This is a genomic window from Desulfogranum japonicum DSM 18378 (genome assembly GCF_000429945.1).
GTDB lineage: Bacteria > Desulfobacterota > Desulfobulbia > Desulfobulbales > Desulfobulbaceae > Desulfogranum > Desulfogranum japonicum.
Map to the genome: position 1 here is coordinate 1 of NZ_AUCV01000027.1, position 57,671 is coordinate 57,671.

A 57,671-nucleotide genomic window follows, 5' to 3' on the forward strand; every position below is an offset into this window, starting at 1 on the left:
CAAGAGTGTCGCTATTATATTTCCAGCCTTGCAGAGGTGAATGCCTGCAACTTTATGAATGTCGTTCGCCAACATTGGGGCATTGAAAACAAACTGCATTGGGTACTTGATGTTGCTTTTCGTGAGGATGAATCCAGGGTCCGAAATGGCCATAGTGCTGAAAACCTAGCGCTACTAAGACATATAGCACTGAATTTACTCAAGCAGGAAAAAACTGCCAAAGTCGGCACTCAAATCAAACGTCAGAAAGCTGGGTGGGACAATAATTATCTTGCTAAGGTATTGTTTGGCTGACATTACCCATGCGATTGCCCTGGAATAAGAGCGGAACTGTACACGCTTATCCAAAGGAGTAATGAAGATGTATTTTAGTATTCAAATTAGTAATCCATCGTCATGTAAAAATGTGCTTGACTTTGCTGACAATTTAGAAGATGCAATTGAGAGTTTATTCTACATTGACACTGAAGATGCAGTTATGAACTGGAATGGCGTTCGGCTACCGCTTAGTTACAAGTACGATATTTCTGTTATTTGTGAAGATATTATAGGTATGCTTGAATCCATAGTTGACAATGAAAAGGGTGAGCTTTTTATCGAATGGCCTTCGAATACATTTAGAACCGATTGGTCTTTAAAATGGGAAGGAGATTCTCTTGATTGTAAATCTAGTTGGTTTGATGTTTCAGGAAATATTGAAAATATTTTAAATTGTTCAGGTGTAATTACTTTGGATAAAACTGATTTTGTTTCAGAATGGGCTGGTTTGTTAAAAAAAATCATGGAGTGTTTATTTAAAGCTGGATATACAGCCGATCTAATCAATTCTTTAGAAAGAATGTCAAAAATATTAAAAAAAATACCGAAAAATGGAAGACTATATCGCAATGGTTAAATCTCAGGGCCAGCGCATAAAAACAGTAAGCTACATTCCATTGGGGTGCAGCCGGTCTTCCTAGAAAAATAGGGAAAAAAGAAAGTGTATAAAATTAGCACGATACACGACATTGGTTTCCCTGGATTTATCAACAAATGTGTTTTGAGGCCAAAAATCGCCATTTTTAACAAATTGCTGAAAATGATTTTTTGCAAAATTTCGTAATTATAGCCAGATAGAAAAGTGGTTTTTTAATATAGACCGGCTGCACCCCATTCATTGTGGTGAACATGACCAAAACCTGATTTCCAACGCGACGTTATAGAGGACAGGTGCCCTTTTTTTCTTTGGTGCCTGATGCAATCTTCAAAATACAATCATTGCTTAGAAAGCCTCTGCCCATTCGCGGCAAATCCAAGGTTTTACCATACTAGACAATAAAGCTTGCCATCCTCGATAGAGACGTTGAAAAGGGCCATTCATATAGCGTACTACTGCATGAAGCCTCATGTACCGACGCTTAAAATAAAGAATTACAAGCTGTGTATTCTAGTGATGTCGGACAAGCTATTCAAGAGCGTCATCACTGAAAAGCGGATTAATGACTAACGTCGAACAGGTGAAGCGTTGCTAGATGCACATGCTATTCTACTCGGTGGAGGAATCCACCAATGGTGGAATTGTTTTAATGAATGCAATTAGACGGGTCCAATTTTGGACCCGTCCACCAGCGGTGGAAGACTAAATAAGGATTAAGCCCTCCGTGTCACACTCCAGGGCATACCTGTTCATGATGTATTATATTATGCCCTCGTTCGTCCATCCTCAGTCTGAGGATGGACAGGGTACATAAATGAGCGCAAATTTGTGCTCAACTCCTACACAGAGCAAAATTTTATAGAGGTTATCCTTGCCCCAATGTTGGCCGTACCAAAACTACGCCTCAATTCCCTCAGTCTGAGTAAAAAAAACTTGTCCACCGTTGGTGTAAGAGGCAACACCCCCAATTTTGGGGTGGTGTGTAACATTTTATCCGGCATCATGTTTTTGATGACGAGGTGAGTAAAACTCAAATCATCGTTGTGTGAATTGCACGTCCTGCGTGGCTACACATGTGCCGGAAGGCTGTTACAGTGTAACGAAACAAAAAAAATTTGCTCAGGTAAAAAGTTGTACAGGAGTTGCACAAATAGCCCTAAACGAAAAAAGCGCTTACCAGTTAAAACTGATAAGCGCTTGATATCTCTAAAAAACGTTTGGTGCCGGGACCAGGATTTGAACCAGGGACACACGGATTTTCAGTCCGTTGCTCTACCGACTGAGCTATCCCGGCGCCATTCGTTGAGGCCATGTATATACAGAAATCAGCTGATCATGTCAATAACTTTTTTCTATTTTGTTTCTTTTTCTTCAAATAACTCTCCTAAGTCGATATCGAAGTTATCTAAAGCTGTACCTGTCTTGACACTGGGGGCATTTCGCCTGCCAATGAGAGGTTTAATGGATTTGGTGAGTTCGATTTCATCAAGTACCAGATCTTCAAGATTGCCAAGGTCATCCAATTGGGCCTCGCTTGGCTCAGCCTTTGGTGGTGCAGAGACAGCAGCGACCTCCGGTTCCGGCTCAAGCTTAAAGGCGACCTCTTTTTTCTCTTCAAAGGACTCATCCATGGGCGGGGAGAGATCAGAGATGTCGATATCTCCAAAATCTATGGTTCCGGATATTTCTTCCTCTTCGGCAGACTCATCCTCTCCTAGATCAATGGTAATCTCCTCTTCCTCTCCTGTTGCTTCAAGATCGTCGAGGCTCAGAGCTATTTCTTCATCCTCATCTTCAAGGGAAATGACCTCTTCATCCTCGCCCATGTCAATACTGATCTCGTCCAGATCTTCCACGGTGTCTTCGGCGTAGACTTCATGGAGTTCCTCTGGCACTTCTTCAACAAGAGAGACACCGGTCACATCACCTTCATCCTCACCTAATTGAACACGCAAAAAAACAGGTGATGACACACTGTAGGTAGTCCCCTGAATTTCTTCCAGGATTTCTCCTATTGGCTTTTTACATTTCTTACATCTTTCCTGATTATCAAACGATATATACCCACATTTCGGACAGCGCATATTGTTGCCTTTGGTGTTTCAAGTTACATGTGTCCTGTTGTTTGCAGAACAGTTTTACCTATTTGGAGCATTATCGCATAGATAATCAAATAAAATCAAGCCGAGTTACTACTTTCTCAAATTTTTTCTGTTTTTTCCATCCAGGTTAGAAAGTTAACACCTTGCAACAGGAATCTGGTGTTCTATAATGACGGTATTCTCAATACAGTCATATTCAGGCTGAGACTGGCCAATGCAGCCAATACAGCGGACATATTTGCCATACCCGTGAGAAATCCGGGGTAACCTTTGCTTTTTACAAAAACAAACCGGTTCACATGAAAAAAAAACAGGTGATTATGAACGGTTCTGCCCTCCATTGCAGACAAAGGGCGGTTACCATCCTCGCTGTCGATGATAGCGCCCCAACTCTGCAAATGCTCTCCAGCCAACTGGAGGAAGAGGGTTATTCTGTAATTCCTGCCACCAATGGCATGGAGGCCATGGAAATCATCACATCCAGCCCTGAATCCATTGATACCATTCTTCTTGATAGAATGATGCCTGGCATGGATGGCATGGAAGTTACCAGACGCATATTGCAGGATCAGCGGTTGAAATATATCCCCATTATCATGCAGACTGCTGCAGATAAGCCCGAAGAAATAAGTGAAGGCATAAAAGCCGGAGTCTTTTATTACCTGACGAAACCGGTTGAACGTAGGATGCTTCTTTCCGTTGTGTCGTCGGCAATCAAGGAAATTGAACAACGCCGGGCGCTTGAAGCAGAGATGAAACGGCACCACATGAGTTTTGGCCTGATCAGTGAACTCAAGAGCCGGTATAAAAGCCTGGAAGAAGCTGAAAGTCTGGCTTCTTTCCTGGCTAATTGTTTTCCAGATGCTCAAAGGGCGTTAACCGGCATATCCGAACTGCTCATCAATGCAGTGGAACATGGGAACCTGGGAATCAGTTACGATACAAAGACAACATTACTTGAAAGCAACCAATGGCAGGGGGAGATAACAAAACGGTTACAGGAACCTATCTATGCAGATAAACAAGTAGAGGTGATTTTTGAAAAACAATATGACACCTACTTTTTGCAGATTACAGATCAGGGAAATGGCTTTGACTGGAAAAAATACCTGCAACTGGACCCGTCAAGAGCCTCGCACAATCATGGCCGGGGAATCGCAATGGCCAACATGTTAGCCTTTGACAGTCTGATTTATAATCAAAAAGGCAACCAGGTAACTGCCATCATGGAAGCCAAAAAGACCGTGGCCGAACCCTGAGCGGCTACATTACTTCCAGAGTCACGGAAAATAATAAATACCCAATCTTGTTGACCTTTCAACGCATTTTCCAGCCGCTTTCAATGGAGCAAGCCTGTATGGAATCACTGAAACAGTCTGGAGAATGAACCGATAGCCTGCTCAAATTTTGGGGAGTTATTATTTTTCGCGCCCTTAAAATTATTAGCTTTCTACAGAAAACCGCTCGTATTTCACTTGGTAAGTTACTTTATCTTCGCCAACAGCAGGAAATTGTAGTATTTTCCGGGACCATAATCAAACCTGAAAATACATATTACTTCCTGGATGAGTACCCATCCTGAATTAAGCTTTTTCTTTAGGATTACACCATGTGATACACACTAGCCTGCATTTCTCATGACTTTTTTGAACAGATATTAACTATTTGACCTGATAAAGTTTGCCAGAAACGCCTGAAAAACAGCATATTTCTCAGAGGAATTCAAAAAAGTCCCCTCACAGGGCGAGCAGATTTTACAGTACCTGCTTTATTACCGAGCATTTGCAGGTAAGCGTGACTCCGGGTTAGCGCAAAAATTGGGCGAACACCTCATCTCAGGAAAGATTTCAACAGATAGCAGCAGAATTACCGTTTTCCATGATCCAACAAAAACGACACTCAAACACATTTTCCCTCTTTATCCTGAGCTTGACCAGCTGCCTTATCCTGGCCCAGATCGGCATAATTCTTTATGCAGGTAATCCGCTCTGCCTGAACCAGGGTTGCGAAATCGTAGAACAGCTCACCCTGGTACCACCCCTATATATAAATGCTGCAGGCATCATATACCTGCAAATGCTTTTCTGGGTTTTGCGCTCAAGCAGGAGAGTTGCCGATCCAGCCCATCGATTGTATCAACTCCTGCTCCTTGCAGGCATAGCAGCAGAAGGGGTTCTCATAAGCTTTCAGTATCTCATTGCCAATACCTTTTGCTCCTACTGTCTGGTGATATTCAGTTGCATCGTCCTGCTGAACCTGTTCACAGGAATTCAACAATTCTTTAAAGCAGCTGTACTGTTCTGTACCATACTCATTACCTTTTCCAGCCTCCAGTTCAAACAACCGGCTGCAGCCGGCTCGTTGACAGAAGGCATTTTTGCCAGCAGAGAAGGATCACAAACATCGCCACAATTACAGCTGTTTTTTTCAGCACATTGTGAGCACTGTGAAAACATTATTGATCAGTTAGCCGACCTGCCTTCTCTTTCTGTCACCTTTCACCCCATTGATACCATAAGCAATTTTAGACTGAGTCAGTCTCAAATATTCTCAAAATATTCAACGGCTGCAAACAGACAGATTCTCACTACATTGGGTATAAAAGAAGTTCCTGTTCTCTTTATTCAGGAGGAAGGAAGTCTCCAGGTACTTCACGGTGAACAAAAAATCCGTGAAAAATTGCTGCAACTGAGTGATACCGGTGGAGACGATGAAGCAGAACCAAAGGACACGATGGAACAACCCGAAGAGACAACAGGCACGTCCTCGGTTAATGATGGCTGTTCCGTTGATGAACCTTGTGAGGATGAATATCAGATACCCGGCCTGGAAACATCATCGGCATATTGATGCCCGCTTCGTAACTGATCACGGGGTTAACACCCCTGACATTCCAATTAGTTATGAGTCGTAACTCATTCACAGGTGTTTCAGATTTGTGCAAGCGCGTTTTTTCGCAGGTAAGCGAAGACTCCGGTAGGCTACCTATACGGAAAACCGCGATCGTGCAAAGATGGAGTACCTGTAATCAGTTACCCCGCTTCTGCAAGCAGTTGCAGAAGCGGGGGAGTCTGGACGAAAAAACCAGCATCCGTAGCCATACCAGGCAATGCCACTCACCAACTGCATACCCTCAGCTGAAAAATACCTTTTGCAACTGAGGGCGTGGTAATGGCATGGGAACGCCTCTTCCTGTGCTCTTTCCCATCATCTCCGGATTGTCAAATCAGGCTGCCTGGAGAGCCTGATCAAGGTCCCAGCAAATATCCTCAATATCCTCAAGCCCCACACTTAACCGTATGAGATCAGGAGTTACGCCGGCAAGCCGCATTTCCTCTTCTGTCAGTTGACTGTGAGTGGTACTGGCCGGATGAATTGCCAGGCTTTTGGCATCTCCCACATTGGCAACATGGCTGAAGAGCTGCAGATGGTCAATAAAACGCTGCCCAGCTTCAACGCCGCCATCAATACCAAAAGTGAGAATAGCTCCTGCGCCTTTCGCGAGATATTTCCTTGCCCGCTCATAACTTGTATGGTTTTCCAGGCCAGGATAGGAAACCCAGGCTACTTTTGCATGTTCCTGTAAAAATCTGGCTGTGGCTTCCGCATTGGCAACATGCCGCTCCATACGCAGACTTAAAGTCTCCACACCCTGGATAGTGAGCCAACTGTTAAACGGAGACTGCGCAACGCCAAGGTCTCGCTGCATCTGTACCCGGGCTTTCAAAATAAAGGCAGGTGCGCCCAAGTCTGCATAGACCAAGCCATGATAGGATGGATCCGGCTCAGTAAAATTGGCGAACCGACCACTTCGCCAGTCAAAACGCCCTCCATCCACCAACATGCCACCTATGCTGGTACCGTGTCCATTGAGAAATTTGGTAGTGCTATGTGTAACTATATCTGCACCCCATTCCAGAGGCCGGCAAAGGTACGGTGTAGCAAGCGTATTATCTATAACCAATGGAAGGTTGGCATCTGAAGCTATGGCTGCGACCTCCTCAAAAGGAAAAACCACGCCACCGGGATTACCGATGGTCTCCCCGTATATAAGCTTGGTATGAGGCCGAATGGCTTGGGCAAATGACTGCGGATTCTCGGGATCTGCGAAATCCACCTCTATACCGAGCCTGGGCAGGGTATACCGTAACTGGTTGATGGTTCCGCCGTAAAGACTGCTGCTGCTGACGATGTGATCGCCCTGCTGGCAAAGAGTCAGAAAAGTCAACGTTTGAGCGCCGTGTCCGCTTGCAGTAACAAGCCCTCCGACACCACCTTCCAGATCGCAGACTCTCTGCTCCAGTACATCGGAGGTGGGATTCATGATTCTTGTATAAATATTCCCAAAATCCTTCAATGCAAAAAGATCAGCAGCATGGGCTGTGTTTCTGAAGCCGTACGATGACGTCTGATACAGAGGAACTGCGCGGCTCCCGGTGGTTGGATCCACGATCTGTCCTGCGTGTAGCTGCCGGGTATTAAAACCAAACTGCCGTTTTTTTTCTGCCATAACTTACTCCTTGGCATCTGGTATTGTATGGAAAAATTTACCCTGCATTTTGCAAGTTCATCGCCTTAATACGTACCTGCAATCGTATTATATCAAAAAAAATACATCAACCTGCCACGTCTAACAGCAATCATATACAAAAAGAGGTAAAATGTTCCATCATACATTAGACTAGGTTAAAGGGTTGTCAAGCGTTGGGATGAATCACACATTGTGGAACATTTCTGCTCCGCGCTCTTTTCAAACAATATTATTACCGCAGGGAAAGGAAAAATCAGAGTCTGGGTCATTACGGATTCAGGTTACAATCCTACTTATTCAGCGGAACAGGATAGCCAACATATCGACATACCATGCAGCAGGGACTTCACAATATCTCCATCGGCCAAAGCATTCCGTTCAAAATCAGCTTTGTCACCCTGCTCCTGGAATGCGCATTTTTTATTATGTATGGCTGGTACAATGTTCACACATTCAATCAACAACTCAACCAGGATGTGGAACGTGCCCTGAGTATTCCAGGATTACTCATGTCTCAAGGGGTTCTCGATTTCACTTTTGCGTCTAATATTTCAACTCTGGGTCAACTGCTTCAGCTTGATATCCAGAGTGTTTTCATTATCAAGCCAGATGGGACAATTCAGTACTCGAGTTCGCCTCAAAGCCTGAAAAAATCCTATCGCACCCAACTGCAGCAAAAAGAAAAAAAGCTGCCTTTTCAGACATTCAAGGGTGTTTCCTATGCACAGTACACAGATGCCAACGGCAACCATTTTTACAGCAGCCTCGCCCCGCTGACCAGGGGCGATATTTTTTACGGCAATATCTTTATCCGTACAAAAGTCGAAGAGCTTCAGCGTAAAAAAAATCTTCATCTCACTCGCTATATCTTTGCAGCCTTCATGACCATGTTTTTCACGGTAATTGTACTGGGGATATTTATATATGAGCTGATGATTCCACGGATGGAACAAGCCGTAGAGACCCTTTCCAAAATCAGCAAGCACCGTTTTAACGTACGCCCCATCACTCCGGGAGTAAGGGATCAACTGGGTGTATTCCTGGATCAGATCAATACGATTCTCTCTGCTGTTGCAGAGCATAATCACGACCTGCGCAACCTGAACATAGCCGGTGAACAGCTGGCAGATGCAGAAAACAAACAACAGCTCTACACCACAGCCACCAATATTATTTGCCGTTTTTTTAATGTCCAGCAGAGTGAAACCGACCAGCGTATCGAAAGCCAGGCCCTGAATCTCTTCTCCGATGGCGACGACATGATTGCCTTGACGGCCAGCGATGACAAGACCCGCCTCTTTCTATCCATGCCTATCCCAGAAGAACCGAATGAATTTCTGTGGATTAAATTCTCAAGAGAAGATGGTAAGCCCATTGCCAAAGCATCCAACAAACTCTACATAGAACACCTCTCCCGTATTTTGAAAAGTGCGATCCATCGTATTAATTCTTTTGATGACATTGCCCGGGCAGAGGAACGATACAGGGAACTGTTCAGCTCTGCAGCTGAAGGCATTTTCCGCACTACGACCGAAGGCCGTTTTGAAGCGGTTAATCCTGCGCTGGCTTCCATGACCGGATACGACTCGCCAGAGGAGATGATCACCAGCATCAAAGATATAAGCACCCAATATTATGCAGACAGCAAAGATCGCTCCAGGATTTTCAACGAAATATTACAGTACGGAAAAATTGTAGACAGGGAAACATTTCTGCGTCGTAAGGATGGCACCATTTTCCCTGCCGCACTCTCAAGCCATTATGTTACCAATGAACAGGGAGGCATCATTGCCCTTGAGGGCAGAGTTATTAACATCGAAGAGCGAAAACTCCGCGAACGTGAAGAACAAAACCGAAAGGCTGCGGAAGCTGTCAGCCGGGTGCAGCTTGAACTGGTATCGAAACTGGAAGACAATGAACGGATATTGCAGCGTTCTTTGAAAGAAAAGGAAATTCTTTTACGGGAAATATACCATCGCACGAAAAACAACATGCTGGTTATTATATCCATGCTCAAGCTGCAGATGCGCAAAGTTTCCGACCCTCACATGCATACTATCTTTCAAGAAACGGAAAACCGAATCCGTGCAATGTCTCTTGTTCATGAAAAGCTGTATCAGTCAGACAGTCTTGTGGAAATCGACCTGGCAAATTATCTGGTGGAGATGGTCACAGCCCTGGTTGCCACTATGGTTGTGGATGATCGTATAACAGTGGAAACGGAAACTGTTCCTGTTCCCATATCCATTGATCATGCTGTTCCTCTTGGCCTTGCGGTTAATGAAATCGTCACGAATTCGCTTAAACATGCTTTTCCCAATGACAGGCAAGGGGTGATCAGTCTCTACCTTTGCGTAACAGAGGACAATATGATAGAGTTGCATATCAAAGATTCGGGGGTAGGAGTTCCTGCTCATTTTATTCTTGAAAAAAGCACCTCTTTTGGACTGCAGATGGCGCAAAACCTGATAATCAAACAGTTGGGCGGCTCGATGAGTGTGCAAACCAACCAAGGCACAGAAATTACCATCTGCTTTGTTGAACCTGAGAGGCGCCAGCGCATCAACCTGCAATGAAGAAAAAAATTCTTATCGTCGAAGATGAAATCCTCATTGGCATGATGCTGGCCGAAAATATCCGTGATTTCGGCTATGAACCCTATGACGTAGCCACTACGGCCAATGAAGCACTGCACGCCTTTCACCAGCATCTTCCCGATGCAATCCTCATGGATATAAGCCTTTCAGGACAACTCGACGGTATCGATGCAGCCCGGCTCATCAGGGAGCATAGCGATGTTCCCATTGTCTTTTTCACAGGATATCGAGACCCACAGCTGCTGCAGAAGGCCCGCACAACGAATCCGGTTGCCATTCTCGATAAGCTGGGGCCGGTTGAAGCCATCCAAAAAATTCTGCATTCTATTTTTTCAGAGAATCAATAGGTGTCTTGCTTATGCAAAAATTGGTTTTTACAGAGGAATTTCCGTCTTCTTAACCACTGCCCTCAAGGCAAACGAAGTCTGCACCCGATGCACCCCAGGCAGATTGGTAAGGACATCATGGATGCGGATATAATCGTCGTTATCCCTGCAGATGATGCGCAACAGGTAATCAGCCTCCCCAGACATCATGTAACATTCCATGACCTCCGGCACTTCATGAATCGCTTCCTCAAACTGGCTGAGCACTGAACGCTGTTGGCCATCCAGAGTAACACGGACAAAAGCATTGTTACCCAGACCTACCGCACGCTGATTCACCAGCATGACGTACCGCTCTATAATCCCGCTTTCTTCCAGCAGTTTGACCCGCCGCAGGCATGCTGATTCGGACAAGGCTACCTTTTCAGCCAACTGCACATTGGAAAATTTGCCATTTTTCTGCAACACCTTGAGAATTTTTCTGTCTAATTCATCCATTCTCCGGCCATCCTGTTATTTTTTTATAAATTCTTTGCATTCACCTGCTGGTACCTGATCATGGGCTACACAACACTTTACGTGCATTTTCTTTTACACTTTGCAGGTTTCTTCGCATAATCTGCAAAAAGGCAAACACAATACCCTTTAAATAGCAATTAAATTTCCCATCCCTTTTGCTATAATAAATATATATAGAGTTCTTCTTTCTCATGGCAACAACAAGGAGACCCAACGGTGATAATAGGAATTCTCAAAGAAATTAAGACTGAAGAAAATCGTGTCTGCATGACTCCGGCCGGTGTTGATACACTGGTACAGGAAGGTCACCAGGTTCTGGTGGAGAAAAAATCCGGACTTGGCAGCAATTTCTCTGACGATCAGTACCGGGACGCTGGCGCTGAGCTGGTGACAACGGCCGCAGAGGTGTACCAACATGCTGAAATGGTTATGCATGTCAAGGAGCCACAGCCAAGTGAATATGAAATGATTCGCGAAGGCCAGATAGTATTCACCTATTTTCATTTTGCCGCTGCCGAAGAACTGACCAAAGCTATGATCCAGCGTAAAGCGGTATGTATTGCCTATGAAACCATCACAGACAGGGATGGCCGCCTGCCCCTGTTGACTCCAATGAGTGAAGTGGCAGGAAGAATGGCTGCCCAGGAAGCAGCCAAATACCTTGAACGAAGCCAGGGCGGTCGAGGCCTGCTTGTCGGCGGAGTTCCAGGTGTTGCCCCGGCTAAAGTGATTGTCCTTGGTGGCGGAGTTGTCGGTACCCAGGCCGCTCTGCTCGCCTGCGGTCTTGGCGCCCAGGTATACCTGCTGGATACCTCGCTTCCACGCCTGCGATACCTCTCTGAAATCATGCCGAAGAACTGCACCCCCCTCATGTCTTCTCCGGCAGTTATCCGTGAACTGCTTCCGCAGGCAGATGCCGTCATCGGTGCAGTGCTTATCCACGGTGGCAAGGCCCCGCACCTGATTACCCGAGACATGCTGAAGACCATGCAAAAAGGTTCTGTACTCGTGGATGTGGCCATTGACCAGGGCGGATGTTTTGAGACATCCAAGCCAACTACTCACACAGAACCCACCTATGAGGTTGATGGTATCATACACTACTGCGTTGCCAATATGCCGGGAGCTGTGCCCCTAACCTCAACCCTTGCCCTGACCAATGCCACCCTGCCCTACGCAAGGGCTCTGGCAAAATATGGCTGGAAACAAGCTGCCCTGCGCGACCCTGGAATCGCAGAAGGTCTCAATATCATAGCAGGCCAGGTAACATACCAGGGTGTGGCTGAAGCATTTAACCTGAACTACACACCAGTATCAGAACTCCTCCACTGACCCACCTCTCAGCCGGTGAGCCCTCCTGACCCTTACAGGCTCACTCGCTGAATGTTTTTGTCATCTCCCTCCAACCTTCATCTGCCTGCCATCAACCTCTCCGAGGCAGGCAGATGCCTTTTTATTTCATACCCTACTCTGTTTATGCTGCAATCTGCCCGCTCATTTCCGCTGCATACTGATCTGCATTCAAACCAGTCATGAGGTGTATCAGGGAATCATCAATACGTATTACGGCCTGAATACCTTTTTCGTTGAGTTCCGCCTCATGCACACTACTCATATCTTTCACTTTGATGCGTAAACGAGTCTGTGCGCAGGATTCGACAAGCAAAATGTTTTGTTTGCCTCCCAAAGCCGGCAGCCAACTGGCAACCTTTTCCGGTGCTTTCTGATCCCTGAGTCGTGGTTGTATCTCGCGTTCTTTATACAAAACACTTGAAGGAAGATCCTGCTCACTCAGTTCAGCCTCATCCCCGGCTGTCTCCAGATAAATTTTCATATCTGTCATCAGATTTTCAGAGCGGGGACCGAATATCGCTTGAAGCCCAGTACCCACAGTAACGACGCCTGCAGCCCCCAGGGCTTTGAGCCTGTCAATACTTGCCTTGTCCATATCCTTGACTTCGACCCTGAGTCGAGTGATACACGCATCCAGACTCTCAATATTGGATTTACCACCAAAAGCCAGAACCAATTGCTGCGCCATGGTATCTGCTGCCACATCACGTGCTTCTCCGGCATCACCTTCAACCTCTTCTCTACCAGGAGTGTAAAGGTTGAAGACCTTTATAGCTATACGAAACACAGTATAATAGACAGTTGCAAAAATTGGCCCGATAATAAACATCATCCAGGGTTTGATATCTATGGCATAGAACAATAAAAAATCGATCATACCATGTGAGAAGCTATAGCCCATTCGAATGCCAAGCAAATAGGTCACCAAAAAGGCTACGGACGCGAGGCATGCATGAAACAGGTACAGCATGGGGGCAAGAAACATGAAGGAAAACTCAAGGGGTTCTGTTATTCCTGTGAGCAGAGATGTCAAGGCAGCCGACATCATGATACTCGCTGTTTTCACTTTGTTTTCAGGCTTGGCCATGTGATATATGGCAAGTGCTGCAGCAGGCAGACCGAACATTTTAAAAACAAAACCACCTGCCAGAATTCCCGCTTCGCGATCACCTGCAAAAAAGCGGTTCAAAACACCCCTCACCACTTCTCCGTCAGGACTCGTATAACTCCCCAATTCAAAAAAGAACGGTACATTCCAGATATGATGCAGCCCAAAGGGCAAGAGCAGTCGTTCCACAAAACCATAAATAGCAACAGCAAGGGCTGTATTTCCAGTGGATGCAAAATGGGAGAACATATCTATCAGGTGCTGAATGGGTGGCCAGATAAAACTGAGCACAATCCCCAGGCCAATGGCGCCAAACGAAGTTGCAATGGGAACAAATCGTTTTCCTGCAAAAAAACCAAGATAGGGTGGCAGGCTGATACGGTAATACTTGTTAAATAAAAAAGCCGCCAACCCTCCGACAAGGATACCTCCAAACACTCCGGTATCGATGGATTCCATCCCCATTACAGGTCGAGTTTCAAGATCGAACAAACTGGCCGCCACCCCCATGGTAGCGACCATCACGGCGTAGCCGACAGCAGCAGAAAGCGCTGAGACGCCATCATTTTTTGTAAGCCCGAGGCCAACACCAATGGCGAATATCAGTGCCAGGTTGCCAAAAATCGCTCCACCCGATGCTTTCATCAATGCATTTATGACATCAGGAATAATAGCAAAGCCGGCACTGCCAAGACCTAAAAGAATACCTGCAGCCGGCAATATTGCCACAGGCAACATCAAAGCTTTTCCTATCTTCTGTAAAAAGGCAAAAGAACCACTCCACAGTTGCTTAATCATTGTTCCACCTCTCTTGCTCCAACAATTCACGGACGTCATTGGCTGTCGAACACTGCAGAGCCTTTTCCGCAATATCTTTACAGTGGCTTACGGACCACCTTCGCACTTCAGCTTTAATGGCAGGTAACGCGGGAACAGACACGGATAATTCATCCACTCCAAGCCCAAGCAAAACAGGAACAGCCTCCGGAGCAGAGGCAAGGCCGCCACAAACGCCCACCCATTTACCATGACTGTGCGCACCTGCTACGGAATGGACTATCATGGATAAAACGGCAGGGTGAAGAGCATCTATTTTGGAAGCTAATTTGGGATGACCACGATCCATGGCAAGGGTATACTGCGTCAGGTCATTGGTCCCTATGGAGAAAAAATCGACTTCTGCAGCAAAAATTCCTGCCATAATGGCAGTGGAAGGAACCTCAATCATAATGCCGATCTCTATGGCAGGAACATCCAGTTTAACCCTTTCTTCCTCAAGCATGGCTTTGGCATCACGAAGCTCTTCAATGGTTGCCACCATGGGAAACATGATACGAACAGGACCATGGGCTCCGGCTCTCAGCACAGCCCTTGCCTGCACCCGAAACAGCTCTGGTCTCTCTAAACCTATACGAATACCTCGCTGACCCAAGAAAGGGTTTTCCTCCACAGGCATGGGCAGGTAAGGTAGCGGCTTATCGCCCCCAACATCAAGTGTCCTCACAATCATTGGCCGGCCTTCAAGTGCCAGAAGCGCGTCACGATACACCTGGTACTGCTCGTCTTCACCGGGTGGTGTCATTCTATCCAGAAACAGGAACTCTGAACGAAGCAATCCTACTCCTTCTCCCCCCAGCTTGACAGCCTCACGCGCCTCATCCACCCCACCAATATTGGCTACAACTTCAAGACGATGACCATCCACGGTCACGGCAGGTTCACTTGCTGCAGCCAGATCTTTCTCTTTCTGTTCTCTCAGTGCTGCCTGCCTGGTTATCGTCTCATTTATGAGTTCTTCTGAAGGATTAATCCTTAAGGTTCCCTTGCTACCATCCAAAATAACCGTAACACCACCCTCAATTTCGAGTGCTGCAGCCTCAATGCCTGCCACAGCGGCAATATCAAGGGATCTTGCCAGGATTGCAACGTGGGAGGTTGCCCCACCAGCAATGGTACAAAAACCTCTTATCCTTGTAGTATCCATGGTGGCGGTAAATGACGGTGTCAGTTCCTCGGCAATGAGAATCGCCTGATCCGGTATTTCCAACTCACGGGGTTCGTTATTCGTCAAAACTCGCAAGACCCGCATTCCCACGTCCCGAAGATCATTGGCGCGACCTGCAAGGATCTCATTATTCAGGGAAGCCAGCTGATCTGCATAGGTCGTAAACGCGTTTTTCCAGGAATATTCAGCACTTTTACCTTTAGCAACAAGACTCCTGGTGATATCAACCAGATCCGGATCATCAAGAATCTCTCTATGCGCAGCAAATATTGCAGCCTTTGTTGGTTCTGTCTGAGAATGTAAATTCATCTGCAGTGCTTCCAGCTGATTCTTCGCTTCTTCCCAGGCAACATCAAGGCGGACATTTTCTGCATGCGGATCCTGCCCCTCTTCAGCATAGTCAAAACGTTCTTCCCGAATCTGGACAACCTGACCAACCACAATACCAGGTGAAGCAGCCACTCCCCGTATCAGGTCGGGATCTTCACGTTGAGGGACCTTTGCCGGTAACCTGTCTTCAGAAAACTCTACCGAAGCTGGTGCAACAACCGGTGCTGTTCCTTGATCACCCAATCCCGAAGCAAGATGTGGCAGAATTTCAGCAATTGCCTTATCGCAATCATCTCCCCTGCTTCTGAGTTGGACCTTATCAAGATATGCCACATTGAGTTTCATTATGCTGACAACGCTCTTGGCGTTTGCAGTCTGCTCTCCCTTGATCAATTCAACCTGCGAGGAAAACTTTTTCGCTAATCCCGCAAGAACTGCTGCAGGTCTTGCATGCAACCCAGTTGTATTTGGAATAATAATGGCGTCCGATACAACCTCACGCTGTACGTCCTTATCCTCCTGCGTTCCCTGTTCTGCAAGAGTTACCATCAAGAGTTCCGTTTCTCCAGCGCTCACACAATCTGCCTGACCATATTTTTCGATTTCGGCAATCATCTCTCCATTGGTCAGAACCACCTGGGTCAAGAGGCTTTTTGCATGTGTGGCAATATAATCAATTTCAAACTTGATCAATGCCTCGCCTGCCTTTACCTCTTGTCCTTCGGCTACCTGAACGTTGAATCCCTGCGACTTCAGCGCAACGGTATCAATACCAATATGCATCATTACCTCCAGGCCCGTACCATGGGTCAGAGTAATGGCATGACCGGCGCTGTGGAGCTGCGTAACCTTACCTGCAAAAGGTGCGATCAATACGTCACTGGTTGGATCTATGGAGATCCCGTCTCCAACCATTTTTTGTGAAAATACAGGATCCGGAACCTGTTCAATGGGATAAGCAATACCGGATAAGGGTGCTAGAATGATGACCTGTTCCATTGGTTTATTCCTTGTTTAGATATCAACACTGAACTTCAGAATACAACATACAGACCAGACAACAGCATATGAACACATTCATTTTATCGCACAAAAACAGCGAAAAGAAGGCATAAAAAGGGAATGTTATACAGAGGATGGAGTTGATTTGAAAATCTATGCCTACCTCTGAGGAAGCAAGTTTGAGTATAACGCCACTATCAAACGAAAAGACAAGATATGGAAAGCCTGAGAGCTCTGTTCAGAAGACTGTCCGAGAATGCCCTCTTTCCCAGCCCGTTGTTATTTCACAAAATACTACGAGCAAAATGAAAAAGAGCGGGTGCAGGAATCTTGGACTCACCTATTGATGAATCCAGAAATCCATTGTAAACTTTACAACTCAGAACCGGACCGAAACAGCCCAGACCTCCCAAAGAAACAGGGTATCTCACAACCCTATCTCTTCTAAAATATCAAATAGTTACTCAATATCCAACAAAAAAAGAATAGTTCCCTAAACTTCGTATCAATTTTTTTGATGAATAAGTCTTGTAAAACTGTTAAGAACACTATACACTGACTAGCGGTTATATGTGGAGATCTACAAGATGGGAAAGCGTAAGCGGAAACAAAGAACTTCCATACAACAACTTACAGACTGCAGATACATCGACACCTTTGCTGGCAATACATGTTCCAGGCACACCAAAGTTCTACGAGCTTCGGTCCGAACATGTTCCGGTGTCTCCTCTCAATTGCCACAGGAAAGACACGTCTATGCAACACATTGACTTCTTAACGCAATTTATTGCTATTCAGAATCCCTGGAAGATACTTGAAACGACCACCAGTCAGGCAGGCAAGCGACTTGACATTTTAGTCTGGTTTGCCCCTTCCATACAGAAAAATCTTTTTGGCGTTTCCGATATACAGGAAGAATCTGAAGCATGCTCCCCAGCCTCCTGCCCTCACTGCGGCACCATGCTTCCCGAATACGCCCCGAACAAGACAATCTGCCTGAGACATCTCCCTCTCCTGGGATTTGCGACCTACATGCACGTGCCTGCTCCCAATATCATCCACTCACCTGATCCGAACTGTGTCTGCATGAAGCAATGGCATGCACCGCATTCCAAATATACCAAAGAGATGGCAGCTCACATTACAGATACCCTGCAAGCCATAAAAGACTACGCCTCTACAGCAAAATTGCTGGACATCGCGGAACAGGAATTACGGGAAACATTCCAGGAAACTCTCGACACACGGAAAGCCAGTTCTCAAAAAGATGATATGTCCCAGATCCATGTTAAAAGCCGTTTTCGCATTCCAGATGTAGGACATCCCGGATGGCAGCGTCTCATAAATGGAGATTTGACCATAGCTACCAGTTCCGTTGCATTGCAGATGCTCCTTCAGCGTGTGCGAAACAAGCATGAAATTTCACCGGGCATTGAAAGTGGTATATCCGGGGCGAAAGCGCTCCATGATTTTTTTTACAAAAACAAAAAACTTCTAGATCATGAACTTGAACAACTCACAGCCGGCCAAACCTGGACAGAGGTGCGAGTTGCAGTATCGAGGAAACCTGCTCAGGATAAAGATCTGCCACAGGAATCCGAACCCGTCTGGCAGGCTCTGGTTTCTGGAAATATGCAGTTGCAAACCCATATGGTTGGACTGCAGATGATTATGCAACAGGCGTATAAGTCTGTGCAAATGGATGTGAGCGATCAGAATAAACAAAAAACCATCCAAACCCTTCGACATTTTTTCATAAAACACAAAAAACGTCTTAAGAAAGAAATAACGCAATTACAGCATTATTCAGCATAAGCAGGTTACCTTTTACTGCCGACCATGCCACAAGAACAACAATTTGATATACGATAAGAGTCATGCCTGCCCTTGGTTCCCCGATTTCAACAGGGAAGCGTATCTATAGCAGAGAAAAGCCCACACACCAACGGATCTTTCTCCAATGCTTGCTTAAGAACAACAGCTCAGTAACAGGGTATCAATTCATAACTCACAAATCTTCTGTGTATAACCGGCCAGGTTGCCCCAGATTACCCCTCTATAGATAAACCATAAGAGCCTGGGCTATGGCACACGAATTTTTACGGCCAAAGACCATGCTTATTAGTAAGGAGCATACATAATGTCAGATATTCTTTCACCTCAACTCTACTCTGTTGAAGAAACCATCGCAGCGATTGAAAAAGGAAAAATTCTCTTCCTCAGCGGAGATGAACATGTTCTGAAGCAACTGCCCAAAGGAAGATGGATTGGGGGGACCAGTCCCTACTTTATGACACCGGAAGGTGGAAAGACATCCAGAGACATGATCTTCATACATGAGCTTGACCAATCCCATGTGGAAAAAGTCCAGATCAAATTATATAATACGTCAACGATACATCACATTACCCGCGACGCACCTGAAAATGGTTTTACCCTGCTCCTGATCCCTGCACTTACAGATATTCTGCTTCAGTATGCCCAGAGAGCACCCGAATATGAAGATATGTTTATCAAACCTGTTATTGGCTGGGTGGCAGGTATTCATCCTGACGATATTCACCAGACAGTTCCAAAGATTTTCAATGGAGGAACAGGAGAAAATTTCAGCGACCAGGCAGTTGTCATGCATGTTACCCTGAATGAGAACACCGCTGCCACCATTGGTATCATCAATATTCAGGAACAGGGTGAAGGCGACACTTTTACATTCAGAGAAACTGGATTCTCCTGCAAAACAGTTCTGGTGAATGGCATAGAGCAGAATTTTGCAAACTACCTCGCGGAAAAACAAATAAATATTCAGCAGCCTCTGGTTGCCGATTATTCCGGAGCAAGCATCAATGTCTCTTTTCAGGGGATTGATACACAATCACAGACAGTCTCTTTCTACGCTCCGGTCTTCAGTGGTGTTGAATACAAACTGGCAAAACCAGTGGATGACTATATCAGTGCTTTTTCCCGCGCCCTGCCAGAAATGGAGAACACGGTGATATTCAGCTGCAATTGTCTTCTGAACTACCTGTACTCGGATCTGGAGGGAAAACAGATAGCTCCCATGTTCGGGCCCATAACATTCGGAGAAATCGCCTACCAGTTATTAAATCAGACCTTGGTTTATCTGGCCATAGAAGAATTTTGAGCTTTTCTCTCCTGCCTGTGCCTGTCCATACATGAGGATTTTTGCTCAAGTTTAGGGTCGCGGGAAATAATAAATATCCAAAAATTGCATAAAATATCGGTTTGGTAACGTTGGCGCGTTAAAGGTTCCATACTGCCCGTATTAAGCCATTGGCGCGACGACACTACCGAGTTGAGAGACAAGCAAGATTGGATAATGTATTTTTTCCGTGACCCATAAAAAAGCATAGTCTCCGAAAAGAGTATTTATGCAAAGGCACTGGCTAACCCGTCACATCCCACTGACGGTGAAGGGTTTCCCGTGCACACCATTTCCCCCCGGCCTGAACCTATCGAAAAAGTCATGAGAAATGCGGGGTTGCCTCATTCTGCCCTGGAAAGTATATTCCTAATACATCCAGGCTGAACAACTGCTTTACAAACTAACAATCGCATTTCGAGTTTACATACATGTCCCTTTCCCCAGCTGAAAACCACGAACTTTACATGGTCGAGCAGTTCGCTCAATTCACAGACCAGCATATTTTCCTTACCGGACGGGCTGGAACGGGTAAAACTACGTTTCTACATAACCTGAAAAAGCAAACCGACAAACGGTTGATTATTACTGCACCAACAGGCGTAGCTGCCATCAACGCAGGCGGTGTAACCCTGCATTCTTTTTTTCAATTACCCTTTGGCCCCTGCATTCCGGACAGCAACACACAGACATACCAGCACCGTTTCAGCAAAGAAAAGAGAAACATCATCAAAAATCTCGATCTACTTGTTATAGATGAAATCAGTATGGTGCGAGCGGATGTTCTGGATGGCGTAGACAGGGTACTGAGAAGGTATCGCCGAAATGAAACGCCCTTTGGTGGAGTACAATTACTCATGATCGGAGATTTGCACCAGCTTTCTCCGGTGGTGAAGGATTCTGAAAAAGGAATTCTTGAACAGTATTACCAAACACCATTTTTTTTCAGCAGCCTTGCCCTGCAAAAAACACATGTCATCCCCATAGAACTCCTGCGCATCTACCGCCAGTCGGATAACCATTTCATCGATCTCCTGAATCGCATTCGGGACAATAACCTGGACGCAGCATCCCTGGAGGCACTGAACACTCGTTATGATGCGCATTTCACAGCCGAAGAAAATGCTGGATATATCTATCTCTGCACCCACAACAACAGTGCACGTTCAATCAATACCGACCGGTTAAAGGAGCTCCCGGGCAAATCCTATTATTTTGATGCCGAGGTGGACGGCCAGTTCCCTGAACACACCTACCCGACGCCAGGATCTCTGGAACTCAAACTCGGGGCACAAGTGATGTTCATCCGCAACGACAACTCCCCTGAAAAACGATATTTTAATGGTAAAATTGGCAAAGTTACCGGTATAAACAGCAAAACCATTGAGGTGACATGCAAGGATCACCCATATCCCATAGAGGTAGAAAGCTCCCAATGGGATAATATCGATTACAAAATGGATGAAGAACAGGGCGAGATACAACAAAAAGTGATAGGAACCTTTAAACAGTACCCGTTAAAGCTTGCCTGGGCCATTACCGTTCACAAGAGTCAGGGGCTCACCTTTGACAAAGCGATCATTGACCTGCAGTCAGCATTTGCCCACGGTCAGGTCTATGTAGCCCTCAGCCGTTGTCGATCTCTTGAGGGGATCGTTCTTTCAAGCCCGTTGACTGCATCTGGGTTACACAGTGATCGCACCATACAACGTTTTCTTTCAGAAAATCAGAAAAAAAAGCCCGATCTGGCAGCACTGCAGAGGGCAAAAATAGAATACCAGCAGCGTTTGCTCCTCTCCTGCTTTACATTTCTTAGCCTTCAATCCCGCCTGGGCAGCCTGATGACGCTGATATTACGCAATGCCGCTGTGGTCAGTTTTCAGGGGGCTGAAGAAATTCAGCCACTTTTCAGCTCTGTTCAAAAAGATATCTGCACTGTTGGTGAAAATTTTAAACGACAGCTGAATGGATTGTTCCAACAGGATATGCTCCCAGGGGATGATCCTGTTATTCAGGAGCGATTAACCAAGGCTTCCGCCTATTTTAGTGAACGCTTTCAAACAGGCCTACTGCCATTTCTCTCTGCTTTTCAATTTGACACGGACAGTAAGGAAATACGTAAAAATCTAAAAAATGCAGTAGAGACCCTTGAAGAAGAAACCGCCATCAAACTTGCAGCTGTACGCTCCTGCAAAAACGGTTTCATTCCCAGCAAGTACCTTCGCGCTATCTCCACTGCCTGCCCGGAAAAAAAGAAAACTCCTGTGACATCAGACAGTGATTTTCATGAAGAGGATGTGAAGCATACCGACCTGCTGCAGCAACTTAAAAAATGGCGTACGCAAAAGGCCCAGGAAAAGAATGTACCTCCGTATCAGATATTGCATCTCAAAGTTCTTGTACAGGTTGCCATATTTCTGCCCGGAAACGAGCAGGAGCTTAAAAGGATAAAAGGTATCGGCAAACGTCTCTGTGAACGATATGGTCAGGAGCTGTTATCCATGGTAGCAGAATATCGTAAAAGCCATGACATTCAGGACGAAGAATCGACGCCTTCCGATAGTGCACAGCCAGGCGAGCCTTCTCCTGCTCAGCAGAAACAAGGGAACACCCGAGACATTACCCTGGAGCTTTTTAGACAAGGTCTGACCATGGAACAGATAGCAGAAAAACGAGGTTTGGTGCCCAATACCATTGCAGGACACCTGGCTTTTGAGGTGGAAAAGGGAGAAGTCAGCATAAACGATCTTATACCTGACTCCAAACGAGATTACCTGGAGCAATTTTTGGAGAATCTTCAGGAAAAAGAGCTGGGGGAAATTAAAGAACTGGCTGGTGAGGACTATTCTTACGGTGAGATCAAATTAATGCTTGCCCACCTCAAATTTCAAAAAATCAAGGGAAATACAGCTTAACGCCATTCTTCCACAAACAATTGGCCCATTTGATGCTACACTAGCAGGCAAAGACCACATTTCTGTGTCACGCACCACATAAACGTTGGAAAAAGTGTAGCACGCAACAGTGTCTTGCAACACTTGTGCTGCATTTCACTATCAAGGGCCGCTATGATCACATCGGAATCAGAACATACAGATCGTATTGCCTTGCTTGAACATCGCTGCCACCTGCTCAGGCGCATGAACGAGTTCAAGGTACACTACCGTTTCAACCAGGATGAGCTCTATATCCTGCAGCAATGTTGCAAAATTTTAATTCAGGATCTGGAGTTCTGCCTGTTATGGATCGGCAAACGGGCACTGGAAGATGAAAACACCTTAGTACCCCTGGTGGCAGTCTGTAACAGTGACGACGATGACACCTGCCTTCGTGAAATCACCCAGGTTCTTGAGGAAAAAGAATATCGCCCGCCTGCTGTACGGGTTATGACCACAGGATCTCCACAACTCTTTGGTCCCCGCGATCTCGAACAGTTTCCAAGCCCCACACTGCAACGGCTTGCCAAGGCGAACAACACTGCTTCCATCGGTGCCTGGCCCCTGGTCTCCAACGGACGGGAGTATGGGGTTCTCACCATTTATTCAACCAATCCCCATGCTTTTCAAGGTGCCGAGTTAGATTTTGTCTCCAACATACTGGCAGACATCTCGCTGACCATGTATCTGGACGAGACAGCCAAACGACTCAACCAACAACGTGATTTCAATGCTGAAATCATCGACACTGTACAGGCCCTGCTTGTTTCTTTAATGCCCTGCGGCAATATCCTGTCGTTCAATCAGAAGGCCCAGGAAATAACAGGCTATACCGAAGATGAGGTGAAAGGAAAATATTGGGTCGATGTCCTCATAGCACCTGAAAAACGCAAGCAAAGCCAGGTTCAGTTTTCCGATCTCTTAAAAGCTGCCAGCTCCGACATGAACTTTCAGACAGAGATTCTGACCAAGCATGGCGAAAAACGGATCATAAGCTGGCATGGTTCAATCCAGTCAAATCTGGGCAAAGGGCAGGTCGGCCTGGTTTTGTTCGGGCAGGACATTACCAGCACTGTAAGCGCAGAACGGGATAGAGAAAACGCGCTGGCAAAGTGGAACAACATCTTTAATTCCATGATGGACCCGGCCCTTGTAGTTTCGGAACACGGCATCATCCTCGACGTTAATACATCCACCTGCGTTGCCGCCAAAAAACCAAGAGAACAGATTCTTTACCAGAGTGTCTGCGACATTCTCCACGGCGGACGCTCCCCCGGTGCGGTCTGTCCCCTGGAAACACTGCTCAAGGATAGCAGAAATAGAACATTTGAGACCGAACTCAAAGGATTGCAGGGAAATTATATGATGACAGTCTCCCCACTCGCATCCTACGCTGGGCAATCCGGCGCCTCTCTTCTGCTGGCCAGGGATTTGACCGAAGAACAGCTCATGAAGGCAGAAGCACTTCGCGCCGCGCAACTGGCATCTGTCGGCGAACTTGCAGCTGGTGTGGCTCACGAAATCAATAATCCCATTAACGGGATCATCAATTATGCCCAGATTCTCATCGATAACCAGCCAGATAAAGGCGACAGGCATTTTCTCAGGTGCATAATCAAGGAAGGAAAACGAATAGCTGGAATCACCCGCAAGCTTCTCGATTTCTCGCGAAAGGTGGAAGACGCACCGGAGCCGATTACCATCCAGCCACTTGTCAGTAATTGCATAGACCTGATACAGCATCAGCTTTCCATGGATGGTATTGAACTGGCACTGAACTTTGATCCCGACCTGCCGCTTATACACTGTAATCCCCACCAGTTACAGCAGGTACTGCTCAACATATTCAGTAATGCCAGGCACGCGGTAAATGAAAAGTTTGCAGGCAATATAACAGAAACCAAAAACGTCATACTGGAGGCCAAGCCAAAACAGATAGATAACCGGCAATACGTTCGCTTGACCATCACCGATAACGGCACAGGAATTAAACATGAGATTATCGACCGGGTAATGGATCCTTTTTTCTCTACCAAACCCCACGGCCAAGGAACAGGTCTGGGCCTGAGTATCAGTCAGAGTCTTGTTCAAGAAAATGGAGGATTCCTGCGAATACACAGTGAACTGGGTGCATATACCTCGGTACAGATTGACCTCCCGGTTTCAGGACATGAAGGAGAATTGGCATGACCCTGCAGTCAAAAATTGTTACCCAAACCGGCCTGGCTTTCGGCCTGACCATTATCATGATTTTTTATCTGATCCACCACCAGGGCAGTCACCATGCAGCAAGTTCTCTCTCCTATCCCCTTCTCGGAATAACCTTGCTGGCAATCCTGTTTGCGGTGGTAGTAATTCTCATGCAATCTGTTTTCCGCATGGCAGAACAGGAAGCAGCAAGGGCTGAAAAGGATCTTGAGGCGTTAACCAGATCACTTAAAGAAACCACAACTGACCTGGAAAACCATGTGGAGCGGCGTACGTTTGAAATCTCTGTCGCCAATGCATCACTGAACCGGGAAATTGCAGAACGCATTCAGGCCGAAGCTGAGATGAAAAAGGTACAAAGGCAAATGGAGCTCATTCTTGAATCTGCCGGGGACGGAATTTTTGGTCTGGACGCGGACGGAAATGTCACGTTTATGAACAGGGCTGCCTCCAACATGCTGGGCTGGAGCGCAGAAGAGCTAATAGGAAAATCCCATCATGATCTTGTGCATCACAGTTATACTGATGGTTCCCGCTATCCGGTTGATTCATGCCCCATAAGTCAGGCCTATCTAGACGGTAAGGTGCATGTCGGTGCAGACGAAATATTCTGGACCAGAGATGGGAAAGGATTTCCCGTTGAATATATCAGCACTCCCATTATAGAACAGAAAAAATTCACAGGCGCTGTTGTTGTTTTTCGGGAAGTACATAATGGACGTGATCACAAAGCAGCAAACAGGACAGGAGTAATCCATGAATGACGACAGCACCTCCAGCCAACATAGTATTCTAGTAGTAGATGACGAAGAAAGCCTCAGGAATACGTTTCAGTTTTTTCTGAAAAAACAGGGCTATTCCCCGGTTATCACGGCATCGACCTTTATCGAGGCAATGGAAGCCATCTCTCACCATTGCTTTGATCTCATAATCAGCGATATAGTACTTGGCGGACAATCGGGAATTGATTTTCTCCGTTCCATTCGTGACCAGGGGGTCAGCTGCCCGGTTGTCATGATAACCGGGTATCCGAATGTCGATACTGCATCAGAAGCTGTTCGTCTCGGAGCCTTTGACTATATTCCAAAACCTGTTGAAAAGGAGACGCTGCTCAAAACAGCCAGACTGGCTCTCCAGCAATGGGAGCTGCAGAACGAGCGGATACGAGTTGAAGAAGAAAAAGAACGTTATCGCGTTTTCCTTGAAACGGTCTTTAAAAGTGTCACTGATGGAATTGTAACCCTTGACTCCAATCTGCAGGCCATGGACATGAATCCGGCAGCACGCCTGCTTTTCAGCCAACTTTACAAAGATACTGTTGATCATCACATTATACTGCACCTCTGTGGTCTGGCTGATTTTCAGCCCTTAAAAAACGATCTTCTCAGAGTATTGAAAACCGGTGTGGAAGTGTCGGAACATCGGCTGGAATGTCAGACCATCGGGCAGCAGAAAAAAATTCTGAGCATCTGCACATCACCATTAAAAGGTGATGCAGCATCCTCCGACGGACTGGTTCTGGTCATTCGAGATATGACCAACCCCACAGATACCCCCTCATCTCCTCGCACAAGATTCCATAGCTATATCGGAAAAAGCGATGCAATGCAGGCAGTGTATACCATGATTGAAAATGTCGGCAGGGTGGATCTGACAGTATTGATTACCGGGGAATCAGGGACCGGCAAGGAACTGGCAGCAGAAGCCCTGCATAACGAAAGCAGACGCAAAAACAAGCAATTGATAAAGGTTGACTGTACAGCCATCCCGGAAAACCTCCTGGAAAGCGAACTCTTCGGGCATCGTAAAGGTTCGTTTACCGGGGCTGACAGAGATCGGATGGGAAGAATTCTCCAGGCCGATGGAGGCACGCTGTTTCTCGATGAAATCGGAGATATCTCTCCTATGATGCAACTCAGACTCCTGCGATTTCTTCAGGAGAGCACCTTTTATCCTGTGGGTCAGGACACCCCCATAAAGGTGGATGTACGTGTGATTGGCGCCACCAATGTAGACCTCAAGGAAAAAGTCAGTAAGGGTGAATTTAGAGAAGACCTGTACTTTCGACTCAGGGTAATAGATGTCATGCTCCCGCCTTTGCGAGAACGTGACGGCGATATCGACCTGCTTGCATCTCATTTCATTGAACGTACAGCCAACAGTATAGGCAAAAGCATCAATGGCCTTTCAGCACAGGCGCAGAAAACCCTTCGCCAATATCCCTGGCCAGGTAATGTCAGAGAACTGCAGCATGCCATGGAGCGAGCCTGCGTTCTTTGCAATGGACCAACTATTTCAACGGATGAACTCCCACCGGAAATTCTCAACTATAATCCTGTCAAAACAGAAATTTCCATGCAAAAAGAAGAACAGCCTGTAGCCAGCCCTTCTGTTCCTCTCACAAATACGCAACCTCCCGTGGAACAACATGTTCCCATGGAGGTGCGTATCATTGAAACCTTGAAAAAAACCGGAGGCAATAAAGCCAAGGCTGCGCGGCTCTTGAACATTGACCGTACGACTTTATATCGGAAAATAAAGGAATTTAATCTGGATTTATCTTCCCTCGACCTTTAGCCCGAAAGAAGCAATCACGTAAGGTCAGTGGGAAAAATACGTTATCCGATCTTGTAGGTATCTCAACACCTTCTCCTTGCTGCTTCAATGGTTCCATACCGGTCGTTTGCTCCATTGATACAGCAGGGAGAATCAGCCGATATCCTGTGAATCCTTTGGTGAGGTATTGCTTTCCGCGCTCCTGGCGGTTTACATCATTCCAACTGAGACGCCACACTATCGTTGCAACACACCTGTGGTAAAACCACAGGTGTGTTGCAATATTCTGCAATCCTCCGTCTCTTCTCCTAGATCCCTCCACGAAGAACCAATTGTATATATTTTCCATCTTTTTCAACTGGTTAGCCGATCGCGATGAAACATTCGCTTATTTCCGGCATACAGACCCGGCAATAACAACACTCTAAAAAACACCTTAATTCAGAAAGATACCCAAACACCCAGTCAATGTTACTGATGTGTGGCATTGCCTGTGCAATTCAAAAGGAAACGAATGAATACGTATTCATTCTTCTCCCTTAGGTTAATACATGGAGCATATGCTGCATCAGCAGCAAGAGCACAATGAAAAATAGTATTCAATTTGGCCTGTTTATCCTGACATTTTCTGTATTGCTCTTGATTGGTTACAATATCTATCTCCGCGAAATAACGCCTCCAGAACAAAAGTATACTGATTTATTGCACGAACTGGAAAACAAACGAATTCTCAGTGTTCATTTTAAAGGAGGATGGGCTACCACCAAGGACGAATATGGAAGGACTTACCGAACCTATGTTCCTGATCTGCAAACACTCATTCCCCAACTGATAAGCAAAAACATTACACTCTCTGCTGAGCCTGATCAGGAAGCCGGAACAGCGGCATTCATGAAATACGTATTGCTGGCCATGCTTGTCTTTGGCGGCTGGCTCCTGTTCAGCAACAGATCTGGAAAAAAATTACCCTTTGCCGAGAACACCAGGAGCAAACGTTTTTCACCTGTTACCACCGACACAGTGACGTTTGAAGATGTGGAGGGAATTGCAGAGGCAAAGCTTGAATTACAGGAAATCGTCCAGTTTCTGAAAAATCCTGAAAAATATCGGGAAATAGGCGCCAGAATTCCCAGGGGGGTTCTCCTGCAGGGGTCACCAGGAACAGGAAAAACCCTCCTTGCCAAGGCAATTGCCGGTGAAGCTGATGTTGCTTTTTTTTCCCTTGGCGGCTCGGATTTTGTTGAAATGTTTGTCGGTGTGGGGGCTTCAAGGGTGCGAGAGCTTTTCGATGAAGCCAAACACAGTGCACCCTGTATCATATTCATCGACGAAATAGATGCTATTGGGGGCAGACGCAGTGGCGGTACCTCCAGTGGAGCCAGCGATGAACGGGAACAAACCCTCAATGCCCTGCTTGTTGCAATGGACGGATTCTCATCAGGGGAGACAATCATTGTCGTAGCAGCCACCAACAGACCTGAAATTCTTGATCCAGCCCTGCTGAGACCCGGCCGATTTGACAGACAGATAACCATTCCGGTACCGGACGTTAAAGGGCGCATCAAAATTCTTGCAGTACATACGCAAAAAATTCGCATGGCACCGGATGTAGACTTGCCTTCCCTTGCCCGCTCTATCCCTGGTTTCAGTGGAGCTGAAATCGCAAATCTTGTCAATGAAGCTGCCCTCATGGCAGCACGCCATGACAAAAATCTGGTGGAAATGGCTGATTTTGAAGAAGCAAAAGACAAAATCATCATGGGGCTGGAGCGCAAGAGCGTTGTCGTCAGTGAACAGGACCGGCGGGTCACGGCCTACCATGAGGCTGGCCATGCCATAGTCGGCATGATACTCCCAGACACCGACCCCATTCACAAAATCACGATCATTCCCCGGGGAAGGGCCATGGGGATGACCCAGCAACTTCCCCTGGATGATCGCAATACCTATTCCCTGGAATACCTCCTCGCCCGAATCAAAACCCTCATGGGAGGACGTGTCGCCGAGGCCCTGGTGTTCCATCGTCTGACCACAGGAGCCAGCAACGATATTTTGGTGGCAACACAAATCGCCCAGAAAATAGTCTGCGAATGGGGCATGAGTGAAACCATGGGTCCCATAGCATACGGTCCCCAGGAAAACAGGCAGGCGCCCCTCTCCGAACTTAGCGAACAGACCAGTCAGGCAATTGACCGGGAAATACAGCATATCATCACAGAATGTTACGAAGAAACAACAGCCATACTGACAAAGCACAATAAATTTCTCCATAAATTCGCAGAGGCTCTTCTTCTCAACGAAACCCTGGACGCGGAAGAGGCCGACATTGTGTACCGACATTATGTTCGAGAGCGCGAGATGGAACGAAAACTCTCTGGTGTAAGGAGTGAGTAACCGTCACGCTCTATTTATATTCTTTTATGGATTTTCAGCAGGAGGATTAACAATGCACCTACTTACCAAAGGAGCATGGGCTGCACTTTTTGTGCTGTTCATTGCATCCTATGCACCGACTAACAGCTGCGCAATGGAAGCCGGGGATGCCCCGGAAAGCGTGGAAATCGATTCGTTATCAGAACTCTACGAACCCGTGCAGTTCGATCACGCAATGCACCTGGACATAGCAGAATGCCAGGATTGTCATCATCACACCACCGGCCAGAAACCGAATGATGATAATTGCCTGCGTTGCCACGAAAACAGCGGAGAAGCCGACTCGATCTCCTGTGCCGATTGTCACGCTGCGGATCGATTTTCTCCCCAGGACCTTGCTGCACGCGAGGGAGGGCGCATCTATCACATTGATAAACCCGGTCTCAAGGGAGCATATCACCTCAATTGTATCAGCTGCCATGAGGAAAATGGCGCGCCCACCGGTTGCCAGGACTGTCATGCCATGACCGATAAAGGAAAAGAGGTATTTCAGACCAGCATTGTTCCACCTGCAGACGGGCATCATGAACATGAGTAAGAACATCAAAAAGACTCTCTACAGTGGTGATAGATTATGAAAAAAGCAGTAAGCCGTAGAAAATTTCTTAAAGGCGGACTGGCGGGATCAGCCGCACTGTCGCTGACAACAGCGAAACGAAGTGAAGCAAAATCTTTTGAAGGATATCCGGATGCCATGGGTGTATTGGTAGACCTGTCTCGCTGTGTTGGCTGCCGAAGCTGTGAAGCAGCCTGTAACAAAGAGCAAGGGTTGCCGGCACCGGAAAAGCCATTCAACGACTATTCGGTTTTTGACGAAATACACCATGGCCAGAAACGACGTACCGATGAAACCCGATACACAGTGGTTAACAAGTACGAAGTGCCGGGCATGGACCACCCTCTTTTTCGGAAAATTCAATGTAACCATTGCCAGGAACCTGCCTGTCTCACCTCGTGTTTTGTCAATGCCTACACAAAGACGCCGGAAGGTGCGGTGATTTATAACCCAAAAGTTTGTGTTGGATGCCGGACCTGTATGATAGCCTGCCCCTTTTATATACCGACTTTCAGGTATTCCAGCGCCTTCAACCCCCGTATCATGAAATGCATATTCTGTTACGATACCAGACTTCAATACGGTAAACCTCCTGCATGTGTTGAAGCCTGCCCCCAGGAAGCACTGACGTTTGGAAAGCGCGAAGACCTCATCAATATCGGCAGACAGCGTATACGCGAAAACAAGGGACAGTATGTCAGCCATATTTACGGCGAACACGAAGCAGGGGGAACATCATGGATGTATCTCTCACCGGTTGACTTTGACGAAGTTGGTTTTGATACCAAAGTGCCTAAGGAACCTATCCTGAATTTCGTCAAGGATTTTCTCTCCATCGTGCCCATGGTGCTCACCATCTGGCCTGCCCTTTTTGCAGGAATCCACCTGCTGGCCACACGCAAAGATGCCATAAAAACAAAGGAAGAAACCAAGGGGGATAAGTAACAATGAAAACAATTGCCCAGGAATCCCAGGAGATTCCAATTAATGACCACGTTCAAACCGACGGTACGCGCTGGAAAATAAAAGAAAAACTTTTCCTCGGCCTCAGCAAGGAGGAATACAAGGCTCAGGCCATGCGTAATCCGGTCAACTGGGTTCTGTTTATCATCTTTCTCGTAGGCCTGCCTCTACTCGCAACCCGCTATCTCGGCGGTCTGGATACGGTTACCCATTCTTCCAATGATTACCCCTGGGGTCTGTTTCTTGGTTTCGGACTTTTTGGCATGGTCCCGCTTTCCGCTTCAGGATTCCTGCTTGGTACCACCGTTGAGATCTTTGGACGCAAAGATTTTGTACCCATTGAACGCCTTGCGCTGCTGAATGGCTTACTTGGCTACTTCTTTGCAGTGATTTATCTGGAAGTTGACCTGGGTATGCCATGGCGTCTCCCCTACCCCATGTTTGTGTCCCTTGGACCAGCAGCAGTCCTTTTTCTGGTGGCCTGGCATGTGGCCACGTACCTTTCTGTGCAGATAGCCGAGGTTGCGCCCTCACTGTTTGAATGGATGGGCTGGTTAAAAGCAAAACGTTTCATCAAGTCAATTACCATCGGCCTGACAATTGCCGGTATTATTCTCTCTACCCTACACCAGGGTGCGTTGGGAGCCCTGTTTTGCTATGCACCGACCAAAGTGCATCCACTCTGGCTTTCTACCAATTTTATGTGGATTCACTTTTTCTGCTCTGCAATCTTCGCAGGTCTTTCCATGGTTATCGTGGTTTCCACGCTGTGTAAATATTTCATGCGCTGGCGCTGTGATGAACGGTTTCTCAATGCTGTAGACCCACTGACCGTTGCCCTGGGCAAAGGATGTGCCTATGCTCTCATCACTTACCTGGTTATCAAGATTGTCGGTATCGCCCATGACAACGAGTGGGAATACCTGCTGACCGACTGGGGATTTTACTACACACTCGAACTTGGTCTTGGTGCGCTACTGCCACTGATTCTGTTTACAGTTGGCGTGAAGTATGGTTGGCCCAATGTGGTAAGAACTGCAGCTGTTATCACAGTGATAGGCGTAGTCATGAACAGACTCAATACATCTCTCATCAGCTTTAACTGGAATCTATACCAGGAGATACCGCGCTGGCAGGAAATATGGATCACTGTTACCATTTTTGCGGTGTACTTTATTACCTACCGCTTCATTCTGTACCGCCTTCCAATTCTCTATGAATGGAAAGGAGAAAAATAAACCCTTATCCTCAGCCTGGCCGGATATCTACCGGCCGGGCATTTTCTTTTTTTGCAGGAGTAAATCGTGCAGGATCCAATACAACGCTCATGGTTGCAGAAATGGTTTCTGACCCGCCCCATTCACAGTATTTTTACCTATGCCAACCTGACCATTCTTCTTCTCCTTATCGGAACTTCATTCCTCGGAGTTCGACAGTACTTACACTACCAACGCTGTTCTTCCATGGTTTCGGAAAGCGACAGCCTCAACTTTCAATTCAATACACTTCAGCAATACCTCTCAACTGCACTCATAGAAGGCAAGAAGTTTGACCTGGATAGAATAACCAAAGAATCGCAGCAGCTGACTCGACAAGCCGGCATGTTGCAACAAAACGTTCTGGTTCCTGATTCTTTCAAGGCGTATCTCATTTCAGAACAAAAAATGACCCAACTTCTTGTGCGGCTTCATGAGATACAGGACAGTAAAAAATGGAGCCCCCAACAGATTGCCGGGGTCATCAGCCAGTTGAACGGCATGGCAGCGGACTTACAGCAATTCCGCCTGCAACTCAATGAATATACACAAAATATCATATCTGGATTACACAAGGTCATAATTGGATTTCTGGGACTATTCGTAGGCCTGAGCTGTATGCTGCTCTTCAGTTTGAATCAAAGCATTGCTCACCCACTCCTGTCCCTGGCATACAGGGTACACACTCAAGTTCAGGTCAATCCTCCAGAACAAAAGGAAAAGCCATCACTCACCATGCAGACCCTGTTAGATGAAACAGAACAGCTGCTGGAGCATTCAGTGCATACAGAAATTGCTTCTTCACGGCTTATTCCCAATCAGAACCAATATCTTGCCATAGCTCGGGGATCAATTTTTCTTCATGCGGAACACGCACTGACCAATCTCACCAATGGTATTCTCAACTATACCCAGCAACTGATTGATCTGGAACCAGACATGGACGCAGATATGCAGCATACGATTCTCAAATCCCTTCGCAAAGAAGAAGAGAGGTTAGCCACATTGGTTCGCTGTCTGAGAAAGTGTACTGGAACCAACAAGGGAAAGCTTCTGCCCGTTGCCTTTACAGACTTCATTGAAAACCTGAGACTCACTGTAACCAAAACCATGGCCGCTCAGGGCGTTCAACTGTATATTCAAGCAGATCCGTTGCTCATATCCGAGTTTCCCCCCTTAAATGGTATCAGCCTGCTCATATGCATGACACTCCTCGAAGGTGGTCGATTATGTGTACAGGATGATGCAGATCCTGAAAACAGATGGATTCGCCTCACTGTGGAAAGATCTGATCAAGGTGAGGCAATCCTGCGTTTCAGCAATGGTGCTGATGACTGGCATGCCTGCAATAATCTCGATGCAACACTGTGGCCAGACCGCACACTCTGTAAAGCATGGATACAGGAGCAGGGGGGAACACTTTCACTGCCCACCCCTTCTGACACCAACGGGAATATAACCTTGCGATTATCCGCACTTTATCCCAATAAGCCTACACACCAAGACCTGCGTGCAACATAACCGCAGCATCGTGCAACACCTCTTTGCAATAATCCCACACAACTGCAGATCAACCTGTTGCACACATCACTTCTGTAGCGCAATCATTTGTCCGCAACATTTGGAGTTTCACCATATTTACCTTGAAAAAACAACACATTACAGACAAAGCAGCAGCTATCCTTTTTTGACAACAAGCTGGCACCATTGATGCAATTATTACTGCAAAGATAATAAATGCATCAATTCAAGGAGGACACCATGACTATTCAAGTTCTGAAAAAACAAGATGCAAAGGTAGATATTGGACATGAGACTTCAAAATTTTCCCTGACAATTGTCATGGCAATGGCTGCTTTAGTCAGCATATGGGCAGTTGCCTGTCTATTTGGAGGTCTTATGAGCGGAGGTGTTGGTACAATAATAAAAGGATATATCACTGCAGTTTTCGGATAAACATCAACCCATTCATGGGACAATTATACACTATTGTAGCAAGGAGGAATACACCATGGCTAAAGTAACATCGGGAAAAACATCCAGTGGCATCATACTTGTTATCGCATCACTGGTTCTCTTTTGGGTATCTGCGGCATTCTTTGGTGCACTGCATCATTTGGATTGGCAGGTCGGAGAACTGCTGCGACAGTATATGGTTGCTACAGGTATGATCAAACCGATGCACACCCTTGTTGACTTTTATACCCATATTAAAGGCATAGAATACCTCATCTGTGTAGCATTTTTTGTAGCCTTCCCAGTATTCGTGAAATATATCAACCACGAAAAGAGACCAGCAAAAGTAACTGCCTAATCTCTCTCCCCAACCCCGTTAACGAGCATGTGAGTTAACGGGGTATTTTTTCATCACACCAAAAACACCGGCACAACCCGATACCTGCAATCATTTCCCCGTGTCCGCTCAAGCAAAGCCCTTTGCTGTATAGTTGCTGCCTGTCGACAAATGTACTTTTGGAGTCTCGCTCCGCCCTTACCTCACCACTTTTTGCGTCATACTCAAATTTTTGTAACTGATACCAGTATTGTTACCCCTGTGATCAGTTACAAATCTTTTTCTTGAAAGTAAAGGTGAGCAAAAATCCACATTTACGGCCAGACACTCGTTGACGATTTGATAAGACAACCAGACAGGACACTGGCGAACAGTATCTTGTATATCTACTCAGCAGCCACCTTCAGGTTGCTCATATCATTCTACATGTTCCGCACAACGGATTACCAAAATAGTGTTGCGCTTGCGCCTGAAGACTTGTCACTGTGAAAAGGATACGATACCATAGCAACATGATTTCGTAGTTTGAACCCTTGAATCCGTGGCAGCTCATCCTTGCTCCCAAGGCGTTACATCCTATGATCAGATACAGAGCACTGTCGGTAATAAACAAAACAAACAGCCATATTTCCGCAATCAAGAATATATTTATTCAGTTTTCTGAAATATTCTTTGCAGAGCATTAGTGCCCCATGCACCATAAACAGATGGCAACCCACTGATGACACAACACTTTAACAACAACACCCCTAAAGGAACGTTTCTTGCAAAGCAATAGTTTCAGAAATATTTCTTAACAACAATAAGGATTAGCATGTCATCTCCAAAAGATAATAAACCACCTGAAATAGGGCCCTATGTATTCCCTGTAATACTTGCCACATTTGGACTCTGGTGCATGTATGACGGCTGGTTTACCGCAGCCCCAGAAATGCAGGAGCATATCCTGTTCAACCGCATTGCTGCCGGCTGCCTCATCCCCTGGGCAATAATTGATTTTTATCGTACCAGAAAACGCCTTGCAAAAGAGAAGGCAATCAACACCTCGGAAAGCACATCTAACCCAACAGCAGGGGATCAAACCCAACAATGATAGAAAATTGCAGGCTCCTGCTACCCTACGTTGCCCCGTATTTTTCATATGTTTGCGTAGCTTCTCTCCTGCATGACGCACTCCCCGTTGAGCTGAATTATGTCTTGCGGATAATTCTGGCCTCAGGATTCTTATACTGGGCCTGGGATTGGTATATCCCCCTCCACGAAACAGGAAAGAAAACCACATCAGTACTGTTTGGCCTGGCATATGGCACAGTAGGCTGTGCATTGTGGATTCTGCTACTTTCACCTTTTGTAAGCCCTGAAAATACCCCCCCCTGGAGCAACATCAGCATCATCATACGAATAGCAGCAGCAGGATTTTTGGTACCGGTGTTCGAAGAACTCATGGTACGGGGTTATGCCTTCCGCCTTGCGCTGCAGTGGGATACATGCAGAAAAGAAAAAGTTACAGATCCACTGTACACGACTCTCCACGAACGAAGCATTAACGATGTCGCGCCTGAAGCATGGTCCTGGCCAGCAGTATGCATTTCAACCGCTGTTTTTACGATCGGCCACGCTATTCCCGAATGGCCGGCAGCCGTTGCTTATGGGTTACTCATGTGCCACCTGATGATACAACGCAAAAACCTGCTTTCCTGCATTATTGCTCACGCCACCACCAATATTCTTCTGGCAGGATACGTATATCTGACCGGTTCATACCACCTCTGGTGAGATACAGACACCATCTGCATTATAACACACAGAGCTCCCGTCAATACCGCTATGCCTGACATTACGCCTGTTTTTTAGCAATTGCATGGCGCGAACACTCCCTGCAAACAGCAGGCTTTAACCTATACAAAAGCCACTAATCATCAAACATTTCTATTGGACTTATAGTGTGCCTATATAGTATATGCACCATCAATGTGAGGTTTTTACCGTCAGGAACCCACTCATTTTATCAAATCATGAGAAGGGCAGGCTGAGATCGGCTATCTTTACAAAAGGAATATACAAATGGCAGAAGACTACAGAGACATGTGGACAAAACTAGGCCTTAACCTTGAAGCGCACGATGCCCTTCTCCAGATTCTGGGCCAAGCATATGCTGATATCTATGTTTCTCAAAAAGAGAGACCCGAAGGCATGGCCTACTTCGATTTTGTTATGAGCGAGGTCCACGGACTACGCATCAAGGAGCTACTTGAAGAAAAGGCCTCGGGAAGAAAAATCATAGGGTCCTACTGTGTTTTTGTCCCCGAAGAAATTGCACTTGCCGCCAATGCCACACTTGTAGGTTTATGCTCCGGGGCTGACTTTGCCCTGGAAGAAGTTGAAAGACTCCTGCCAAGGAATACCTGCGCACTCATCAAATCATCTTTTGGTTTTAAACTCGGCAAAGTTTGCCCCTTTTTAGAAGCGGCTGACATGATTGTCGGCGAAAACACCTGTGACGGCAAAAAGAAAGCCTACGAGACCCTTGGACATCTGGTTAACAACCTGTATGTCATGGATCTACCTCAAATGAAAAGCCAGCTGGGCCGCAATTTGCTCAAGGCCGAATTCATCCGTTTCAAAGAGGCTGCGGAACAGCTTACAGGCACACCAGTGACAGCCGAATCCCTACGACAGGCCATTGATACTGTTAATGCCAAACGGGCTGCCCTTCATCGGTTATCTTCACTTCGCCATGCAGATCCTTCTCCGATCTCAGGCCTGGACGCCCTGCTCATCAATCAGGTCTCTTTTTACGACAATCCGGCTCGCTTTACAGAATCTGTCAATACAATGTGTGATGAACTCCAGCAACGAATTTCCGATCAGCATGGAGCGTTCCCCGCACAGGCGCCTCGAATTTTAATTTCCGGCTGCCCCCAGGCTGTCCCCAATTGGAAACTTCCTGCACTAGTAGAAAAATCCGGAGCAGTGATAGTGGGAGAAGAATCCTGTGTAGGCGAAAGAGGGACGAGAAACCTGGTAGACAACAGCAACACAACTGTTGACGAAATGATCGAGGCCCTTGTTGACCGCTACTTCCAGGTGGATTGCGCCATATTCACCCCAAACAGGGAACGCATTGACCATATCCTGGAAATGCAGAAAGCATACAAAGCTGACGGGGTCATTCATTACGGCCTGCAATTCTGCCAACCCTATCTCATGGAGTCCATTCCTGTAGAAAAGGCCCTGGAAGAACAAGGCATCCCATGCCTCCGCCTGGAAACCGACTATTCCATGGAAGATGCCGGGCAGCTTGAGACCAGAATCCAGGCATTTATTGAACAATTACAATAAAATAAAACAGAAAAATATACGACATGCAGGTATAGACCTGGGATCACGAAGCATTAAACTGGTTATAATCGATTCCAGGGAATAAAGGCCCATGCACATGTTGCATGGGTCTTATTCCTCCATGCACAGTCAATTCCTGATATTTTCAGCCTTGAGCTTTGCCGAAGAAAGCGAACAGGCAAGCAACTCTTACGGCCCGCACAGGGCGCGTATTTTGCATAAGCCCATACAGATAACCGATACCCTGACGTCCCTGATAGACAGTCAGCGTTTCTCTTAAAATGATCTGTTCAGGCCATCATGCAAAAAAATTTACTCACCAAAATATATCGCAAGGCTGTATATAAAAAAATACAACTTCCAGTCCTCATCTACGACCAGACCAGTAAACAAAGAAAATACAGACCTTCTCAAAAATATATTATCAAACAGCTTGATAAAAAAGACCTGGAACGGCTGGATCCCCATCTCGAAAAATACAAGAAGCCATATCAGGATTTTATAGATAGAGGTTGCGTATCTTTTGGCGCCATAAACCCGAAGGACAACCAGGTGATAGCCCTCATGTGCTCGGCTGGTGAGGATTTTTATGACAACTATTACCTGCAATATACATTCAGGCTCCAACCCCATCAAATATATATATTTGCAGGTGAAATCGCCCCTGCTTTTCGCCACACTGCTATTGCTATACTGACACTGAAAGCAACCTGGAATTACTGGCTTGAACAGGGAAAAACAGAAATGCTGGTCTCCATTGAAATCAACAACGCAGCTTCACTGCGTTTCCATTTTCACGTGGGATTCAGGGAAGTTGGAAAAATAATCAAACGACACAGGTTATTTGGCATTTCATGGAATAGCGTGAGTCACTATTCAGGAGAGTTACTCTCAAAATATCATAGACCTGCAACGCAGATGCAGTCTGTATCCTGATCTGCATTGCTCATGACCTTGTTTGAACAAGTGTATAACGACATGAAAGGATGGCGTTTACCAGCCCCGGGAAAAAATCACCACGTGGCCAGTACCCCTCATAATAGTCAAGGCTATCGCCTCAGCTACATTGGGGCTCGGCTCACACTCAATGCAAAGATTGTTTTTGCTTCCAGTGGCAGAGTATACAATGATCCATCTGGAACCACGGCCCGGGTATGCGTACCGTTTTCATTGACCATGAACAACGTTGCATCCTTATACAGAGAAGGCAAGTCAATGACCAGTGTATGCCCTCTGTCCGCCTTGTTTACGCCAAGAACCTGCAACCTGTCTTTTTGTGGCGACAAGGTGGCGAGCAAGTCGAGATCAGGGTGATTATGTTGAAGTTCCAATACCCACCTTCCCAGATGCTCATTCACAAAGGCCATGGCACGGGCCACTGGCTTCTCAATACATTGGTTTCCATCCAGAACGGCCAGCCCCTTGGGGTAGCCGGCATCATCGACCACCTTGAACCATATAAGCTGATCCAACTCTCCCGGCAGGCTGCTTTCAATTACAACACTTGTCCACCATAGTGCAGCAAAAAACGTATCATTTTCATAGCTGCTCAAGGAGCTGCCACTGGAAATATTTGTTTGCCCGATGATCAAAGCCGGCTCATCACGAAAATGCTCCCTGTTTCGACGAACCAACTCGCTGGCTTGCCTCACAGCTGCGGCATAGCGGGGAGTATCGATAAGGTCTCTAACCATCCATTCATGCCAGGATATAGCATCAACATATTCCCCATATTGCTGAACCAACCTTTCTGCCCAGTCAATGCCTTTCCTGTATACAGAACCTTCACGCATTGGCCCGTTAAGAAAACGAGAACTTTGCGGAACAGCCAGGCGGGTGTTGCGAATTTTTACACTGGAGTGAGACTTTATCCTGGAAGCTATATATTCAAAATCTTCAACATAGGCATCATAGCCAGGATAATTCAGATTCGGCTCATCTCCAATTGCGTAAAACGTCTGCTCCCTATTGGGATCTTCATTACGTGAAAGATATGTAATTGCTCCTTCCAGAGCCTTTTCCACAGAAGGAAAAACAGTTTCCCTGCCTGTTATCCCAAAAATTGCGTTATTGGCGGAGAGAGCAAATGTCTGCTGATACAAGCCCTGGTAATCCACAAAAGGTTTTGTTGAATCAGTGTAGTAATCAGTAAAAATATAGTGGTTGCCGGCCTGCATGTTCCACGAACTGACGACATCCACCACATACCTGGGGGGCGCAACAAACGGAAAAGCTGCACCAACAGCAGGTGTTGTACCGATAACATTTGCAAAAATCCGAGCACTGGATTCTGATGCCTGCAATCGCAAAGGAAAAAAATCTGCAACCCGTTGTGCAAAGAGGTTAGGTATGTCATCCAGCCAGAAAGATGCTTTCCCCTGCCCCAGCCAACCAAGTCGCCAAGTTTCGTCAACAGGCGATGCTGCTATCTTTTGCTTGTCGAATTGGCTGTAATGCACGTGTTCAGAGCAGTGAAGCATATGCTCATCACCTGCCGGAAGCGATGAAAAAGTAAAGTCACTGACAGCACCGTAAGATTTCGCAGCAAAAGAAAAAGATTTCCCCTGGGGTACTTGAAAAAACAACTCCCCCTGTGCTTGCAGCTGAGTGCTCTTGTGCACTTTTACTGGTTCATACATGCTCTGTACACCATCAGGAAGAGAGACGGTGATATTTCTAAAGTTGGCTCCGGTTACTTCTAATCTATAAATACCGGGAGCAGGGAGATCTATTGTCGTCTGCCCAGGGGTATTGCCGGCATTAAGCACTAATCGTTTGTTAAGGGTACCGTCAGGGTTCTGGAGATACACATGATCAACCTGAGCTTCTGAAATCCACACATCTTGCCAGCTCACAACAATTGATTCGTCTTCATCCAGGACGTTGAGATATATCACTCCATCACGAATGTCTTTCCAGACAACAGCGTATGCGGCTGTCAGGGGAATAAAAATTCCACAAAGAACAATTCCTGCATATCGAAACACCTTCATAGTTTTTCCTTTATAGGACTGATACCGCGTATCAGACGAAATGCAACTACATTTTTTCATTTTTATTTAAAATAACCGCTACAATCAACTGCAGGTCTTCTTTTCTCAGAAAAAATAAATCATAATAATGCAATTCTGTTGAACGCAAATACAGTACAGCCAAAACAACTGTACCAATGATGTAGGAAAGTGAAGACGCCATTGCAACCCCTACTATTCCCCAATAGGGAATAAGGACAACATTACAAAATATATTCAGGAGAACACACCCGCCGGAAACAAGAGAAACCGTACCAGGCCGATTATTTCCCAGCAGGGTAAAGCGAATCGGATTAACAAAGCTAAAAAACACCATCCCAGGCAACAGCCAGATAAAAGGATGGTAGGCTGGAGCAAATTCTTTACCAAATACAAACAGGATAAAATACTTGCCGCAAAACCCATATAGTATTGCCAACAGCATCATACCCGCAAACAGTATGCGTAACACTGTGGCAACAGAAGCGTCCTTGCTTTTTCCTCCACTTTTCCAAAGAAAAGAGAACAAAGGAACAGATAACGAGTTAGGCACAATCATCAGCAACTCGGCTGCAGCGGTTGCCATGGCATAATAGCCCAGCGCTTCAGAACTAATAAGGGCACTGACAAAGATATAATCAATTCTCAGCAACAACTTCATGAACAGGGTATCGAAGTAGCCTCTGCCTCCGTAGCCAAGCAGCTGCTTCTGTAAATCAAGCTGGAACGAAACCCTGAACCCATGACCGATTCGGACGGTGGTCAGCACTGTTATCAACACAACTGTAACCAGCCATGAGTACACAGCAGCAAGAAGAGCATCGAGGCGAAAGCCCCACCACAACATCACAAAAAGCACCAGAGGCACGGAAGATTCAAGCAAGGCAAACACATTGACGCTTCGAACCCGATTGAGTGCACTGAGTATTGACAGGTTGACATTTTTTGCAAGAAAAAGCGTGGTCGCAAAGGCGATATGCCACTTATACGCCAGAATCCTGTCAACATTATCTTTGACCAGCCAGTCCTGATGAACCCAGGCCAGACTGATGAAAAACAGAATTCCGCCAAGAAGCAGGAGTGCGAAATTAATATTGGCAAAAAGCTTGGGATTTTCCTGTTCCTGATTGGCAACTTTATAGGCAGACGCATTGGCCAGGCCACAGTTGCCGGCGGTCATGATGATCTCGGGCAAACTGCAGATCAATGAGAAAAAACCTCTGTCGGCAGGCCCGAGAATCCTTGCCAGCAACGCGTTACGCGCAACACGGACAAGTGTCATCAGAATTCGTATAAGCAAAGTCTGACCAAACTGCCTGGTAATTACACGGACAGGTGCATTGAATTTCATAATGGAATATAACGCTTAAAAGTTGCCTTCAACAACCTGTAACGAAGCAACGACTGATTTTCTGCCACATCCTCTGAAATATTAATACGCGGCAATGCCATCGCCTCCCACCTACCGCACTCTACAGCTCCTGACAACGTCGTTAGACCAAGTTGATAATACCTTGCTGCTCTGTTCATTACCCGACGGTTGAAGTCGCCGAAAGGATAACAGACGGCATTGACGTACGGCACACGGTTTTCCAGCAATATGTTTCTTGATTGAGTGAGCTCCTTTTCCAATGTGTGATCATCAAGACAGGTTAATCTTGGATGAGAAAGGGTATGGGAACCAAAAGTAACACCTCTGCTGCCCATTGCCCTGCACTGTTCCCAGGTCAGCGCCTGTGACCTGACAGTATCCCCCTGGGCCAATTCAAGTATCTTTTCAGTGATAGCCAAGGCTTTATACGAATACATGGTTTTGAGAAGCTCTATGGATGCATCGACATTTGCAAAAACATCCATGTCGTTCCCCCCGTTTGCAAGAATCTTGCTCATATACTCGGAAATTTTCCTACGACAGACAGAAGAAAGCGTCTTGTCGGAGAGCACTTCACCCAAACTTTGCCACCAGAACCCAAAATCGTTGTCAATGTAGTCCGTAGTAAGAAAAATAGTTGCCGGAACCTGCTCCTGGCCGATAATTGGAAATCCAAGCTCATAATTATCCCGCCAGCCATCATCAAAGGTGATGACGGCGAGGGGCATATCATCTGGGTCTTCTTTTTTCTTTGTATGAAGCAGAGAGGAAAGCGGAACAACGTTGAAATCTTTCTTGAGATTTTTCAGAAAAAGACGAAATCCTCCACTTGTTACCTGGATAGATTTCTGAAAAGAACATTGATCATAGGAACGCTGATCAACAACCCGGTGAGCAGCAAAAATAATGCATCTGTTGCGCAGGCGCCTCCTAAGAACTCCACGTCCGGCCCATAAACCGAGCAATATTTTCAGCGATCTAGGGCAACTCATCTATTTTGCTCTGGCGACCAGTACGTGTATCGTTTTCCGAGCAGAAATTGAAGAATGCCTATTAGCACCCCATAGCTGCTGAGCAACACATAGCCAATAACTTTAATGGGTTTAGGCATACTCTTCAGAGGCAGCGCCAGGCCTGTACATGCCAGAGCATAAAACAGACATTGCGCCACAAGAAAAAAGCGATACATTATGCCGGCATCATACAGAGCCACACTTACAGGCAACAGCAGCAGGGCAAAACAGGGCACACATCGACGTATCAGTTTATGACTGATAAGAAACAGCGCGTACAGTCCATATTCAACAGGGTTAAACAGCTCTCTCCTCTTCCAGAGGCTCGTCATGCCACGTACTGTAATGCGCACCCGTTTCTTCAACTGACTTGTCGCCTTTTCGACACCACAGTCAAAAGCAACAGCATCTTCCTCAAATACTATGTCTTTTGAATGACACACTGCACTGGTACTGATATAAAAGTCATCGGTTACATCCTGTGGAAGTTCCTGCCAAAGTTCACGACGCAGGGCCACAAGCCCACCATCAGCAGACACAGCGCTGTACAAGGTTGTCTCCCACCGCCTGATTGCAGATTCATAGTGTCTGTATATTTTATCGCCAAAACCAAGATATTCTGTATGCTTCCAGGGAACGAGATTACCGGCAACGGCACCGGTCTCAGCCGAGGAAAAGGGTCGCACAATAGACTGTAACGTGGAGGACTGCCAGATGGTATCAGCATCACTGAAAATGAGTATATCTCCCCTGGAAAAAGAGACCCCTGTATTAAGAGCTGTCGCTTTTCCCCCACGGACCAACGATACAACATGCAACCGTGCATCCTTGAAACTTTCTGCAATCTCAAAGGTACGGTCGGTCGAGCCATCATCCAGCAGCCATATATCATACAAACCAAGAGGATAATTCTGACAGAGGAGTGACTCAATTTTCTGGCGAATGCGATCTTCTTCGTTATGCGCCGCTACAAGAATACTTACCAGCGGCCATGTGTTATCCTCATATCCACAGGAATGCCTCGAATGCCCCCAGAACCTGGAGAGCAGAAACAACAGGCAGGGATACCCCACATATCCATACACACACCCCCCTATGAGTAGCCAGAATGCGATCACCATATTTATCTCAACCGCTCCCTGCAGATAGTAAAAAATTCATACATCAAAGCCATAGCCGCAATATGATACCGCAAGAAATACAACAGCCAGAACTGTCCAAAACTGCGAACAGATCTCCTGGTAGCAGGGAAGAAAAGCGTCTGCAACACACTGGGAGTTATCCAAAAAATCATGCAGAGCAGCCCCAAAGCGGGATAGCTCAACAGCAATGCCACAGAGGCGCACATCAACACCACGTGGTACATTGCCAGCGCAGGGAATCGCAATAAACGACAAGACAGGCCCTGGCTTTGCAAAAGCGTCAAGTGCGACCGTTGACGCCAGAATTCTTTCTGGCACCACTGCTTCCAGGTACGTTCAAACCCCAGGTGGGTTAAAACAAGCTGGGGGTCTGATACCACTTTGGCCCCCGCCTTTCTCAGTCTCACGACAAAGTCCTTGTCTTCAGACGTGAGAAGAGAAGCATCAAAGCCATTGACACGGTCAAAATACGCCCTTGAAACAAAAATGTTCCGCCCCGGAAGCCAATCCACTTCTGTATATTCTCCTCTGCGAGTAAGAATTCGACGGCTCCAGGTGTAAGCGAACCACGGCGCATTCTCCGGCGCCAGATCCAAAAAACCAAGTACATCCGACCGGGCCTCGGCTACAAAACGGTCAAGGACAGTAAATATCTGTGGAGGTACAGTTATATCAGCATCAAGAAAATAGATATATTTCCCGACAGTTGCCCTGGCCCCCAAGTTTCTCGACGCAGATATGTTGGAGTGTGACTGAAGTATCCGGGCTCCGAATTGTTGGGCAAGCCTTACACTATTATCAGTTGAGTAATTATCGACAAGAATGACTTCTATATCATCTCGGAGACCAATAGCTATTTTCAGCGCCTCGAGAGTAACAGACAGGCATGCTTCTTCGTTAAACGTTGGTATAACGACACTATACTTTATAAAGCTCATAGCCCCCTAAAAAACAAAGCATAAGAAAAGAAAAAAACACGAAAAAGCTTATATAAAAAATTTGACAACATATATTTACATAAACTAATCTTCTATTTCTATCCAATCATAAACATATAGTATAAAACTATCAATGTACATAAAGAAGACAGGAAACGATATCAACAACATGGCCACAGAAAAAGAGTATTTCACTCTTTTACATGCCTCTACAGATGCCACCATCTTTAACGAATGGTCATGGGTAGCAACACAACAACAACACAACAAAGAAGATTCACATCTGTTTATAACCTATCGAAGAAAAAATTCCGGAGAACTTATAGCATTTTTTGCATTCAGTTTATGCAAAGAAATACTATATACAATTCCGGTTACTGTTTGCCGCTTTTTGCAATATCCATACGGAGATCGCATTGGCATGCTTATCCACCCTGACCATCTTCATATAATGGAAACATGTCTGGCAGACATTACCACAGAGCTTTCATCCCATTTTGATATCATCATGTGGGATCAATGGACAGATACGATAGGCCTTCTGTCAAGGGCACGCCAGTGGGCCTTACGGAACAATCAAAAAATTCACATAAAAAATACATGCAACTGCCCGGTTGTCCGGACAAAAGACATCACCAAAAAAGAACTCGACAAAGTTATCAGCAGTAAAAGCGCTTCCAGAATTCGTCGTCTTCGAAAAAAATTGAACAATCTTTCTCACAGGGTTGTGCTTGGTTCACCAGATCCCGATAAGCTCGACGGGATACTGCACCAAATCATGACAACAGAATCAGCAAGCTGGAAAGGAGAGCAAGGTGTTGGTTTGTTCAGTTCTTCAACTGGCGCAGAGTTTTTCCGGGAAATATCCCACAACCTGATGCGCAATAACCAATTGTTTATCTGCCTGCTCTATATGGACAAAACGCTCGTAGCCTATCGTTACGGATTTCTTTTTCGCAACACCTTTTTCGATTATAGCCTTGCCTATCTCCCACAATACGGACATCTGAGCCCAGGCATTATTCTGCTGGATGCACTCTTTGATGAGGCAATACAGCAACGCTTTGAAGCAGTAGATGCGTCTCGCGTGGGAAAAGTCTCACAAAACCCTATCAAAAAATGGGCCACATTTTACATAGACCATTACAGATTTTATTGGTTTGGTCATGGTCTTCGCGCAACTCTCCTCTTTTATGTTATTTCAAACCTGAAACCCTGGATTAAAAATCTTCAGAGATTCACTAATGATCTATGCGGTAAATCTTAGGGACGGAATGGAAGGCCAGACACTGGTTATCTCAGTCCCTTTCTGCTCTCAGTTGTCACCCAAGGGAGACTGCCACCAATTGCCAGATAAATCCAAAAATATTTATTGGTTAACACACTGAGAAATAGGAAGAACAAAACTACACTCGCAAAAGCGAGACCATAGTGGGTGATAAGATCTGCCTGCTGGCGATTTCCTCTTTCAAGTGCATAACGCCTGGCTTTTCGGTACTGATTAAGGCCTACTAAAATAACGATTAGCAGGGATAATAACCCGGTGAGCCCGTTTTCTGTCAGGAGTTCCAGATAGGTATTATGGGCACGCCTGAAAATATCCGGGTGACTTTCAGAAAGGACATATGATGTGGAATAACCTGATTCTGCGTATTTCAGGGTAAACGTTCCTGGTCCGGTTCCAAAAACAGGGTTCTTCTTGAAATTCTCAAGACCAACAATAATATACGAAGAACGGCGGCTGAGCGACCGGTCCTCAACGCTGTGCACCCCCTCAGTAATTGAAGAGAGAGAAAGTATACGTTCTCGATATTCATCCGGCAGCAACACCACTGTAATAACTGTCGTAAGCAGAATACCCATCACCCCCAAACAAAGTTGAGACAGGCTGAGTCGCTTTAAAAGATACGCATAGTTGCAGGCCAGGAAAAACAGTATGGCCATAAGTACAAGCGAGCCTGATCGCGACATGGTTTTCTGAAATGCTGACAGTAAAACAATCAACAACAAAATCCAGCCAATTCGGTACCATCGTGGCCTGTCATGAATAATCAGGTATATTGCAAGGGGAATTGCACAGAGCAAAAGCAAGGCAAAATAATTTGGATCCGTAAGAAATCCCACTGCACGGCCATCTGCAATGGTCGTAGTCATGGAAAGGGCAATGGCAGCAGTTATGGAAATACTGACGACAATGGATCGAGAAAGATGGAGGAGATTAATTCTATTACCAATACCCAGGGTGATAAAGCAGACAGCCAGAGCAGTCAACAATTGGCGGATATATGCAGGTATCTGACCGGGATAGTCGGAAAATATGCAGCTGAGCACACTAAAAAAAACAAAAACAAACAACGGATAAACAAGTGGGCTTCTCAACTGTTGCAGTGAAATTTGCCGGGTAAACACCCTGAGAAGAACAATGCACAGCAGCAGCCCTCCTAGAATTTTAGCACCGGTGAAAATGCTGTGCCCGGCGAACAACCCTTCAAAGGGTATGACAAACACAAAAAGCAGAAAGGAGATCTCTGGCCATTTCCAAAAGACAAGAAGTGCTCCCAGAGCCAGCGGGAAAAACGGCGCAGCATAATAAAATTTGCTCATCAGCAACAATGACTGAATAGCCAGGCAGGTGATAACAAAAATGTAGCTAAACAGATTACTCACCATGGATCACTGTACTCCATAGAGCTGCCTGTAAAAATCATACTGCCTCAAAAGATTATACTTCCGGTCGATCGTTATTCGAGCAGCCTGTCGAATAGCGTGTTGCCGAGCGGTGTTTTCAAGCGCCTCCAGGCAACATCCGGCATAATCCTCCGGACGCCGCGAATAGACGAGATAACCATTTTCCCGATGTTCCACGATGGTTGGTATTTCTCCCACTGCAGCCGCGACTACAACAGTACCAAGTGCCATGGCTTCAAGAAGCACCATGGGCGTCCCTTCAGTTTGGGAAGGCAGGACAAGCAGGTCTGCTGCTAGAAGCAAAGACTCCATCTCCTCAACAAAGCCAAGGAAATGCACAGCATGTTCCATCTGTAATTCCCTGACTTCTGCTTGCAGTTCGCCACGCATCTCACCATTTCCGGCAATAAGCCCCAAAGCCCCGGGCTTTTTTTGTAGCAAGAAGGCAAACGCCTGTAAAAATAATGAAGGATCTTTTTCTGCACTGAGCCTGCCCGCATAGAGTACAACCGGCGATTCGCGGTCAGCCTCTCCCCCGACTCTCCGGGTCAGGGATGCCCTGGCCGCTTTTCTTGCTGCCGGAGCAGGTTCACGTTGAAGCAAAATTCCATTGGGAAGATAGCAGAGACGTTTTTCTGCCACACCAAATCGTTTATAGATGGAGCAGATATCTTTGGAAACAGAAATAACGGTATCAACCGGCATGAAACGACAGCAAAATTTGCTGATGAAATTATACAACCTGAATTTTATTTTTCTTTGCGTAAATCCATGCTGGGTAACAACGACCCGACACGAATGCAACAGTTGGAAAAGACAGGCAACATACGTCTCCTTATATCCGTGAGCATGGATAATCAGGGTACCTTTTGCTTGATGCAAATTTTTCAAAGTCCTGTAGATGGCTGCAATGGATTTTTCAGTACAGATAAAATCAACATTACTGTTGCCATCCACGGCCTGCTGAAAAGGAATAACTGCATCGATCCGAGACGTTGCGCAAAGAATCGACAGAGGCATATCAGTCAACAGGCCACACACATTGGCCACAACCCTTTCCCCACCATAAAATCCTGAAGATACAATAAGGTGAACAACCGAAGGCTTTACTGTAACAGCCATTTAAAAAACCTGGCAGGATGCGCACTGAAAGGAATTTTCTCCTTATCAGGCGATCTGTCATCAATGATGGCAATGACAGGTAATCCAAAAGTGCTGTTGACTCTGACAGGATCATACATCCGCTTATCAAATATATCGCAGATAAAACCAATGGAAATCGCAAAAAGGGCACTGGAGATCATGCCAACCAACAGGACGATTTTTTTCTTGGGAGAACTGGGCTCAAGCGGCACAGGTGCATAGCTTAACACTTTAACGTTTTTTAAGGTATCGCGATGAAGCAGTTCATCCAGGTGTTTTTCTTCATACTGTTGGCTATACTTGTAATAGGCTTCGTTTACGACGGCTAACTCCGTATCGATGCCGGTCTCCTGTACAGCTACTTCCGTTAACAGCGATGCCCGTTGGCGCAAATCCGCAAGCCGTTTCTCTTTTTGGTCTGAAACAGACTGCAACACCTGCATTTTCTGTAATTGATCCCTGTTACTTCCTTCCAGCAAGCCAACGAGACGCTTCTTAGACAAGGCAATTTTTTCCTTGGCCTGCACCACAGGTAAACTGTCTTGATTAAAAGATAGCACAGCTTCATCATACTCTGCCTGTAGTGTTCTTATGCGCTCAAGCTGTAACTGAATCTCTTTATAACCAGGTATCTGATCTTCATAATTACCGACACCGACTTCCAAACCACTGAGAATAGTAAAATCAGAAGAGTTGGCACTATTCATTTCAGCAATATTCTGCTCCAGATACTGCTGCCATTTTTTAAGTTCCAACAACCTGTCAGCAAGCTGGTTATACTCATTGGTTTCTTTATTAATAGTCTGCAGAACAAGACTCAGCTCTTCTTTGGGTGTATGGATTTCATGCTGATCGAACAATTCTATTTTCTCATTGGAAAGTTGTTCGAACCGTTCTTTATAGAGATCTTTTTTTTGTGAAAACAGCCTTTGCGTGGGCCCGGTTATCAACCTGTCACGCATAGCAAGGTATTCGTCCATTAAACGGTTAACGATGAGTTGTCCTTGGTTAATATCATCTGTTTCATAATGTATGCCGATGACATTGGATCCTGGAACAGGTACGATCTCCAGACTATCGAGGACCACCTTGGTCAATGCGGCTGTTTCATCTTCATTGCTCGCAGCCTGGCCGAACAGCGAACGTACGGGCCCTACGACATAATTTTTAAAGGGCTGTTTCACCCATTTATCCATCCACGAATATTCAATATTCAGGGAACCTTCGGAATGAAGCGCGCCCAGGGCTTTCTGGATAAGCGGCACAGAGCGAAGAATGGTAGCTTCAGTTTCTATATCCTTCAAGGTTACAGGAAGGTATTGCGTTATAGAACCTTTTGCCAGCGAAGGGCCTTCACCCTGATGAATCTCTGTTGCAAGGATAATCACATTGCCGGTCACGGTGTATACCTTTGGTAGAAACAACGCAATTCCAGTGGTCAACACCACCATGACAATAAAGACTCTCCTGATCAGGGAGATCCTTGCAAACATGCTGATCAAAAGATCCCGAACACTGTAAACTCGTGATTCATTCATAAAACAATCTAAACCTATATTTGTACACTTTACCGGGCGCTCTGCACGAAGCACTCGCTCAACAATGTATCAGTCTCCAGGCACACGAAAAATGGTAATCTGACATATCATTGTCGTGTAAGCTTTTATAAGCTGCAAGGAGGGATGTTCAATGCATAAGTTGAGCCATATCCAAAAGGATACACTATTCGTCCATCCTGTATGTGTAGCTTATATCCACACCACGGAAGAGCAGAATGTCTGAAACATATTTCATCGTTTGCGCTGCTGAACTCAAACGAGTTCTCGGCACGTATACGATGTCATCAGGTTGCAGTAAAGACGCCTGTCCCTGTCCCTGCAGCAACTCATTAAAATTGCAAATTCTGGCCACCATTTCGTCACCCTCCTTATTAAGCGTGAGGACAGTGTCCAGGTTACCGTCAACATTTGCCCCGCCGGCCAATGCGATGGCAGTAAATAAAGAGACAGGTTTGGAGATCTGATGCCTGCCAGGTTTTTTCACTTCTCCAAAAACATAGATTTCCCGCGGCGCAGTCTCCTGCAGGAGTATATCAACCTGCATGCCAGGAACGACATCACCATATTTCTGATTTGCCTCAACGGTCAGTTGTTCAAGGCTTTTACCAGCCACACTGATTTCTCCTATCATGGGCATGGTGACAAAATAGTCATCACGAACTACCACTTGGCGTGCAAGTCCCAGGTTAGGGTGATCCAGGGATTGCCGCACCTCTTTCAAATATACCTGGTATTCCGCAAGGGCAACGAAAAACTCAGGTTTATTAAGTATATTCGTATATGACCGTATCAACTTCCGCTTGAGTTGCTCAACCGTCATTCCCTTCACTTTCAGATCGCCTATCAGGGGTAAGGAAGTATATCCGTCTGGCCGTACGAGATAAATATCGTCGTACACAGGTGCTGACAGAAACTTTATGGTGAGTTTGTCATGGGGAAAAATACGATACGTTTCGTCCTGTATCGTGTTGAAGTTGAAGACTATATTTAGCGTATCCCGTGGGATAAAAGTATACTGGGGACCTACCGGCTTTTCTGGCTCATCACCTGTTCCAAAATGGTCCAGGGGAACACTGTAGGTATCCTGAGAAGGAAGCGTGCTGCAGCCATTGATTGAGAGAACGACTAACAACAGAAAAATAATGGAAACCATAGAGGTTCCGGTTAGTTTCATACAGATGAATTTTGGCTGTTTGTGCGACATACTTCCTCAATACTTTAAATTGTCCTATACCGTATAGATGAAATCACTTACAGTTATACTGTAGAAAGCAAGGAGTTACATACCCTTTGACCGGTTGCATATACACTTTACGCAAGGGATTAGATGAGGCGATAAAGCCAGGAAGGTACATAATATCGCCTTCTGTTGAACATGGTACCTACCACATTGACGTTGATCTGGTGAAACAAATCCTGCACGCTGAACACAACATCTTTTCTGGTATCGTTATTGTTTATGACCAGAATTGCCCCTCCAAAACCAGCGGCAAGGGTGGGATGGCTGCACTCTGCATACACCGAAGGTGCATCATACAAGATAAAGTCATACTCTTGCACCAGTTGCCCGAGACATTCCGTTGTGGTGCCTGGTAATACTCCGCTGCAAAATTTAGGTTTATCAAGTATTCCTGCCGGCACAAAGTGAAAAGTTTCTCCGTCCAGATAAGGAAAAGCCAATGTTTTAATATCAAGCCTGTTGGAGGTCAGGCAATCAAAAAAACCCGGCTGATCCTGTAACCCTAGCTTATGCGTTAGAGATGTTGGTTCTGTACTGCCGTCGATAAGTACCACTTTTTGAGAATATGTCTCGCTCAGAGTCTTGGCCAGAGCCAGGGAACAGGTTGTTGTTCCGGCTCCGCTATTGGCAGCGGTTAAATACAGGGATTTGACTTCCAAATCCAGCAGATTTGCTGACAGATTGGTACGGCTTGGTTTCAGTACATCCATATGTCTTCATGTTTTCCGACCGACCTAGACACCGACCGGCAAAAAATAATCTTTTCTGGGGAAGATCCCCCTGTTTTTCTTTACCATTTTGCAATGGTCCGTGCTAATAGGCACCATCACCCTTTATAACAGCGAGAGGGGTATGCAGCAATATTTTCATGTCGAGCAGGAACCGGTATTCTGATATATATGCACGATCAATCTCCACTCGTTCGTCAAACGAAGTGTTGCTTCGCCCCGAAATTTGCCACATTCCGGTTAAACCGGGAAAAACAAGGAGCCTTGCCAATTGTTCGGTCTTATATTCGTCGGCAGAAAAAGACGTCGGACGAGGTCCCACAAGCCTCATATTACCCAAAATAACATTGAACAGTTGCGGAATTTCATCCAGACTGAATTTACGGAGAAAGAGTCCTAAGGTTGTGACTCGTGGGTCATTTTTGATTTTGAAATCAGGAGAATGCTCTGCATGGACATTGAGATGCACCAAATGTTCCTTCAGGGATTCAGCATCCTGAACCATTGTCCTAAACTTGTACATCTTAAAACGACGTCCCATGAACCCGGTACGGGACTGAACAAAAAATACAGGTCCCCTGCTCTCAAGTTTGATAAGCAAAGCAATCAGCAAAATCAGCGGAGATAAAACCACAAGCAACAACATCGCAACACAAGCATCAACCATCCGTTTTCTGTGCCTGTTTAATTTCCTGAGTTCTTGAAAGGCAAGTTCTTCATCCATGGAATCGCCGCCCAAAAATCTGCCTATCTCAACGTGAATCTTTTCACGAAGGAGCAAATTTTTCCTCATTTCAACCGCTATTTCTTCGCTTTTAGTACATGTACAAAAGTCAATACTCATTGAAGAACAGTCTTATGTAGTGTTAGCCATTAAGTGTGTGGAACGCACACACCACCAATGAAGCTGGCAACTCTGAGACAGAAGAAAAACAAGAAAAAGGGAAGTATTCAAACTGCAGCCCCCTCAATTTTGCTTCCAATCAATTACATCTCGACAATCACCAGTCTTGAAACAGATCAAGATAGATATCTATACTGAAACTTTTTTCAGTACTCAGATGCGGATAAATGGATCTCATTAAAAACGATATCCATTCATTCCACCCCGAGAACGCTATTGCAAACTGCAGGCCACAAATCAGTGACAAGCAGAATCTGTATATCTTTTTCTGTAAATGTTCACCAGCTGATGTCTTAATACGGGTGTGAGTCCCGGAGTGCAGACCAACACTCCTCGGAGTTTCCGACCAGTCGCTCAGCTCTGTGGAAAAACTCAATTGTCCGCCACAATTTATCCATGTGCGGAACCAAGATGGCCCTGAAAAGAGAAGCCTGTGCCCGTACAGTCATGTTGCGTAAACGTATCTCAGCTACAAATAACGGACAGGAGAGACGCATAAGCTTAAAAGTCTCCCTTAGATGTAACAGGTTACAGAGTGCCTTATGTTTTCGCATACAGACTGGTGCATCATATTGAGTTATACATTAACCAGTCTGATCATGGAAAGATCAGGTACACTGTGAGCAGTTACTAAAAAACATTGATTACTACAGCGTATGTAGTCTACAGAAGATCAACTGCCATTACAAATTCAATCTGTGAAAAATTTGTTTTTTCAGCCAAAACCACTGTTATCTCCCATGCACTATATACCACGCAGTCTTTTTAGGGTCGCGGAAAATAATAAATATCCAAAAATTGCGCAGGATATCGGTAACTGGTCACGGGAGGGGGGGGGGGGGGGGGGGGTAACAACACTGATATTTCAATTAGTTCTGAGAGCCAAGCAAGATTGGATAATGTATTTTTCCATGATCCTTAGGCCACTGGGATTTATCATGATTTTTTTAATGAAAATTGCGACCACCTGAGGAGGCTCAGGAAAAACATATGCCGGTGAGCAATCCGGAGACACTTCTTTTATTGAGGGGTGGAACAGGTCTGTTTATATCTGGATATTCCAGTTACTGGAATAGAAAAGAGAGCATTGCAGGCATGGTACCGTAAAATCGAGAGCGCGTACCCCTCCAAAAAAAAAAGCACTTATCCTTAAACAGGCTAAGTGCTTAGTATTTCTGGCGCGCCAGGGAGGATTCGAACCCCCGGCCCACGGCTTAGAAGGCCGTTGCTCTATCCGACTGAGCTACTGGCGCAGTATTTGGTCGACCAATTTTAACTTAGTATCCTATGAAAAGCAAGAATTTCCATACGACAAATGATAATTTCAGCACAACACGCTACAAGCAGCTTTATTCCACTGTTTTTTCCCAGATCGTTCCATTGACAGTGTCAGAGACAGTTACCCCTTGCCGCAACAACTCCTCACGCACAGAATCAGCAGCAGTCCAGTCTTTCAGTTGCCTGGCTCGCTCACGCTGCCGTATTAACTTATCAATTTCAGGAGTTAACGGACATTCCTGCAATTGAAGGATCCCCAGAGTCTGGTTGATGGTTCGCAAAATTTCCAGGGTGTCATTCTTCTGCTCACAGTCCAGTTGTTTACTCTGTAGAACTGGATTCATTTTCTTAATAAAATAAAAAAGCGCCCCCAATGCTCCGGAAATATTCAAATCATCGTCCATGGCCTTCTCGAATTGCTGCTCTAGCTGCTCAAGATATATCGTCACCTCCGGATGAGGCATACCAACCTGTAAACAAAGCAGTTTTCTGGTAAAAGCGTCGAGTCTCTTAAGGGCAGTAGCGGCACTTTCCAGTCGCCTAAAAGAAAAATGGAAAGGTTTACGATAGTGAACGGTGAAAAACATAAACCGTAACACCCTTGCGGTGAACCCTTGTGCGAGAATTTCTTTAAGCGTAACAATGTTGTCAGCCTCCTGCGACATCTTTTTGCCGTCGCGCAGAACCAGCCCTGAATGAACCCAGTAGTTTGCCAGACTTTTACCGGTCAACGATTCTGCAATGGCTATCTCATTTTCATGATGGGGAAATATTAAATCCTGACTCGCCGTGTGCAAATCTATTGTTTCACCAAGATACCTGGTAGACATGGCTGAACACTCAATATGCCAGCCGGGTCGAACATTGCCCCAGTCTGTCTCAAAAAAGATACCCTTTTTCAACTCCGCCAGGGTAGAACGCTTAAGTAGGGTAAAGTCTCTGGGATTGTCCTTTTCGTAATTATCCAGATCAACGGTCCGCCCTACCCTGATTTTACTCAAATCTACTCGGCTGAGCCTGCCGTACTGTTTAAACTTGGAAATATCAAAATAAATGGAGCCGTGTTTCTCATAGGCATATCCGCGATGAATAAGATCATGGGCTATCTCAATCATATCACCGACATGCTCAGACGCCAAAGGATACCCCGAAGCCGGTAACACCGCCAACATTTCAGCAGCCTGATGAAATTCCTGAATGAATCGACCGGTGAAGTCTTTAAGGTCAAGACCAGCCTGCTCAGCTCCGGCAATGGTGTTATCATCCAGATCAGTAAAGTTCATAAAAGACTCTACGGTATACCCTCTGAAACGGAGGTAACGCACAATTAAATCAGAGACGACAAGTCGTCGCAAATGCGCAACGTTAGGTGATTCGTAAGCTGTTGGACCACAGGAATAAAGGGTTACCCGCTTTTTGTTGACAGGCTCAAAAACTTCTTTTTTCCGACTCATGGTGTTGTAGAAACGAAGTTTGGAAGCCTCCTTGGCTGTTTTTTGCTCCTTAACAAAAAGTGGTGTACTCAAATAGCGCTCACCGCCATCAGGAAGAATCACCACCACAACACCTTGTTTAATCTGTTTCGCTCTTTCAATGGCTGCAAAGGCAGCCGCTCCGCCACTCATTCCTGCAAAAACCGCTTCCTCAGCAGCCAGTCTGCGAACGGTTTCAAAGGCATCGTCGTCTGCCACATTGACTATTTCGTAAGGTAAGGTCTTATCAAAAATACCGGGACGATAAGACTCCTTCATATTCTTCAAACCCTGAATTTTATGACCCAGATATGGCTCAATGGCTATAACCCTGACTTCTGGATGATGATCTCGATACCATTTTGACAACCCCATAGCAGTACCGGAAGTCCCCAGGGTAGCAATAATATCCGTCACCTTCCCATTGGTTTGCTCCCAAATCTCCGGAGCAGTTCCGTTGTAGTGGGCCATCCAGTTAGCCGGATTATTATATTGATCTGCAAGAAAGTAGAGATCTGGAAATTCCCGAGCCAGAGAATAAGCCTTTTCTATAGCTCCATCAGTTGCCCGACTGGCTGGCGTAAGGATAATCTCCGCACCATAGGCCTGCATGATAAGGCGGCGTTCAATAGAGGCGGATTCAGGCATTATCATTTGGCATCTGAACTGTTTCGCAGCACAAACCATGGCC

General features: G+C 45.9%; 43 protein-coding genes and 2 tRNA genes (1 of these 45 running past the window's edge). 26 read left to right on the forward strand and 19 right to left on the reverse strand.

Annotation, left to right across the window (positions count from 1 at the left end; translation table 11 throughout):
* Both G493_RS0112745 and G493_RS0112750 read left to right on the forward strand, forming a co-directional pair.
* Positions 1-294: ISAs1 family transposase (locus tag G493_RS0112745; RefSeq protein ID WP_028580707.1), on the forward strand; the 294-nt coding region annotated here is incomplete at its 5' end.
* Positions 295-361: 67 nt separating this feature from the next.
* Positions 362-895: a hypothetical protein gene (locus tag G493_RS0112750; RefSeq protein WP_028580708.1), complete on the forward strand. Its 534-nt coding sequence runs from the start codon at positions 362-364 to the stop codon at positions 893-895.
* A gap of 1,239 nt (positions 896-2,134) precedes the next feature.
* Here G493_RS0112750 and G493_RS0112755 read toward each other — a convergent pair.
* Positions 2,135-2,210, reverse strand: a tRNA-Phe gene (locus tag G493_RS0112755).
* A 58-nt stretch (positions 2,211-2,268) separates the two neighbouring features.
* Positions 2,269-3,000: a hypothetical protein gene (locus G493_RS0112760; RefSeq protein ID WP_028580709.1), complete on the reverse strand. Its 732-nt coding sequence runs from the start codon at positions 2,998-3,000 to the stop codon at positions 2,269-2,271.
* A gap of 338 nt (positions 3,001-3,338) precedes the next feature.
* On the opposite strand from G493_RS0112760, the gene G493_RS29110 reads away from it, so the two are divergent.
* Positions 3,339-4,277 (forward strand): ATP-binding response regulator, encoded by a 939-nt coding sequence (locus tag G493_RS29110; protein ID WP_051309279.1) that lies wholly within the window; start codon positions 3,339-3,341, stop codon positions 4,275-4,277.
* 619 nt (positions 4,278-4,896) lie between these two features.
* Positions 4,897-5,868: a hypothetical protein gene (locus tag G493_RS0112770; RefSeq protein WP_028580710.1), complete on the forward strand. Its 972-nt coding sequence runs from the start codon at positions 4,897-4,899 to the stop codon at positions 5,866-5,868.
* A gap of 376 nt (positions 5,869-6,244) precedes the next feature.
* Here G493_RS0112770 and G493_RS0112775 read toward each other — a convergent pair whose 3' ends face one another.
* Entirely contained in the window at positions 6,245-7,528 is a 1,284-nt protein-coding gene (locus G493_RS0112775; protein WP_028580711.1) for an O-acetylhomoserine aminocarboxypropyltransferase/cysteine synthase family protein, read from the reverse strand.
* Between the two features lie 353 nt (positions 7,529-7,881).
* Here G493_RS0112775 and G493_RS32180 point away from each other — a divergent pair, with 353 nt between their 5' ends.
* On the forward strand, positions 7,882-10,125 hold the full coding sequence (locus tag G493_RS32180) for a sensor histidine kinase (RefSeq protein ID WP_028580712.1): 2,244 nt from the start codon (positions 7,882-7,884) through the stop codon (positions 10,123-10,125).
* Entirely contained in the window at positions 10,122-10,493 is a 372-nt protein-coding gene (locus G493_RS0112785) for a response regulator (protein WP_028580713.1), read from the forward strand. Before G493_RS32180 ends, G493_RS0112785 begins: the two co-directional genes overlap by 4 nt.
* Positions 10,494-10,520: 27 nt before the next feature.
* Here G493_RS0112785 and G493_RS0112790 read toward each other — a convergent pair whose 3' ends face one another.
* Complete coding sequence (locus tag G493_RS0112790; protein ID WP_028580714.1) at positions 10,521-10,970, reverse strand: Lrp/AsnC family transcriptional regulator; 450 nt, start codon at positions 10,968-10,970, stop codon at positions 10,521-10,523.
* Between the two features lie 237 nt (positions 10,971-11,207).
* Here G493_RS0112790 and ald point away from each other — a divergent pair, with 237 nt between their 5' ends.
* Entirely contained in the window at positions 11,208-12,323 is a 1,116-nt protein-coding gene (ald, locus tag G493_RS0112795; protein ID WP_028580715.1) for an alanine dehydrogenase, read from the forward strand.
* A 142-nt stretch (positions 12,324-12,465) separates the two neighbouring features.
* Here the strand turns inward: ald and ptsG are convergent, their stop codons facing one another.
* Positions 12,466-14,250 carry a PTS glucose transporter subunit IIBC gene (gene ptsG / locus G493_RS0112800; protein ID WP_153306507.1) on the reverse strand — a complete coding sequence of 595 codons (1,785 nt, stop codon included), beginning with the start codon at positions 14,248-14,250 and terminating at the stop codon, positions 12,466-12,468.
* Complete coding sequence (ptsP, locus tag G493_RS0112805; protein WP_028580717.1) at positions 14,243-16,786, reverse strand: phosphoenolpyruvate--protein phosphotransferase; 2,544 nt, start codon at positions 16,784-16,786, stop codon at positions 14,243-14,245. Before ptsP ends, ptsG begins: the two co-directional genes overlap by 8 nt.
* 759 nt (positions 16,787-17,545) lie before the next feature.
* On the opposite strand from ptsP, the gene G493_RS0112810 reads away from it, so the two are divergent.
* The 18 genes from G493_RS0112810 to G493_RS0112890 all read left to right on the forward strand — a co-directional run bounded on the left by G493_RS0112810 (position 17,546) and on the right by G493_RS0112890 (position 39,428).
* Entirely contained in the window at positions 17,546-18,604 is a 1,059-nt protein-coding gene (locus G493_RS0112810; protein WP_028580718.1) for a hypothetical protein, read from the forward strand.
* A gap of 325 nt (positions 18,605-18,929) precedes the next feature.
* A complete protein-coding gene (locus tag G493_RS0112815; protein WP_028580719.1) occupies positions 18,930-19,931 on the forward strand; it encodes a DUF6976 family protein in 1,002 nt (333 codons plus the stop codon).
* 449 nt (positions 19,932-20,380) lie between these two features.
* Positions 20,381-22,864 carry a helix-turn-helix domain-containing protein gene (locus G493_RS0112820; RefSeq protein ID WP_028580720.1) on the forward strand — a complete coding sequence of 828 codons (2,484 nt, stop codon included), beginning with the start codon at positions 20,381-20,383 and terminating at the stop codon, positions 22,862-22,864.
* A 153-nt stretch (positions 22,865-23,017) separates the two neighbouring features.
* Positions 23,018-25,075: a PAS domain S-box protein gene (locus tag G493_RS32185; RefSeq protein ID WP_051309280.1), complete on the forward strand. Its 2,058-nt coding sequence runs from the start codon at positions 23,018-23,020 to the stop codon at positions 25,073-25,075.
* Positions 25,072-25,857 (forward strand): PAS domain-containing protein, encoded by a 786-nt coding sequence (locus G493_RS0112830; protein ID WP_028580721.1) that lies wholly within the window; start codon positions 25,072-25,074, stop codon positions 25,855-25,857. Before G493_RS32185 ends, G493_RS0112830 begins: the two co-directional genes overlap by 4 nt.
* Positions 25,850-27,670 (forward strand): sigma-54 dependent transcriptional regulator, encoded by a 1,821-nt coding sequence (locus G493_RS0112835; RefSeq protein ID WP_028580722.1) that lies wholly within the window; start codon positions 25,850-25,852, stop codon positions 27,668-27,670. Before G493_RS0112830 ends, G493_RS0112835 begins: the two co-directional genes overlap by 8 nt.
* A 564-nt stretch (positions 27,671-28,234) precedes the next feature.
* Positions 28,235-30,043, forward strand: a complete 1,809-nt coding sequence (gene ftsH / locus G493_RS29125; RefSeq protein ID WP_035274408.1) for an ATP-dependent zinc metalloprotease FtsH — start codon at positions 28,235-28,237, stop codon at positions 30,041-30,043.
* 52 nt (positions 30,044-30,095) lie between these two features.
* Positions 30,096-30,620 (forward strand): cytochrome c3 family protein, encoded by a 525-nt coding sequence (locus tag G493_RS29130; RefSeq protein ID WP_051309281.1) that lies wholly within the window; start codon positions 30,096-30,098, stop codon positions 30,618-30,620.
* A 36-nt stretch (positions 30,621-30,656) separates the two neighbouring features.
* Complete coding sequence (locus G493_RS0112850; RefSeq protein ID WP_028580723.1) at positions 30,657-31,583, forward strand: 4Fe-4S dicluster domain-containing protein; 927 nt, start codon at positions 30,657-30,659, stop codon at positions 31,581-31,583.
* Positions 31,584-31,585: 2 nt separating this feature from the next.
* Positions 31,586-32,839 carry a polysulfide reductase NrfD family protein gene (locus G493_RS0112855; RefSeq protein ID WP_028580724.1) on the forward strand — a complete coding sequence of 418 codons (1,254 nt, stop codon included), beginning with the start codon at positions 31,586-31,588 and terminating at the stop codon, positions 32,837-32,839.
* 66 nt (positions 32,840-32,905) lie between these two features.
* Positions 32,906-34,378 (forward strand): hypothetical protein, encoded by a 1,473-nt coding sequence (locus G493_RS0112860; RefSeq protein ID WP_028580725.1) that lies wholly within the window; start codon positions 32,906-32,908, stop codon positions 34,376-34,378.
* A gap of 240 nt (positions 34,379-34,618) precedes the next feature.
* Positions 34,619-34,813, forward strand: a complete 195-nt coding sequence (locus G493_RS0112865; RefSeq protein WP_028580726.1) for a hypothetical protein — start codon at positions 34,619-34,621, stop codon at positions 34,811-34,813.
* Between the two features lie 55 nt (positions 34,814-34,868).
* On the forward strand, positions 34,869-35,171 hold the full coding sequence (locus G493_RS0112870; RefSeq protein ID WP_028580727.1) for a hypothetical protein: 303 nt from the start codon (positions 34,869-34,871) through the stop codon (positions 35,169-35,171).
* A gap of 793 nt (positions 35,172-35,964) precedes the next feature.
* A complete protein-coding gene (locus tag G493_RS0112875; RefSeq protein WP_028580728.1) occupies positions 35,965-36,243 on the forward strand; it encodes a hypothetical protein in 279 nt (92 codons plus the stop codon).
* Complete coding sequence (locus tag G493_RS0112880) at positions 36,240-36,926, forward strand: CPBP family glutamic-type intramembrane protease (RefSeq protein ID WP_028580729.1); 687 nt, start codon at positions 36,240-36,242, stop codon at positions 36,924-36,926. Before G493_RS0112875 ends, G493_RS0112880 begins: the two co-directional genes overlap by 4 nt.
* Before the next feature lie 288 nt (positions 36,927-37,214).
* Positions 37,215-38,492 carry a double-cubane-cluster-containing anaerobic reductase gene (locus G493_RS0112885; RefSeq protein ID WP_028580730.1) on the forward strand — a complete coding sequence of 426 codons (1,278 nt, stop codon included), beginning with the start codon at positions 37,215-37,217 and terminating at the stop codon, positions 38,490-38,492.
* A 91-nt stretch (positions 38,493-38,583) separates the two neighbouring features.
* Positions 38,584-38,772 (forward strand): hypothetical protein, encoded by a 189-nt coding sequence (locus G493_RS33405; protein WP_153306508.1) that lies wholly within the window; start codon positions 38,584-38,586, stop codon positions 38,770-38,772.
* A 20-nt stretch (positions 38,773-38,792) separates the two neighbouring features.
* Complete coding sequence (locus G493_RS0112890) at positions 38,793-39,428, forward strand: GNAT family N-acetyltransferase (protein WP_028580731.1); 636 nt, start codon at positions 38,793-38,795, stop codon at positions 39,426-39,428.
* A 125-nt stretch (positions 39,429-39,553) separates the two neighbouring features.
* Here the strand turns inward: G493_RS0112890 and G493_RS0112895 are convergent, their stop codons facing one another.
* The 5 genes from G493_RS0112895 to G493_RS0112915 are packed head-to-tail and all read right to left on the reverse strand — an operon-like array spanning position 39,554 to position 45,968.
* Positions 39,554-41,485 carry a hypothetical protein gene (locus tag G493_RS0112895; RefSeq protein WP_028580732.1) on the reverse strand — a complete coding sequence of 644 codons (1,932 nt, stop codon included), beginning with the start codon at positions 41,483-41,485 and terminating at the stop codon, positions 39,554-39,556.
* A 46-nt stretch (positions 41,486-41,531) separates the two neighbouring features.
* Complete coding sequence (locus tag G493_RS0112900; protein ID WP_028580733.1) at positions 41,532-42,854, reverse strand: oligosaccharide flippase family protein; 1,323 nt, start codon at positions 42,852-42,854, stop codon at positions 41,532-41,534.
* Positions 42,851-43,867: a polysaccharide deacetylase family protein gene (locus G493_RS0112905; protein ID WP_028580734.1), complete on the reverse strand. Its 1,017-nt coding sequence runs from the start codon at positions 43,865-43,867 to the stop codon at positions 42,851-42,853. The genes G493_RS0112900 and G493_RS0112905 overlap by 4 nt, the downstream gene beginning before the upstream one ends.
* A complete protein-coding gene (locus tag G493_RS0112910) occupies positions 43,864-45,009 on the reverse strand; it encodes a glycosyltransferase (protein WP_035274414.1) in 1,146 nt (381 codons plus the stop codon). The genes G493_RS0112905 and G493_RS0112910 overlap by 4 nt, the downstream gene beginning before the upstream one ends.
* Before the next feature lie 2 nt (positions 45,010-45,011).
* Positions 45,012-45,968 carry a glycosyltransferase gene (locus G493_RS0112915; protein WP_028580736.1) on the reverse strand — a complete coding sequence of 319 codons (957 nt, stop codon included), beginning with the start codon at positions 45,966-45,968 and terminating at the stop codon, positions 45,012-45,014.
* 169 nt (positions 45,969-46,137) lie between these two features.
* Here G493_RS0112915 and G493_RS0112920 point away from each other — a divergent pair, with 169 nt between their 5' ends.
* The gene (locus G493_RS0112920; protein WP_028580737.1) at positions 46,138-47,235 is read left to right on the forward strand and encodes a GNAT family N-acetyltransferase; all 1,098 of its coding nucleotides are present in this window, start codon (positions 46,138-46,140) and stop codon (positions 47,233-47,235) included.
* A 26-nt stretch (positions 47,236-47,261) separates the two neighbouring features.
* Here the strand turns inward: G493_RS0112920 and G493_RS0112925 are convergent, their stop codons facing one another.
* The 8 genes from G493_RS0112925 to cysS all read right to left on the reverse strand — a co-directional run.
* Entirely contained in the window at positions 47,262-48,638 is a 1,377-nt protein-coding gene (locus tag G493_RS0112925) for an O-antigen ligase family protein (RefSeq protein ID WP_028580738.1), read from the reverse strand.
* 3 nt (positions 48,639-48,641) lie between these two features.
* Positions 48,642-49,778 (reverse strand): glycosyltransferase family 4 protein, encoded by a 1,137-nt coding sequence (locus G493_RS0112930; protein ID WP_028580739.1) that lies wholly within the window; start codon positions 49,776-49,778, stop codon positions 48,642-48,644.
* A complete protein-coding gene (locus G493_RS0112935; RefSeq protein ID WP_153306509.1) occupies positions 49,763-51,337 on the reverse strand; it encodes a GumC family protein in 1,575 nt (524 codons plus the stop codon). The genes G493_RS0112930 and G493_RS0112935 overlap by 16 nt, the downstream gene beginning before the upstream one ends.
* 184 nt (positions 51,338-51,521) lie before the next feature.
* On the reverse strand, positions 51,522-52,562 hold the full coding sequence (locus tag G493_RS0112940; RefSeq protein ID WP_028580741.1) for a polysaccharide biosynthesis/export family protein: 1,041 nt from the start codon (positions 52,560-52,562) through the stop codon (positions 51,522-51,524).
* Between the two features lie 119 nt (positions 52,563-52,681).
* Positions 52,682-53,308 carry a P-loop NTPase family protein gene (locus G493_RS0112945; RefSeq protein WP_028580742.1) on the reverse strand — a complete coding sequence of 209 codons (627 nt, stop codon included), beginning with the start codon at positions 53,306-53,308 and terminating at the stop codon, positions 52,682-52,684.
* A 103-nt stretch (positions 53,309-53,411) separates the two neighbouring features.
* Entirely contained in the window at positions 53,412-54,050 is a 639-nt protein-coding gene (locus tag G493_RS0112950) for a sugar transferase (RefSeq protein ID WP_051309282.1), read from the reverse strand.
* Between the two features lie 1,356 nt (positions 54,051-55,406).
* Positions 55,407-55,483 (reverse strand) — tRNA-Arg (locus tag G493_RS0112965).
* Between the two features lie 96 nt (positions 55,484-55,579).
* Positions 55,580-57,671, reverse strand: partial view of a cysteine--tRNA ligase gene (gene cysS, locus G493_RS0112970; RefSeq protein WP_028580745.1) — the 3' portion only. 224 nt of this gene lie beyond the right edge of the window; only the last 2,092 of its 2,316 coding nucleotides appear in the window; its start codon lies off the right edge, out of view — the gene reads right to left on this strand; the stop codon is at positions 55,580-55,582.

Coding starts and splice junctions, on each gene's coding strand:
- G493_RS0112750 (WP_028580708.1), top strand. CDS start 362: ATGTATTTTAGTATTCAAATTAGTAATCCATCGTCATGTAAAAATGTG.
- G493_RS0112760 (WP_028580709.1), bottom strand. CDS start 3,000: ATGCGCTGTCCGAAATGTGGGTATATATCGTTTGATAATCAGGAAAGA.
- G493_RS29110 (WP_051309279.1), top strand. CDS start 3,339: ATGAACGGTTCTGCCCTCCATTGCAGACAAAGGGCGGTTACCATCCTC.
- G493_RS0112770 (WP_028580710.1), top strand. CDS start 4,897: ATGATCCAACAAAAACGACACTCAAACACATTTTCCCTCTTTATCCTG.
- G493_RS0112775 (WP_028580711.1), bottom strand. CDS start 7,528: ATGGCAGAAAAAAAACGGCAGTTTGGTTTTAATACCCGGCAGCTACAC.
- G493_RS32180 (WP_028580712.1), top strand. CDS start 7,882: ATGCAGCAGGGACTTCACAATATCTCCATCGGCCAAAGCATTCCGTTC.
- G493_RS0112785 (WP_028580713.1), top strand. CDS start 10,122: ATGAAGAAAAAAATTCTTATCGTCGAAGATGAAATCCTCATTGGCATG.
- G493_RS0112790 (WP_028580714.1), bottom strand. CDS start 10,970: ATGGATGAATTAGACAGAAAAATTCTCAAGGTGTTGCAGAAAAATGGC.
- ptsG (WP_153306507.1), bottom strand. CDS start 14,250: ATGATTAAGCAACTGTGGAGTGGTTCTTTTGCCTTTTTACAGAAGATA.
- ptsP (WP_028580717.1), bottom strand. CDS start 16,786: ATGGAACAGGTCATCATTCTAGCACCCTTATCCGGTATTGCTTATCCC.
- G493_RS0112810 (WP_028580718.1), top strand. CDS start 17,546: ATGCAACACATTGACTTCTTAACGCAATTTATTGCTATTCAGAATCCC.
- G493_RS0112815 (WP_028580719.1), top strand. CDS start 18,930: ATGTCAGATATTCTTTCACCTCAACTCTACTCTGTTGAAGAAACCATC.
- G493_RS0112820 (WP_028580720.1), top strand. CDS start 20,381: ATGTCCCTTTCCCCAGCTGAAAACCACGAACTTTACATGGTCGAGCAG.
- G493_RS32185 (WP_051309280.1), top strand. CDS start 23,018: ATGATCACATCGGAATCAGAACATACAGATCGTATTGCCTTGCTTGAA.
- G493_RS0112830 (WP_028580721.1), top strand. CDS start 25,072: ATGACCCTGCAGTCAAAAATTGTTACCCAAACCGGCCTGGCTTTCGGC.
- G493_RS0112835 (WP_028580722.1), top strand. CDS start 25,850: ATGAATGACGACAGCACCTCCAGCCAACATAGTATTCTAGTAGTAGAT.
- ftsH (WP_035274408.1), top strand. CDS start 28,235: ATGAAAAATAGTATTCAATTTGGCCTGTTTATCCTGACATTTTCTGTA.
- G493_RS29130 (WP_051309281.1), top strand. CDS start 30,096: ATGCACCTACTTACCAAAGGAGCATGGGCTGCACTTTTTGTGCTGTTC.
- G493_RS0112850 (WP_028580723.1), top strand. CDS start 30,657: ATGAAAAAAGCAGTAAGCCGTAGAAAATTTCTTAAAGGCGGACTGGCG.
- G493_RS0112855 (WP_028580724.1), top strand. CDS start 31,586: ATGAAAACAATTGCCCAGGAATCCCAGGAGATTCCAATTAATGACCAC.
- G493_RS0112865 (WP_028580726.1), top strand. CDS start 34,619: ATGACTATTCAAGTTCTGAAAAAACAAGATGCAAAGGTAGATATTGGA.
- G493_RS0112870 (WP_028580727.1), top strand. CDS start 34,869: ATGGCTAAAGTAACATCGGGAAAAACATCCAGTGGCATCATACTTGTT.
- G493_RS0112875 (WP_028580728.1), top strand. CDS start 35,965: ATGTCATCTCCAAAAGATAATAAACCACCTGAAATAGGGCCCTATGTA.
- G493_RS0112880 (WP_028580729.1), top strand. CDS start 36,240: ATGATAGAAAATTGCAGGCTCCTGCTACCCTACGTTGCCCCGTATTTT.
- G493_RS0112885 (WP_028580730.1), top strand. CDS start 37,215: ATGGCAGAAGACTACAGAGACATGTGGACAAAACTAGGCCTTAACCTT.
- G493_RS33405 (WP_153306508.1), top strand. CDS start 38,584: ATGCACATGTTGCATGGGTCTTATTCCTCCATGCACAGTCAATTCCTG.
- G493_RS0112890 (WP_028580731.1), top strand. CDS start 38,793: ATGCAAAAAAATTTACTCACCAAAATATATCGCAAGGCTGTATATAAA.
- G493_RS0112895 (WP_028580732.1), bottom strand. CDS start 41,485: ATGAAGGTGTTTCGATATGCAGGAATTGTTCTTTGTGGAATTTTTATT.
- G493_RS0112900 (WP_028580733.1), bottom strand. CDS start 42,854: ATGAAATTCAATGCACCTGTCCGTGTAATTACCAGGCAGTTTGGTCAG.
- G493_RS0112905 (WP_028580734.1), bottom strand. CDS start 43,867: ATGAGTTGCCCTAGATCGCTGAAAATATTGCTCGGTTTATGGGCCGGA.
- G493_RS0112910 (WP_035274414.1), bottom strand. CDS start 45,009: ATGGTGATCGCATTCTGGCTACTCATAGGGGGGTGTGTGTATGGATAT.
- G493_RS0112915 (WP_028580736.1), bottom strand. CDS start 45,968: ATGAGCTTTATAAAGTATAGTGTCGTTATACCAACGTTTAACGAAGAA.
- G493_RS0112920 (WP_028580737.1), top strand. CDS start 46,138: ATGGCCACAGAAAAAGAGTATTTCACTCTTTTACATGCCTCTACAGAT.
- G493_RS0112925 (WP_028580738.1), bottom strand. CDS start 48,638: ATGGTGAGTAATCTGTTTAGCTACATTTTTGTTATCACCTGCCTGGCT.
- G493_RS0112930 (WP_028580739.1), bottom strand. CDS start 49,778: ATGGCTGTTACAGTAAAGCCTTCGGTTGTTCACCTTATTGTATCTTCA.
- G493_RS0112935 (WP_153306509.1), bottom strand. CDS start 51,337: ATGAATGAATCACGAGTTTACAGTGTTCGGGATCTTTTGATCAGCATG.
- G493_RS0112940 (WP_028580741.1), bottom strand. CDS start 52,562: ATGTCGCACAAACAGCCAAAATTCATCTGTATGAAACTAACCGGAACC.
- G493_RS0112945 (WP_028580742.1), bottom strand. CDS start 53,308: ATGGATGTACTGAAACCAAGCCGTACCAATCTGTCAGCAAATCTGCTG.
- G493_RS0112950 (WP_051309282.1), bottom strand. CDS start 54,050: ATGGATGAAGAACTTGCCTTTCAAGAACTCAGGAAATTAAACAGGCAC.